The 46,717-nt window shown below is 71.2% G+C and carries 43 protein-coding genes; 28 read left to right on the top strand and 15 right to left on the bottom strand.

From position 1 onward, the window contains the following. Together glgB and SSOG_RS14205 are read left to right on the top strand one after the other, a co-directional pair. The coding region (glgB, locus tag SSOG_RS14200; protein WP_039937552.1) for a 1,4-alpha-glucan branching enzyme at nucleotides 1-1,627 on the top strand (1,627 nt) is incomplete at its 5' end. A 100-nt stretch (nucleotides 1,628-1,727) separates the two neighbouring features. Then, a complete protein-coding gene (locus SSOG_RS14205) occupies nucleotides 1,728-3,155 on the top strand; it encodes a glycoside hydrolase family 16 protein (RefSeq protein WP_009714916.1) in 1,428 nt (475 codons plus the stop codon). On the opposite strand, the gene SSOG_RS14210 is transcribed toward SSOG_RS14205, so the two are convergent. Then, nucleotides 3,148-6,987 (bottom strand): AfsR/SARP family transcriptional regulator, encoded by a 3,840-nt coding sequence (locus SSOG_RS14210; protein ID WP_245606293.1) that lies wholly within the window; start codon nucleotides 6,985-6,987, stop codon nucleotides 3,148-3,150. The two genes, SSOG_RS14205 and SSOG_RS14210, sit on opposite strands and share 8 nt — an antisense overlap. 144 nt (nucleotides 6,988-7,131) lie before the next feature. Here SSOG_RS14210 and SSOG_RS14215 point away from each other — a divergent pair, with 144 nt between their 5' ends. Beyond that, complete coding sequence (locus SSOG_RS14215; protein ID WP_009714918.1) at nucleotides 7,132-7,326, top strand: hypothetical protein; 195 nt, start codon at nucleotides 7,132-7,134, stop codon at nucleotides 7,324-7,326. 142 nt (nucleotides 7,327-7,468) lie between these two features. Here the strand turns inward: SSOG_RS14215 and SSOG_RS14220 are convergent, their stop codons facing one another. Then, nucleotides 7,469-8,914, bottom strand: coding sequence for a cation:dicarboxylate symporter family transporter (locus SSOG_RS14220; RefSeq protein ID WP_009714919.1), 1,446 nt, complete (start codon nucleotides 8,912-8,914; stop codon nucleotides 7,469-7,471). Nucleotides 8,915-9,078: 164 nt separating this feature from the next. Here SSOG_RS14220 and SSOG_RS14225 point away from each other — a divergent pair, with 164 nt between their 5' ends. From SSOG_RS14225 to SSOG_RS14245, 5 genes are all read left to right on the top strand, one after another. Beyond that, nucleotides 9,079-10,698 carry a sensor histidine kinase gene (locus tag SSOG_RS14225; RefSeq protein WP_039941068.1) on the top strand — a complete coding sequence of 540 codons (1,620 nt, stop codon included), beginning with the start codon at nucleotides 9,079-9,081 and terminating at the stop codon, nucleotides 10,696-10,698. 163 nt (nucleotides 10,699-10,861) lie between these two features. Next, nucleotides 10,862-11,575, top strand: a complete 714-nt coding sequence (locus SSOG_RS14230) for a response regulator (protein ID WP_009714921.1) — start codon at nucleotides 10,862-10,864, stop codon at nucleotides 11,573-11,575. Between the two features lie 151 nt (nucleotides 11,576-11,726). Then, nucleotides 11,727-12,719, top strand: a complete 993-nt coding sequence (locus SSOG_RS14235; RefSeq protein ID WP_009714922.1) for a chitinase — start codon at nucleotides 11,727-11,729, stop codon at nucleotides 12,717-12,719. Between the two features lie 121 nt (nucleotides 12,720-12,840). After that, nucleotides 12,841-14,208 (top strand): ABC transporter substrate-binding protein, encoded by a 1,368-nt coding sequence (locus tag SSOG_RS14240; RefSeq protein ID WP_009714923.1) that lies wholly within the window; start codon nucleotides 12,841-12,843, stop codon nucleotides 14,206-14,208. Next, entirely contained in the window at nucleotides 14,205-15,119 is a 915-nt protein-coding gene (locus SSOG_RS14245) for a carbohydrate ABC transporter permease (protein ID WP_039937554.1), read from the top strand. The genes SSOG_RS14240 and SSOG_RS14245 overlap by 4 nt, the downstream gene beginning before the upstream one ends. A gap of 135 nt (nucleotides 15,120-15,254) precedes the next feature. On the opposite strand, the gene SSOG_RS14250 is transcribed toward SSOG_RS14245, so the two are convergent. The 3 genes from SSOG_RS14250 to SSOG_RS14260 all read right to left on the bottom strand — a co-directional run bounded on the left by SSOG_RS14250 (nucleotide 15,255) and on the right by SSOG_RS14260 (nucleotide 17,758). Continuing rightward, a complete protein-coding gene (locus SSOG_RS14250) occupies nucleotides 15,255-16,334 on the bottom strand; it encodes a CU044_5270 family protein (protein ID WP_009714925.1) in 1,080 nt (359 codons plus the stop codon). Continuing rightward, nucleotides 16,331-16,975, bottom strand: a complete 645-nt coding sequence (locus SSOG_RS14255; RefSeq protein ID WP_009714926.1) for an RNA polymerase sigma factor — start codon at nucleotides 16,973-16,975, stop codon at nucleotides 16,331-16,333. The genes SSOG_RS14250 and SSOG_RS14255 overlap by 4 nt, the downstream gene beginning before the upstream one ends. Nucleotides 16,976-17,047: 72 nt before the next feature. Further along, nucleotides 17,048-17,758: a TetR/AcrR family transcriptional regulator gene (locus tag SSOG_RS14260; RefSeq protein WP_009714927.1), complete on the bottom strand. Its 711-nt coding sequence runs from the start codon at nucleotides 17,756-17,758 to the stop codon at nucleotides 17,048-17,050. A 95-nt stretch (nucleotides 17,759-17,853) separates the two neighbouring features. On the opposite strand from SSOG_RS14260, the gene SSOG_RS14265 reads away from it, so the two are divergent. Next, nucleotides 17,854-18,762: an NAD(P)H-binding protein gene (locus SSOG_RS14265; RefSeq protein ID WP_050800311.1), complete on the top strand. Its 909-nt coding sequence runs from the start codon at nucleotides 17,854-17,856 to the stop codon at nucleotides 18,760-18,762. Here SSOG_RS14265 and SSOG_RS14270 read toward each other — a convergent pair. Then, on the bottom strand, nucleotides 18,725-19,207 hold the full coding sequence (locus SSOG_RS14270) for a MarR family winged helix-turn-helix transcriptional regulator (RefSeq protein WP_039937556.1): 483 nt from the start codon (nucleotides 19,205-19,207) through the stop codon (nucleotides 18,725-18,727). The two genes, SSOG_RS14265 and SSOG_RS14270, sit on opposite strands and share 38 nt — an antisense overlap. A 109-nt stretch (nucleotides 19,208-19,316) precedes the next feature. On the opposite strand from SSOG_RS14270, the gene SSOG_RS14275 reads away from it, so the two are divergent. Both SSOG_RS14275 and SSOG_RS14280 read left to right on the top strand, forming a co-directional pair. Continuing rightward, nucleotides 19,317-20,063 (top strand): dienelactone hydrolase family protein, encoded by a 747-nt coding sequence (locus SSOG_RS14275; protein WP_009714930.1) that lies wholly within the window; start codon nucleotides 19,317-19,319, stop codon nucleotides 20,061-20,063. A 56-nt stretch (nucleotides 20,064-20,119) separates the two neighbouring features. Further along, entirely contained in the window at nucleotides 20,120-20,857 is a 738-nt protein-coding gene (locus tag SSOG_RS14280; RefSeq protein WP_009714931.1) for a VOC family protein, read from the top strand. A 24-nt stretch (nucleotides 20,858-20,881) separates the two neighbouring features. Here SSOG_RS14280 and SSOG_RS55970 read toward each other — a convergent pair whose 3' ends face one another. Further along, nucleotides 20,882-21,811 carry a GNAT family N-acetyltransferase gene (locus tag SSOG_RS55970; protein ID WP_078510596.1) on the bottom strand — a complete coding sequence of 310 codons (930 nt, stop codon included), beginning with the start codon at nucleotides 21,809-21,811 and terminating at the stop codon, nucleotides 20,882-20,884. A gap of 128 nt (nucleotides 21,812-21,939) precedes the next feature. Between SSOG_RS55970 and SSOG_RS14290 the strand changes: the two genes are divergently transcribed. Beyond that, entirely contained in the window at nucleotides 21,940-22,326 is a 387-nt protein-coding gene (locus tag SSOG_RS14290; RefSeq protein ID WP_009714933.1) for a DUF2690 domain-containing protein, read from the top strand. 204 nt (nucleotides 22,327-22,530) lie between these two features. Then, nucleotides 22,531-23,697, top strand: a complete 1,167-nt coding sequence (locus SSOG_RS14295; protein ID WP_009714934.1) for an alkaline phosphatase PhoX — start codon at nucleotides 22,531-22,533, stop codon at nucleotides 23,695-23,697. Nucleotides 23,698-23,753: 56 nt separating this feature from the next. Here SSOG_RS14295 and SSOG_RS14300 read toward each other — a convergent pair whose 3' ends face one another. Continuing rightward, the gene (locus SSOG_RS14300; RefSeq protein ID WP_009714935.1) at nucleotides 23,754-23,939 is read right to left on the bottom strand and encodes a DUF397 domain-containing protein; all 186 of its coding nucleotides are present in this window, start codon (nucleotides 23,937-23,939) and stop codon (nucleotides 23,754-23,756) included. 4 nt (nucleotides 23,940-23,943) lie between these two features. After that, nucleotides 23,944-24,825, bottom strand: a complete 882-nt coding sequence (locus SSOG_RS14305; protein ID WP_009714936.1) for a helix-turn-helix domain-containing protein — start codon at nucleotides 24,823-24,825, stop codon at nucleotides 23,944-23,946. A 184-nt stretch (nucleotides 24,826-25,009) separates the two neighbouring features. Here SSOG_RS14305 and SSOG_RS14310 point away from each other — a divergent pair, with 184 nt between their 5' ends. Beyond that, complete coding sequence (locus SSOG_RS14310) at nucleotides 25,010-25,462, top strand: ATP-binding protein (protein WP_039937559.1); 453 nt, start codon at nucleotides 25,010-25,012, stop codon at nucleotides 25,460-25,462. Here the strand turns inward: SSOG_RS14310 and SSOG_RS14315 are convergent. Further along, nucleotides 25,459-26,196, bottom strand: a complete 738-nt coding sequence (locus SSOG_RS14315) for a helix-turn-helix domain-containing protein (RefSeq protein WP_039937561.1) — start codon at nucleotides 26,194-26,196, stop codon at nucleotides 25,459-25,461. The two genes, SSOG_RS14310 and SSOG_RS14315, sit on opposite strands and share 4 nt — an antisense overlap. 137 nt (nucleotides 26,197-26,333) lie before the next feature. On the opposite strand from SSOG_RS14315, the gene SSOG_RS14320 reads away from it, so the two are divergent. Both SSOG_RS14320 and SSOG_RS14325 read left to right on the top strand, forming a co-directional pair. Further along, nucleotides 26,334-28,931 (top strand): GDSL-type esterase/lipase family protein, encoded by a 2,598-nt coding sequence (locus SSOG_RS14320; RefSeq protein WP_009714939.1) that lies wholly within the window; start codon nucleotides 26,334-26,336, stop codon nucleotides 28,929-28,931. A 105-nt stretch (nucleotides 28,932-29,036) separates the two neighbouring features. Then, entirely contained in the window at nucleotides 29,037-29,876 is an 840-nt protein-coding gene (locus SSOG_RS14325) for a DUF1963 domain-containing protein (protein WP_009714940.1), read from the top strand. A gap of 33 nt (nucleotides 29,877-29,909) precedes the next feature. Here the strand turns inward: SSOG_RS14325 and SSOG_RS14330 are convergent, their stop codons facing one another. Next, nucleotides 29,910-30,905, bottom strand: a complete 996-nt coding sequence (locus SSOG_RS14330; RefSeq protein WP_009714941.1) for a GlxA family transcriptional regulator — start codon at nucleotides 30,903-30,905, stop codon at nucleotides 29,910-29,912. A gap of 128 nt (nucleotides 30,906-31,033) precedes the next feature. On the opposite strand from SSOG_RS14330, the gene SSOG_RS14335 reads away from it, so the two are divergent. The 6 genes from SSOG_RS14335 to SSOG_RS14360 all read left to right on the top strand — a co-directional run bounded on the left by SSOG_RS14335 (nucleotide 31,034) and on the right by SSOG_RS14360 (nucleotide 36,831). Then, nucleotides 31,034-31,996, top strand: a complete 963-nt coding sequence (locus SSOG_RS14335; RefSeq protein WP_039937566.1) for an NADP-dependent oxidoreductase — start codon at nucleotides 31,034-31,036, stop codon at nucleotides 31,994-31,996. Further along, a complete protein-coding gene (locus SSOG_RS14340) occupies nucleotides 31,993-32,973 on the top strand; it encodes an NmrA/HSCARG family protein (RefSeq protein WP_009714943.1) in 981 nt (326 codons plus the stop codon). The genes SSOG_RS14335 and SSOG_RS14340 overlap by 4 nt, the downstream gene beginning before the upstream one ends. A 168-nt stretch (nucleotides 32,974-33,141) precedes the next feature. After that, complete coding sequence (locus tag SSOG_RS14345) at nucleotides 33,142-34,335, top strand: serine hydrolase domain-containing protein (RefSeq protein ID WP_425385417.1); 1,194 nt, start codon at nucleotides 33,142-33,144, stop codon at nucleotides 34,333-34,335. Between the two features lie 140 nt (nucleotides 34,336-34,475). Then, nucleotides 34,476-35,453, top strand: coding sequence for a sugar kinase (locus SSOG_RS14350; protein ID WP_009714945.1), 978 nt, complete (start codon nucleotides 34,476-34,478; stop codon nucleotides 35,451-35,453). Continuing rightward, the gene (locus SSOG_RS14355; protein WP_039937568.1) at nucleotides 35,450-36,193 is read left to right on the top strand and encodes an IclR family transcriptional regulator; all 744 of its coding nucleotides are present in this window, start codon (nucleotides 35,450-35,452) and stop codon (nucleotides 36,191-36,193) included. Before SSOG_RS14350 ends, SSOG_RS14355 begins: the two co-directional genes overlap by 4 nt. Continuing rightward, on the top strand, nucleotides 36,190-36,831 hold the full coding sequence (locus SSOG_RS14360; RefSeq protein ID WP_009714947.1) for a bifunctional 4-hydroxy-2-oxoglutarate aldolase/2-dehydro-3-deoxy-phosphogluconate aldolase: 642 nt from the start codon (nucleotides 36,190-36,192) through the stop codon (nucleotides 36,829-36,831). The genes SSOG_RS14355 and SSOG_RS14360 overlap by 4 nt, the downstream gene beginning before the upstream one ends. Here SSOG_RS14360 and SSOG_RS14365 read toward each other — a convergent pair. Further along, nucleotides 36,818-37,405 carry a dihydrofolate reductase family protein gene (locus tag SSOG_RS14365; protein ID WP_009714948.1) on the bottom strand — a complete coding sequence of 196 codons (588 nt, stop codon included), beginning with the start codon at nucleotides 37,403-37,405 and terminating at the stop codon, nucleotides 36,818-36,820. The two genes, SSOG_RS14360 and SSOG_RS14365, sit on opposite strands and share 14 nt — an antisense overlap. Before the next feature lie 73 nt (nucleotides 37,406-37,478). On the opposite strand from SSOG_RS14365, the gene SSOG_RS14370 reads away from it, so the two are divergent. Both SSOG_RS14370 and SSOG_RS14375 read left to right on the top strand, forming a co-directional pair. After that, complete coding sequence (locus SSOG_RS14370; RefSeq protein WP_039937572.1) at nucleotides 37,479-38,057, top strand: TetR/AcrR family transcriptional regulator; 579 nt, start codon at nucleotides 37,479-37,481, stop codon at nucleotides 38,055-38,057. A 54-nt stretch (nucleotides 38,058-38,111) separates the two neighbouring features. Beyond that, entirely contained in the window at nucleotides 38,112-38,756 is a 645-nt protein-coding gene (locus SSOG_RS14375) for a dihydrofolate reductase family protein (protein ID WP_009714950.1), read from the top strand. Nucleotides 38,757-38,776: 20 nt separating this feature from the next. Here the strand turns inward: SSOG_RS14375 and SSOG_RS14380 are convergent, their stop codons facing one another. Further along, nucleotides 38,777-39,262, bottom strand: a complete 486-nt coding sequence (locus SSOG_RS14380) for a carboxymuconolactone decarboxylase family protein (RefSeq protein ID WP_009714951.1) — start codon at nucleotides 39,260-39,262, stop codon at nucleotides 38,777-38,779. Nucleotides 39,263-39,445: 183 nt separating this feature from the next. Between SSOG_RS14380 and SSOG_RS14385 the strand changes: the two genes are divergently transcribed. Further along, nucleotides 39,446-40,351 (top strand): RNA polymerase sigma-70 factor, encoded by a 906-nt coding sequence (locus tag SSOG_RS14385; RefSeq protein WP_009714952.1) that lies wholly within the window; start codon nucleotides 39,446-39,448, stop codon nucleotides 40,349-40,351. A gap of 28 nt (nucleotides 40,352-40,379) precedes the next feature. On the opposite strand, the gene SSOG_RS14390 is transcribed toward SSOG_RS14385, so the two are convergent. After that, nucleotides 40,380-40,820: a nuclear transport factor 2 family protein gene (locus tag SSOG_RS14390; RefSeq protein ID WP_009714953.1), complete on the bottom strand. Its 441-nt coding sequence runs from the start codon at nucleotides 40,818-40,820 to the stop codon at nucleotides 40,380-40,382. Between the two features lie 343 nt (nucleotides 40,821-41,163). On the opposite strand from SSOG_RS14390, the gene SSOG_RS14395 reads away from it, so the two are divergent. The 3 genes from SSOG_RS14395 to SSOG_RS14405 all read left to right on the top strand — a co-directional run bounded on the left by SSOG_RS14395 (nucleotide 41,164) and on the right by SSOG_RS14405 (nucleotide 45,708). Next, nucleotides 41,164-43,251 carry a bifunctional polysaccharide deacetylase/glycosyltransferase family 2 protein gene (locus SSOG_RS14395; protein ID WP_039937574.1) on the top strand — a complete coding sequence of 696 codons (2,088 nt, stop codon included), beginning with the start codon at nucleotides 41,164-41,166 and terminating at the stop codon, nucleotides 43,249-43,251. 363 nt (nucleotides 43,252-43,614) lie between these two features. Next, a complete protein-coding gene (locus SSOG_RS14400; RefSeq protein ID WP_009714955.1) occupies nucleotides 43,615-44,754 on the top strand; it encodes an LCP family protein in 1,140 nt (379 codons plus the stop codon). Nucleotides 44,755-44,883: 129 nt separating this feature from the next. Then, nucleotides 44,884-45,708 (top strand): carbohydrate ABC transporter permease, encoded by an 825-nt coding sequence (locus tag SSOG_RS14405; protein ID WP_009714956.1) that lies wholly within the window; start codon nucleotides 44,884-44,886, stop codon nucleotides 45,706-45,708. An 18-nt stretch (nucleotides 45,709-45,726) separates the two neighbouring features. Here SSOG_RS14405 and SSOG_RS57460 read toward each other — a convergent pair. Continuing rightward, the coding region (locus SSOG_RS57460; protein ID WP_106516397.1) for a hypothetical protein at nucleotides 45,727-46,717 on the bottom strand (991 nt) is incomplete at its 5' end.

Raw genomic sequence — 46,717 nt, forward strand, 5'->3', positions numbered from 1 at the left:
CACCCGGCCCGACGGCAGCCGCTCGCTGCGCGCGGACCCGATGGCGCGGCGCACCGAGTGCCCGCCAGCGACGGCGTCGGTGGTGCACGCCTCGCACCACCGCTGGGGCGACGGCGACTGGATGGCGCGGCGGGACGGCGGGCGGGTGTACGAGCTGCCGTTCTCGGTGTACGAGGTGCATCTGCCGTCCTGGCGCCCGGGGCTCACGTACCGGCAGCTCGCCGAGCAGCTCCCCGCGTACGTCAAGGATCTCGGCTTCACCCATGTCGAGCTGATGCCGGTGGCCGAGCATCCCTTCGGCGGCTCCTGGGGCTACCAGGTGACCGGCTTCTACGCGCCGACGGCCCGCCTCGGCCCGCCCGACGACTTCAAGTACCTGGTCGACGCGCTGCACCGGGCGGGGATCGGGGTGCTGGTGGACTGGGTGCCCGCGCACTTCCCCCGGGACGCGTGGGCGCTGGCGGAGTTCGACGGGCGGCCGCTGTACGAGCCGTCCGACCCGCTGCGGGCGGCGCACCCGGACTGGGGCACGCTCGAATTCGACTACGGCCGCACGGAGGTGCGTAACTTCCTGGTCGCGAACGCGGTCTACTGGTGCGAGGAGTTCCACATCGACGGTCTGCGCGTCGACGCCGTGGCGTCCATGCTCTACCTCGACTACTCCCGCGAGCCCGGCCAGTGGACGCCCAACGCCCACGGCGGCCGGGAGAACCTGGACGCGGTGGCGTTCCTCCAGGAGATGAACGCGACGGTGTACCGCCGCTGTCCGGGCGTCGTGACCATCGCCGAGGAGTCGACGGCCTGGGACGGCGTCACCCGGGCCACCCACCACGTGGGGGCGAGCGGCTTCGGCGGGCTCGGCTTCGGGCTGAAGTGGAACATGGGGTGGATGCACGATTCGCTGGGCTACCTGGCCCACGAACCGGTGCACCGGAAGTACCACCACCACGAGATGACGTTCTCGATGGTGTACGCGTACAGCGAGAACTACGTCCTGCCCATCTCGCACGACGAGGTGGTGCACGGCAAGCGGGCGCTGGTGGGCAAGATGCCGGGCGACTGGTGGCAGCAGCGCGCCGACCACCGGGCGTACCTCGGCTTCATGTGGGCGCATCCGGGCAAGCAACTGCTGTTCATGGGGCAGGAGTTCGCGCAGGGCGCGGAGTGGTCGGAGCGCCACGGCCCGGACTGGTGGCTGCTGGACCCCTCGTACTCGGCGGAGGCCGACCACCGCGGGGTGCGCGACCTGGTCCGCGACCTCAACCGGGTGTACGCGGCGACGACGCCGCTGTGGCAGCGGGACACGGTGCCGGAGGGGTTCGCGTGGGTGGAGGGGGACGGCCACGAGGACAACGTGTTCGCGTTCCTCCGCTTCGACGCGGACGGCTCCCCGCTGCTGGCGGTCAGCAACTTCTCGCCGGTGGTGCGGCATGCGTACCGGGTGGGCGTACCGGACACGGTTCCGCTGTGGCGGGAGGTGCTGAACACCGACGACGCGCGGTACGGCGGAAGCGGCGTCCTCAATACGGAACCGCTGAAGGCCGAGCCGACGGCCGCCCACGGCCGCCCGGCCAGCCTGCTGCCGGTGCTGCCGCCGCTGGCCACGATCTGGCTGCGCCCGGCCTGAACCATGGCGCACAAGGCCGCGTTCAAAAGGTTGACGAGTGACGTGGACACGCCTAAAGAGGGGGTGAGAGCGCTCTCACCCCCCTTCAGGAGGTACGTCCATGCGCCCCCACAGAGCCAGATCCGCCCTCAGATCAGCGTTAGCCGCATGCGCCGCCACCGCCGTCGCCCTCCTCGGCGCCACGTCCGTACGGGCCGATGTGCCGCCCACGCCCGGCTGGACCCTCCAGTGGAGCGATGACTTCACCGGCGCGGCGAACACCCTGCCCTCCGCCACCAACTGGCAGATCGACACCGGCTACAGCTACCCCGGCGGCCCCGGCAACTGGGGCACCGGCGAGATCCAGCGCTACACGGACTCCACCAGCAACCTCAGCCAGGACGGCAGCGGCAATCTCCGCATCACCCCGCTCCGCGACGGCTCCGGCAACTGGACCTCGGCCCGCATCGAGACCAGGCGCGCCGACTTCAAGGCCCCGGCCGGCGGTGTGCTGCGCATGGAGGGCCGGATCCAGATGCCGAACGTCACCGGCACCGCCGCCCTCGGCTACTGGCCCGCGTTCTGGGCGCTCGGCAGCCCGTACCGCGGCAACTACCAGAACTGGCCGGGCATCGGCGAGTTCGACATCATGGAGAACGTCAACGGGATCGACTCCGTGTGGGGTGTGCTGCACTGCGGGGTGAACCCCGGCGGCGCCTGCAACGAGAGCACCGGCCTCGGCGCCAGCCGCGCCTGCCCGGGGTCGAGCTGCCAGTCCGCGTTCCACACCTACCGCTTCGAATGGGACCGCTCGACCACCCCGAACCAGCTCCGCTGGTACGTGGACGGCCAGCAGTTCCACAGCATCAGCCAGAGCCAGGTCGACGCCACCACCTGGTCGAACATGACCGACCACGCGGGCTACTTCATGCTCCTCAACGTGGCGATGGGCGGCGCGTTCCCGAACGGTGTCCACGGCTCGGCCACGCCCACCGCGGCCACCGTCCCCGGCCACCCGATGCTCGTCGACTACGTGGCGGTCTGGACCCGGGGCGGTGGCGGCACCGACCCCGGCACCGGCTCCGCCACGCTCTACCCGGGTACGGGCGGCGCCCTCGGCACGGCCTCCTCGTCCGCGAGCGCCACGACGCTGGCCTCGGCGGGCGGCACCAACCACGACGGGACGCCGTACCAGCCGCAGACCTTCACCTCGTCCGGCATCACCCGGACGTACAGCGGCGGCTCGACGGCCTTCGACCTGTTCGTGGACGCGGGCACGACCGTCGCCAACGGGCAGCAGGTGAGGGTCAGTTACGACCTGACGGGTAACGGCAGCTGGGACCGCACCGAGACCTACCAGTATTTCGCCACCGATCCGGCCCCGGGCTATGAGCACTACACCCAGGCCCGCGGCCTCAAATCCGCCACCGGCTCACTCGGCAACATGACGAACGGCAAGGTCCGCGTCGAGGTGTGGAACGCCATCGGCAACGGCACCAGCACCCTCGGCACCGGCAACCAGTCCTTCGTCCGCATCCCCTTCAACTAGTGCTATCGGGTTCGGGCTCGCCCAGCCGGGCGAGTTCGTCCCGTACCCGGTCCGCGTCCGGGTGGCCGAGGGCGTCGAAGCGGCTCAGCGCCGCGCACCAGCTGTTACGCGCCCCGGCCACGTCCCCGGCGGTCCGCTGGGCGTCGCCCAGCCGGTGCAGCGACTCGGCCTCCCGCACCCGCTCGTCCAGGGTGCGGCGCAGCGCGACCGCGTGCCGGTAGCAGGTGATGGCCTGCTGGTGGTCGCCGAGGTGGTGATGGGCGTACCCGAGGCTGTCCCAGGCGGCCGACTCCCCGCGCCCGTCGCCCGCCTCCCGCAGGAGGGCGAGCGCCTGGGCGCAGTGCACCAGGGTCTGCTGGAAGTCGCCCAGCCTGGCGTATGCCCAGCCCAGGTTGTTGAGGGCGTACGCCTCGCCCTTGCGGTGCCCGGCCACCTGGTACAGCTCCAGCGACCGCCGGGCGTGGTACAGCAGCTCCTCGTCCCGGCCCTGGCGCTCGGCCGTCATGTTGAGCGCGACATGGATACGGGCCTGGCCGATGTGGTTGGCGACCTCGCCGTGCAGGTTGAGCGAGCGCAGCAGATGGCCGCGGGCCCGGTCGTACCGCCCCATCCGCAGATCGGCCAGGCCCATCCCGTGGCAGGCGTACGCCTGCCCGGCCGGATCGGCGATGCGGTGGGCGGCGCCGAGGGCGATGCGGTGGACGGTGCGCTGGTCGTGCCAGTGTCCGAGCTGGTCCAGGTACTCCATCAGCGACCAGGCCAGTTGCCAGGCGTGGGTCTCGAACGAGGCGTCCGCGGCCCGCTGGAGGGCCGCGATCAGCACCGGGTGTTCCAGGGTGAACCAGGTGAGCGCCTGCGCGTGTTCGCCGAACGTCTCGACGGTGACACCGGACCGCGCCGGGGCGACGGCGACCGGCTCCCGGTGCGGGGTGAAGGCACGCCCGGCGGCGACGGCGGAGTGCAGATAGTGGTCGAGCACCCGGTGCAGCGCGGACCGGCGGTCGTCCGCCGAGTCGTACTCGTGGGTCAGCTCCATGGCGTACGCGCGCAGCAGATCGTGGAACGCGTACCGGCCCGGGCTGCGCTCGGCGATCAGATGGGCCCGGGTGAGCCTGCTCAGCAGCCTGCGCGCCTGCGATATGTCCACCCCGGCGAGGGAGGCCGCGGCGGGGGCGGCGATGTACGGGCCGGGGTGGACGGCGAGCAGCCGGAACAGCCGGGCGGTGTCGTCGCCGAGGGTGTGGTACGACCACGAGAACACGGCCCGGACGTCGGTGGTGGCGTCCCCGCCCTCGAACGCGTCCAGGCTGCCGCGCGCGTCGTGCAGCTCATCGGCGAGCGCCGCGATGCTGAAGCGGGGGTGGGTGGCGGCGCGGGCGGCCACGATGGCGAGCGCGAGGGGCAGCCCCGCGCACACCGTGACGACGTCCTCCACGGCCTGCGGTTCGGCGGCGGCACGCTCGACGCCGATCCGGCCGGCGAGCAGTTCGCGCGCCTCGGCGCGGCCGAGCAGATCCAGCGGCAGCGGCCGGGCCTGTTCCGCGACGACCAGGCCGGTGAGTTCGTTACGGCTGGTCAGCACCACCAGACAGCCGGGCGAACCGGGCAGCAGCGGGCGTACCTGCTCGGCGTCGCGGGCGTTGTCGAGCAGGATCAGCACCCGGCGGTCGGCCAGCAGGCTGCGGTAGAGCGCGGTCTGCGCCTCCACGGTGGCGGGGATCCGGTGCGCGGGCACCTGGAAGGCGTCGAGGAAACCGCGGACCGCCTCGGCCACGGTCATCGCGGAGCCGGTGGGGCCGAAGCCGCGCAGGTTGACGTACAGCTGCCCGTCCGGGAAGCGGTCGCGGACCCGGTGCGCCCAGTGCACCGCGAGCGTGGTCTTGCCGAGGCCGCCGCTCCCCGCGATCACCCCGATCACGGCGGCGGTCGGCGACCGGCCGGCGGCGGTGGAGGCGGCGCCGGTGCGCAGCAGGGCGTCCAGCCCGGCGAGTTCGCGCTCCCGGCCGCTGAAGTGGGCGACGTCGGGGGGCAGTTGCTGCGGGATGCCGCCGAGGTCGGCGGCCTCCGCCGAGGTACGGGGCTCGGCCGCGTGCCCGGCCCCGAGGGCGGTACGGTCCCCGGGCGCGTGCCCGGCTCCGGGAGCGGTTTGGCCCCCGGGCGCATGCCCGGCCCCGAACGCGCCGCGGGCTCCAGACGCATGCCCAGCCTCGGGCCCGGCGCCGGACTCGGCGCGAGCCTCGGGGGCGTGCCCGGCGGCTCCGTTGGCCCCCGCGGCTCCGGACTCGGCCCGGGCCCCGGGCTCGTGCCCGGTCCCCGGCCGCGTACGGTCTCCTGGCACATGCCCGGCGTCGGACTCGGCGTGAGTCTCCGGGGCGTGCCCGGCGCCGGACGCGGTACGAGGCTCGGGCGCCTGCCCGGCACCGGGGACGGCACGGTGCCCGGTCTCGTCCCCGGCTCCGGCAGTCCCCAACGCCTCGGACGCGCTCCGAGCCCCGGACGCAGGCCCGGCACCGGGCCCGGGGCCGGACCCGGGCGCATGCCCAGCCCCGGGGCCAGGACGGGCTCCGGGGTCGTATCCGGCCCCGGGCCCGGTGCGGGGCCCGGGGTCATGCCCGGCGCCGGACCCGGTACGGGCTCCGGCAGCGCCCCCGGTTCCAGAGCCAGGCGCGTGCCCGGCCTCAGGACCGGTACGGCCCCCGGCCTCGGACACATGCCCCGCCCCGGCACCATCCCCAGGCGCATGCCCAACCTCGGGACCGGGGCGGGCTCCAGGGTCGTACCCGGCCCCGGGGTCGTGCCCGGTCCCGGACCCGGCGCGGGCTCCAGCAGCGCCCCCGGCGCCAGAGCCGGGCGCGTGCCCAGCACCGGGAGCGGTACGGCCCCCGGGCACATGCCCCGCCCCAGCACCATCCCCCGGCACATGCCCAACCCCAGGCCCGGGGCGGGCCCCGGAGCCGTACCCGCCTCCGGGCCCCGTGCCGTCCCCAGGCGCGTGCCCGGCCCCGGACGCATACGCGGCGCCCGGCGCGGAGCCATCCCCGGGCGCGGGCCCGGACCCCGACCCGGTGCGGTCCTCGGACGCGTACCCGGACCCCGGCCCCGGTCCCGGGCCGGGGACGAGTCCGAATCCGGCCCGTGCCTCGAGCGCCTGGCGGTGGAGGCGTTGCAGTTCCTCGCCCGGTTCGATGCCCAGCTCCTCCGCGTACCGCTGCCGGGTGGCGCGGAACAGCGCGAGGGCGTCGGCCCGGCGTCCGGACCGGCGCAGTGCCTCCATCAGCAGCGCCACCGACCGCTCCCGCAGCGGGTGTTCGGCGACCAGCGCGGACAGCTGCGCGATGGCCTCGTGGTGGCGCCCGGCCCGTACGTCGAGCGCGGCGCACTCCTCCACCGCGGCCCGCCGCTCCTCCTCCAGCCCGGCCCCGACGGTGTCGGACAGCCAGCCGCCCGCCACATCGGCGAGCGCGGGTCCGCGCCACAACTGGAGTGCGGCGCGCAGCAGTTCCGCGGCCCGGTCGTCGCTCGACGTACGGGCCTCGCGCACCAGGTCCCGGAAGCGGTGCAGATCGACGGCCGTGCGCGGGGCGGTGAGGCAGTAGCCCTTGGCGGAGGTGGTGAGTTCGGTGTCGGGCAGGGCGGCGAGGATGCGGCGCAGCTTGGAGATCTGGACCTGTACGGCGTTGCGCGCCGAACCCGGCGGGTCCTCGCCCCATATGGCCATGACCAGCCGGTCGACGGAGACCACCCGGCCCGGTTCCATCATCAGCATCGCCAGAACGGAACGCTGCTGCGCGGCGGTCGGGCCGAGCAGCTGGTCGTCCCGCCATATCCCCACGGGCCCCAAGAGGCGTAACCCGGTCCCGTCCACGCGCTGCCCCCGTCGGTACCAGAGATTCATGTGACAATCCCGCAGCCTACCCACGGGGCCAGGTCAGCGAGGCATCAGCCGTACATCAGCGGCTCGTAGGACGCTGGCGTCATGACCACGGCCGGACACACCCGCCGCAGACCCCGGATAGGCGATCTCGTCTACGACATCGAGCGCGAGACCATCGGCCGCGTCGCGTACATCGACACCGGTGGCAATATCGCGTGGATCAAGCCCCGGAACGGCGGCCCCGAATGGACCGCGCTCCCGGAACAGCTTCGTCCGGCGGCGGACGGAGAGGGCTGACCCGCCCTTCCCCCCTGTGCCGGTGTCCCGTGTCCTGCCACGGGGGGAGGACGCGGGGCACCCCTGCTCGAGACAACCCTGACAAAACACGACCGCGGCCCTGCCCCGATTCAGGAGGGCAGGGCCGCGGGGGCATGAGGGGTCAGGCAGGCACGTGCTCCTTGGCCGTGTCACCGTCACGCTGCTCGGGGAGCGCCTTGGTGTCGGCGTCCTCGGAGTCGTCGGCGGCCGGGCCGTGGCCGCCGCCGTTCGCCGCGAAGGCCGCGGCGTCGAACGGGAGCCGTCCGGAGAGGACCTCCTGCATCCGGTCCTTGTCGATCTCCTTGGTCCAGGTGCCGACCAGGACGGTCGCGACGGCGTTGCCCGCGAAGTTGGTGAGGGCGCGGGCCTCGCTCATGAAGCGGTCGACGCCGACGACCAGGCCGACACCGCCGACCAGGTCGGGCCGGTGCGACTGGAGACCGCCCGCGAGGGTGGCCATACCGGCGCCGGTGACACCGGCCGCGCCCTTGGAGGCGACGATCATGAACAGCAGCAGGGATATCTGCTCGCCGATCGCGAGCGGCTTGCCCATGGCGTCGGCGATGAACAGCGACGTCATGGTCAGGTAGATCGCGGTGCCGTCCAGGTTGAAGGAGTAGCCGGTCGGCACGGTGATGCCGACGACGGGACGGCTGACGCCCGCGTGCTCCATCTTGGCGATCAGCAGCGGCAGCGCCGACTCCGAGGAGGACGTCGACAGGATCAGCAGGAACTCCCGCGCCAGGTACTTCAGCAGCGAGAACAGGTTCACGCCGGCCACCAGGCGCAGGATCGTGCCGAGCACGACGAACACGAAGAGGACGCAGGTGGTGTAGAAGCCGATCATGATGACGGCGAGCGCCTTGAGCGCGTCCAGACCGGTCTCGCCGACCACCGCGGCGATCGCGCCGAAGGCGCCCACCGGGGCCAGCCACATGACCATCGACAGCAGCTTGAGACGAGCTGCTGTATGTGGCCTATGCCGCGCAGCACCTTGCTCACCGGACTTGCCCATGGCCTGGAGACCGAAGCCCACGAGGAGCGCGACGAACAGGGTCTGGAGCACCTGCTCCGAAGTGAAGGCGGAGAGCAGCGTGGTGGGGATGATGCTCAGCACGAACCCGTCCAGGCCCTCGCTCGCGGCGCTGTCGACCTGGCCCTGTCCGGCCTTCGTCACTTCCTCGGTGATGTGGAGCCCGCTGCCGGGGTCCAGGATGTTGCCGACGATCAGGCCGATGCCGAGCGCGACGGTCGACATCACCATGAAGTAGCCGAGGGCGAGCCCGCCGACCTTGCCGACCTTGGCGGCCTTCCGTACCGAACCGACGCCGAGCACGATCGTGCAGAAGATGATCGGCGAGATCAGCATCTTGATCAGATTGACGAAGCCTTCGCCGATGGGCTTCAGCTCGACCGCCGTGTCGGGGGCGACGAAGCCCACGAGGATCCCCAGCGCCACCGCGCCGATCACAGCGAGGTAGAGGTAGTGGATCTTTTCCTTCTTCTTCGCCTTCGGCCGCTCCGGCTCTGTACGTCCCGATGCGGGCGGCGTGATCTCCGCAGCCACGGTGCTGCCTCCTTCTCTTCGGCCGTCCAACTGTCCCGGCGCTGTACCGTGTGCGGCTCGCACACCGCCTTGAACGGTTCCGGCGACTATGCCCCACGGCTGTGACGGGGGTCACCCTTCCGTTCATTTCGTTCACACAAAGATTCGTGTGCAGACTGATGGACATGCGCATCCCCCACCCGCGGAGCCTGGCCGGGCAGCTCTTCGCGATGCAGGTCGTGCTGGTCGCAGCCCTCGTGGCCGGATGCGCCGTCTTCGCGTACATCACCGACCGCGACCAGGCCACGGCCGCCGCGCGCAGCCAGGCCACGGCCGCCGCCGCTGCCGTCGCCGACTCCCCTTCGGTGGCCGACGCCGTACGGACCGACGACCCGACCGCCCGGCTCCAGCCGTATGCGGAGAAGGTGCGCCGGGACACCGGCGTCACCTTCGTGACCATCATGAACCCGCGCGGTATCCGTTGGACACACCCCGATCCGGACAGGATCGGGGAGCGCTACCTCGGCCACATCGACCCCGCGCTGCGCGGCCGGATCTTCCCCGAGACGTATACGGGCACCCTCGGTGCCTCGGTGCGGGTGATCGCCCCGGTGCGCGACGCGCGAGCCGGGGGGCGGATCACCGCGCTGGTCAGCGCCGGGATCACGGTGGAGACCATCAGCGCCCAGGTGCGCCGCCAGCTCATCGCGCTGCTCGCCGTCGCGGCCGGGGCGCTCGCCGCCGGGGGCCTGTGCGCGTACGTCATCAACGCCCGGCTGCGCCGCCACACCCACGGCATGAACGCCGCCGAGCTGAGCCGGATGCACGACTACCACGAGGCGGCGCTGCACGCGGTGCGCGAGGGGCTGCTGATGCTGGACGGACAGCGGCGGATCGCGCTCATCAACGACGGCGGCCGGGAACTGCTCGGGCTGTCCGGGAACGCGGTCGGCCGTTACGTCTCCGAGCTGGGGCTGCCCAGCCCGCTCACCGGCGCCCTGCTGGCCGCCGAGCCGCGGGTGGACGAACTGCATCTGACCGCGGAGCGGGTCGTCGTGGTCAACACCTCCCCGGTGAGCAGCGGCGAACAGCGCGGCACGGTCGTCACGCTGCGCGACCACACCGAGCTCCAGGCGCTCTCCGGCGAGCTGGACTCGGTACGCGGCTTCGCCGAGGCGCTGCGCTCCCAGGCCCATGAGGCGGCCAACCGGCTGCACGCCGTTGTCTCGCTGATCGAGCTGGGCCGGGAGGACGAGGCGGTCGAGTTCGCGACCGCGGAACTGGAGCTGGCCCAGGCGCTCACCGACCAGGTGGTGGCGGCCGTCGCCGAACCCGTGCTGGCCGCACTGCTGCTGGGCAAGGCGGCCCAGGCCAGCGAGCGCGGCGTCGAACTCGTCCTCACCCCCGACAGCCGCATCGACGACGGTCTGCTGCCGCCCGGCCTCGCCGCCCGCGACCTGGTCACCATCGTCGGCAACCTGGTCGACAACGCGATCGACGCCGCCGCCGAGGGCGTCGGCAGCGGCGCCGCCCGCAGCGCCCGCGTCACGGTCACCGTCCGCGCGGACGACGGCGAGCTGACCCTGCACATCGCGGACACCGGCGCGGGGCTGGACCCGGCGGCGACCGAGGACGCGTTCCGCCGCGGCTGGTCCACCAAGTCGGCGGGCCGCGGACTGGGTCTTGCCCTGGTCCAGCAGGCCGTACGGCGCAACGCGGGCACCGTGGACGTGACCGGGGCGCCCGGTTCGGGCGCCGAGTTCACCATCCGGCTGCCGCTCGCCACGGCGGCCCCCGCATCATGAGCACCCGGGCCGGACGGGCACCGATGACCACGTCCGTCGGATTCACAAGGCTGTAACCCTGGCCACTCTTCATTACGCTCCGTAAATTGGGGCCCCGAGCTTCTTGCCCGTCCCCGGCATGCCCCGCCGTGCCCCGCCCTGTCCCCGAGAGGAAACCCGAGCCATGAGCCCGCCGCAGGCGAACTCGGCGACCCCGACCCCGGAGCCGATCCGGGTGCTCGTCGTCGAGGACGACCCCGTCGCGGCGGACGCGCACCGGATGTACGTCGAGCGCGTCCCCGGATTCGCCGTCGTCGGCACCGCGCGCACCGGCGGCGACGCCCAGCGGCTACTGGAGCGCACCCCCACCGACCTGGTCCTGCTCGACCTCTACCTGCCCGACGGGCACGGCCTCCAGCTGGTGCGGGCGCTGCGCGCGGCCGGGAACGGGGCGGACGTCATCGCCGTCACCTCGGCCCGCGACCTCGCCGTGGTCCGGGACGGGGTCTCGCTCGGAGTCGTCCAGTACGTACTGAAGCCGTTCACCTTCTCCACCCTCCGCGACCGGCTCCAGCGGTACGCCGAGTTCCGGTCGACCGCGGGCGAGGCCAGCGGGCAGGACGAGGTGGACCGGGCGCTGGCCGCCCTGCGCGCACCGCAGCCCGCCTCGATGCCCAAGGGGCTCACCCAGGCCACCCTCCAGGCGGTCACCGAAGCGCTGCGCGGCGCCGAGGACGGCGTCTCGGCGGCGGCGACGGCGGAGGCGGTCGGCATCTCACGGATCACCGCGCGCCGCTATCTGGAGCACCTGGTGGAGGCGGGCCGCGCCGACCGTGCGCCGCATTACGGAGCGATAGGGCGCCCGGAGCTGGTCTACCGCTGGGTCAGCGAGCACTGAACGCCCGCCCCGGCGAGTACTGAACGCCTGCCCCGGCGGGCCCTGCGGGGCGATCATTAGGAAAGTTTCCTATCCGACATCTTGTCGCGGTCATGACGGCTCGCTAGCGTTCAGCCGCACCCCTCCCCTCACCCCCAGGAGGACGTCCGTCATGCAGAGACGCATTCTGGCCGCGGCCACCGGACTGGTCGCCCTGCTCACCACGGGCGCGGCCACCACCGCCCAGGCCACCCCGTCGCCCCATGCCACGGCGGCCGCGGCCATCGGCCAGACCGGGCCGTACCTCTACCTCGGCTGGGGCAGTCCGCCCAAGGCCACGGACGTGATGTCGGCGACCGGCACGCGTCAGTTCACGATGGCGTTCATGCTCTCCGACGGCGGCTGCACCCCCAAGTGGGACGGCTCCCGCGCGCTCACCGGCGGCACCGACCAGTCGACCATCAACGCCATCCGCGCGGCCGGTGGCGACGTCACCGTCTCCTTCGGCGGCTGGAGCGGCAACAAGCTCGGCGAGAAGTGCTCGTCCGCCTCCGCGCTCGCCGCCGCGTACCAGAAGGTCATCGACGCGTACCGGCTCAAGGCGATCGACATCGACATCGAAGCCAGCGAGTTCGAGAACGCGACGGTCCGGCAGCGGGTGATCGACGCGCTGAAGACCGTCAAGCAGAAGAACAGCGGCATCAAGGTCTACGTCACCTTCGGCACCACCACGACCGGGCCCGACGCCAACGGCACGGACCTGGTCAAACGCGGCGCCAGGGCCGGACTCGACGTGGACGGCTGGGCGGTCATGCCGTTCGACTTCGGACAGGGCTCCGTCGACATGGCGGCGGCCACCAAGTCGGCCGTCGACGGCCTGAAGAACACCGTCGCGAGCGCCTACGGCCTCTCCTCGGACGCCGCCTACCGCAAGGTCGGCTTCTCCTCGATGAACGGCAAGACCGACGTCGCGGGCGAGACGGTGACCCTGGCGAACTTCAACTCCATGATCTCGTACGCCAAGAGCCACCACCTGGCCCGCGTCAGCTTCTGGTCCCTCAACCGCGACCGCAAATGCGGCTCCGGCACAGACGCGGACGCGTGCAGCGGCATCAACCAGGGGACGTACGACTTCACCAAGGCACTCGCGGGCTACACGGGCTGAACTGCCGCGCACCGTACCCGAGTTCGATCGGCAACCTCCCTGTTCACGGGGATTGACCTTGCGTTGAAGGCGACCTTACGGTCGGCCCGCAGGCCATAGAGGCCGGCAAGGAGGTCGTGCCGTGCGCCCCACCACCGCCCCACTGATCCTCACCGCCGTCGCCCTCGTCGCCACCGCCGGGCTCACCGCCTGCGGTGGCGGCTCGGGCAGCGATCCGGACACCGTCAAGGTCGCGTACAACCGCAGCACCGACAACAAGATCCGTTTCAAGGACAACCACCTCGCCGCGGTGAAGAAGCAGTTCGAGAAGGCGAACCCCGGCAAGAAGGTCAAGCTGGTCCCGATCCAGGCGCAGGACAACGACTACGCCACCAAGGTCCAGCAGATGATGCGGTCCCCGAAGACCGCCCCCGACCTGGTCTACGAGGACACCTTCCGGATCAACGCGGACATCAAGGCGGGCTATCTGCGGCCGCTGGACGACTACCTGGCCAAGTGGAAGGACTGGGGCCAGTTCGTCGACACGGCGAAGACGGCGGCCAAGGCCGAGGACGGCAAGACGTACGGCGTCCCGGACGGCACCGACACCCGCGGGCTGTGGTTCAACAAGGACATCTTCGCGAAGGCCGGGCTGCCCGCCGACTGGGCGCCGAAGAACTGGGACGACATCCTCAAGGCCGCCCGCACCATCAAGAAGAAGGTCCCCGGCGTCACCCCGCTCAACGTGTACACCGGCAAGGCCCCGGGCGAGACCTCCGTCATGCAGGGCTTCGAGATGCTGCTGTACGGGACGGGCGCGGCGGGCGACGAGCCGCTCTACAACCCGAAGACGAAGAAGTGGGTCACCGGCGGCCAGGGATTCCGGGACTCGCTGGCGTTCCTGAAGACCGTGTACGGCGAGAAGCTCGGCCCGGACATCTCCGACGCCCTCGACCCCAACGTCGGCACCACCGTCTTCAGCGAATGGCTCCCCGAGGGCAAGCTCGCCATCGCCCTCGACGGCTCCTGGCTCGGCCAGAACTGGCTGAAGACCGGCGGCAAGCCGTGGCCCGAGTGGTCGAAGACTCTCGGCCAGGCCCCGATGCCCACCCAGCACGGGCAGGCGCCCGGCAAGGTCAGCATGTCCGGCGGCTGGACGTGGGCGATCAGCGCGAAGTCCAAGAACCCCGATCTGGCCTGGAAGTTCATCGAGCAGTTCCAGACCAAGGAGAACGCGGTCCGGTGGGACATCGTCAACGCCCAGATCGCCGTCCGGAAGGACGTCGCACAGGACCCGGAATACCTCTCCTCCATGCCCGGTATCCGCTTCTTCACCGGCCTGGTGAAGTACACCCACTACCGCCCGGCGCTCCCCGTCTACCCGCAGGTGTCCTCCGCCATCGGCGAGGCCATGGAGGCGGCGACCGCGGGTGACTCCTCGCCGGGCGGCGCGGCGAAGGCGTACGACGAGCAGCTGAAGTCCGTCACCGACGGCGCCGTGGGCGGATGACCACCGCGACCAAGGCCCCGGTGGCGGTCTCCCCCGTGCGCCGGGGCCCGGGGGCGGGGCGCCGCCCCCTGCGCTGGCTCCCGCTCGCCCCGGCCACCGTCCTGCTGCTGCTCTTCCTCGGCGGGCCCATCGCGTACTGCTGCTACATCGCCTTCACCAATATGCAGCTGACCGGCACCTCCACCACGGAGTTCACCGGATTCGCCAACTTCCGCCGCGCCTTCGGGGACGACGACTTCCGCAACGCGGTCGTCCTCACCCTCGTCTTCACGGTCGTCTCCTCCCTCCTCGGCCAGAACACCCTGGGCCTGGCCCTGGCCACCCTGATGCGGCGCGCCTCCAAACCGGTGCGCACGCTGATCGGGGCGGTCGTGGTCGCGGCCTGGGTCGTCCCCGAGATCGTGGCGGGCTTCCTGCTGTACGCCTTCTTCCGCCGCGAGGGCACGCTCAACGCGCTGCTGGACGGGCTGGGCCTGCCGTCCCAGAACTGGCTGTACACCCTGCCCATCCTCGCCGTCTCGTTCGCCAACGTCTGGCGCGGTACGGCCTTCTCGATGCTCGTGTACTCCGCGGCCCTGTCGGAGATCCCCCAGGAGATCACCGAGGCGGCGGAGGTCGACGGCGCGGGCGGTCTCCGCCGCTTCTGGCACGTCACCCTGCCGATGATCCGCCGCTCCATCGGCACCAATCTGATGCTCAACACCTTGCAGACGCTGTCGGTGTTCGGCCTCATCTGGGCCATGACCCGCGGCGGCCCCGGCAACCGCAGTCAGACGCTGCCGGTGTTCATGTACGACCAGGCGTTCAACAAGTCCCTGATCGGCTACGGCACGGCGGTGGCGCTGTTGTTGCTGCTGGTGGGGGCGGCGTTCTCGGTGGTGTATCTGCGACTGATGCGCGAGGAGGTCTGAGCCCGCTGTCGGTGGTGGCGGGGCCCTCCGTCCGTACGCCCGAGCCGGACCCGGGGGCCGCGAGCGCGGCTCCCGTCAGCACCACCGAGATCAGCAGGGTGCACGCCGCCGCCGTGGCGGTCTTCGACGCCATCGTCAGCCCGCCTGTTGTTCCGCGGGCAACTGCTTGTTGCCGTCGACGACCGCGCGCTGGGTGATGGCGCTGGTGAAGACCACGGTGCCGGGCTTGATCGGGTCGTTCTTGTCCGGGCTCGGCTCGACCTGGACGGTGCGCTCGCCGAGGAACTTCAGGCTCTTCTTGTCGAAGATCCATTCCTCGCGCTGGCCGTTCTGGTCGTCCATCCGTGCCACCGCGACCCCGTGACGGTCCGTGGCGTCGGTCGCGTCGTCCACCGCGACCACCCCGGGGATCTTCGCGGCGGCCTTGTAGAGGGCGGGGACCAGCTTGGCGGGCGGGTAGCTCTCGGTCAGCAGATCGCCGATGGCGACGAAGGCCGCCTGGTCGATGGGGACCTCCTTGTCCTTGTTCGCGCGGGCGTCCTCGTAGATCTTCCGCAGCAGCGCGTCGGGGTCGGTGGGCAGCGTGGCGAGGCGGTCGTACGCCGCGCTGCTCGCATGCGGACCGGCCAGGGTCATGCCCTCGTCGCTGGTCTCGCCCGCTTCGATCAACCAGCCGTCCTTCCCGTCCTGGGACTGCCAGACCTGACGGTCGTGCAGCTCCTGGCTGACCACCGTGGTCTTGTCGTCCACCGTCTTGGGATAGGTGCTGGCCACCTTCGAGGCGATGTAGAGGAACTGGCCGTCGCGCACCACGGGCCCGTCGGTGTCGCCGGTGCCCGCCGCCAGCGAGACGCGGTCCAGCAGCTGCGGGCCGCCCTTGGCGTCGACGGTGCCGAGCCGGGTGGTCAGCGCGGGTCCTGTGGCCAGGGGGGTCGTACCGTCACCGTCATCCCCGGACAGGGCGACACCGCCCACGATCGCCCCGGCCAGGGCGCAGGCCGCGGCGGGCAGCAGGATCGTCTTACGGAGGAACGGGTTGCGCTGCCGCGCGGGGGCCACCGGGGCGGCGGTGCGGATGTCGTCACGGATCTGGGCCATCAGATGCTCCCTGTGAAACGCGTGGCGGCCCGCCGGAAGACCCCGCTCCGCGGTGTCCCGGAGCGCTTGGGTCTCCGGCCACTCAGCCGGGTGCGGCTGGGAGGGGCTGGCGTTCATCGGTTTCCTTCCTCTGCGGACCGGATCGCGTAGCCGCGATCGCCTCTTATCTGCCGGGCGGGGGCGGCGAGTTCCCGTTTTTTCTTGATGAGTTCGGCATCGGCGAGTTTGCGCAGCTTCGTACGGGCGCGGGACAGTCTGGAGCGGACGGTTCCGAGGGGGATGCCGAGGGTGCGGGCGACGTCGGCGTACTCCATGCCCTCCCACAGGCACAGCACCAGCACCTCCCGTTCGGGGCGCTTCAGCGAGCCGAGTGCGGTCAGCGTGGCGTTGATGCGCCGCCGGTCGTCCACCCGGCCCGCCGTCTCCTCGGCGTGGTCGGGGATCCGTACGGACTCCTCCCCCGCCTCGGCAGCGGCGGCGGCCGCGGCCCGGTAGCGCCGGTTGCCGCGGCAGTGCGACCGGGCGACGTTGGTGGCGATCCCCAGCAACCAGGGCCGCAGCGAACCCCCTTCGGCCTCGACCGAGGCATGCCGCCGCCACGCCTCCAGGAACGTGGCCGACATGACGTCCTCGGCCACGGACCAGTCGGCCGTCAGCCGGAAGGCGTGGTTGTACACGGCGCGCGCGTAAGTGTCGAACAACTCCGCGAAGGCGTCGGGATCCCCGGCCCGTACCCGGGTTCGCGTATCTGTGGTCACACTCTCAACTGGCCGCCGGGGGCGGGTGAGTTCCGGTGATGCGCGTCACAGCGCGGAATCAGCGGCCCGGAATCAGCGGGCCTGGCCCGCGATCCGGTCGAGCCACTCCCGCATGAGGGCGCTTTCGGACGCGGTCAGGGCGTCGGTGCGCGGCAGTGCGGCGCGGAGGGTGACGGCGGCCGCGGCGGGTCCGGGTTCGGGGGCCGCGGGGGCGTCGGTGGTGATCGCCGCGAGGACGGCGTCGCGGGCGGTGTGGGACAGCTCCGGGTCGCGGCGCTCCTCGGGCGTGGCGATGAGCGCGAGCGTCGTACCGGATCCGGCGGCGTGCACGAGGGCCGCGGCCCGGTCCTCGGGGACGCGCAGCCTGCCCGCCTCGGCGATGCGCCGGATGTGCCCGGCGAGCACGTCGAAGGCGTCGAGGGCCGCGGGCGACGACGCTCCGGGGCGCTGTTGGCCGTACATCAGCAGGTACAGCGCCGGGTTGGCCAGGCCGAGGCCGACGTGCAGATCCCATCCGGCGCGGAGGTCCGCGACCGGGTCGTCGGTGGGCTCCGCGGCGGTCTTGTCGGCCAGGTAGGCCGCGAAGCCATGGGCGACGACGGCGTCGAGCAGACCCTGCTTGTCGCCGAACAGCCGGTAGATGGTGGGCGGTTGCACCCCGGCCGCGGCGCTCACCGCCCGGGTCGACACCGCGTCGGTCCCGCCTTCGGCCAGCAGCCGGGCGGCCGCCGCGACGATGCGTTCCCGGTTTCCGTCCGCGGTGGTGACGTCGTCGTTCTCCATGTTTCCAACGATAACAGGATCGCGTTATCGCTTCTTCGTTTCCGATGATACGCTCCGCTCGTTATCACTGGAAACACCAGATCGGGGACATCCTCATGATCATCGTCACCGGAGCCAACGGCAGACTCGGCCGGGCGGTCACCGAACGGCTGCTGGAACGCGTCCCGGCCGAGGAAATCGGTGTCAGCGTGCGCGACGTGGATGCGGCGCGCGACCTCGGCGCCCGGGGCATACGCGTCCGCCGGGGCGACTTCGCCGACCCGTCGAGCCTCGCCCACGCCTTCGAGGGCGCCTCACAGGTCCTGATCGTCTCCACGGACGCCACCGGCGAGACGGCCCTACGCGCGCACCGCACGGCCGTCGACGCCGCGGCGGCGGCCGGAGCGGGCCGCATCCTCTACACCAGCCATATGGGCGCGCACCCCGCCTCCCCCTTCGGCCCGATGCCCGACCACGCCGCCACCGAGGCCGCGCTGCGCGCGTCCGGCGTCCCCTTCACCGCGCTGCGCAACGGGTTCTACGCCTCCTCGGCCGTGATGCTGCTCGGCGCCGCGCTCGACACGGGCGAACTGGTCGCGCCCGAGGACGGGCCGGTCGCCTGGACCGACCACGCCGACCTCGCCGACGCGGCGGTGCTCGCCCTCACCACGGGCGGCGACGACCTCGACGGACGCACCCCCGCCCTCACCGGCCCCGAGGCGATCGACCTGGCCGGTATCGCGGCGCTCGTCACGCGACTGACGGGCCGCCCGATCCGCAGGGTCGTCGTCTCCGACGCCGACTACCGCGCGCGCCTGCTGGCCCACGGCCTGCCGGAAGCCCGGGCCGACCTGCTCGTCGGCCTGTTCGCGGCAAGCCGCCGCGGCGACTTCGCCCCGGCGGACCCCACGCTCGCCCGCCTGCTCGGACGGCCCGCGGTGACGCTGGCGGACGTGCTCACGGCGACGGTCGCTCCGGTCGCGGCCCTCAGGAGGTCCGGGCGTGGTGGTCCAGCAAGCGGGTGAGCAACCGCACGAGCTGGTCGCGCTCGACCGGGCTCAGCGGTGCGAGCAGTTCGTCGTGGAGGTCGTCCAGGACCGTGTCGAGGCGGCGTAGATGGCGGCGGCCCCGGGCGGAGATCGTGATGACGTTGCGGCGCCGGTCGGCGGGGTCCGGCGACCGTTCGACGAGGTCACGCTCGGCCAGTTCGTTGAGCACGCCGACCATGTCGCTGCGGTAGATACCGGAGCGCCCGCTCAGCTCCGCCTGGCTGCCCGGCCCGTACTCCTGGAGGGAGGCGAGCACGGCGTAGTGCCACTTGCGGGCGTCGACCTGGGCCAGCCCGTCGTTGATCAGCCGGTCCGAACGCGCGGTCAGCTGCGACAGCAGCCGGCTCGCCCGTCGCCGCAGCCGGTCGGGCGTCCTGGGCGCGCCGCCCTCGGGCAGGTCCGCGACTTCGTCTCTGATCATGGCGCCCATCCTGCCCATTGCGTTAGTCCGACTAACGATATACGTTCGCTCGCGCCGAAAACGTTAGTGCCATAAACGTTTCTGGAGTGAACTCCGAGGAAGGACGCTCTTGCCCATCAAGACACTGCGGATCCCCACCACCGACGGCCAGGCCGACGCCTTCGCCGCCCTCCCCGACCACGGCGACCGGCACCCGGGGGTGCTGATGTACGCGGACGCCTTCGGCATCCGGCCCGTGCTGCGGGAGATGGCCCTCGAACTGGCCGGGCACGGGTACTACGTGCTCGTCCCCAACGTCTTCTACCGGCACGGCCCGACACCGGTGGTCGACCTTCCCGAGCACATCGGCGAAGAGGTCCGGCCCGCGCTCATCGCCCAGTTGATGCCCCTGATCGAGGCGCACATCACCGACGAACGCATCCTGAGCGACGCCGACGCCTACCTCAGGTTCCTCACCGCCCAGCCCGAGGTCGCCGCCGGACCGGTCGCGGTGACCGGCTACTGCATCGGCGGCCTCCTCGCGATGCGTACCGCCGCGGCCCACCCCGACCAGGTGGCCGCCGTCGCCGGATTCCACGGCCCCGTGGGCGCCGAGGGGCCCGAGCTGGACCGTCTGCTCTCCAAGATCACCGCCCAGGTCCACCTCGGCCACGCCGAAACCGACCTCACGCCCGAGGCCCTCGGCGAGCTGAACCAGGCCCTGGACGCCGCGGGTGTCGACTACACCTCCGAGATCTATCCCGGCACCGTCCACGGCTTCACCATGTCCGACACCGACGCCTTCGACCCCGCCGCCCTCCAGCACCACTGGGACCGTCTGCTGCCCCTCCTCGGCCGCACCCTGGCCAACGGCTGAGGCTCCGGCCCGAAAATCAAACCCGAAGTGCACGGCACAGGCTTAGGATCTGCGCCATGGCGACGCGGCTGGTGCAGATTGCGATGAAGGCTCGGGACGACTCGGCGCTCGGCCGGTTCTGGGCGGAGGTGCTCGGCTGGGGTATTGCCAGCGAGGAACCCGGCGTGACCAATCTGGAGCCCAAAGGCCTAACTTATCCCGACCCCAGCGCCATCTACATCGACATCCTCGCCGTCCCGGACCCCAAGACGGTGAAGAACCGCGTGCACGTCGACCTCGCCACCACCTCCGCGGCCCATCAGGCGGAACTGGTCGCGCGCCTCCAGGCACTCGGTGCGACGCCCGCCGACGTGGGCCAGGGCGACGTCCCGTGGACGGTCCTCGCCGACCCCGAGGGCAACGAGTTCTGCGTACTGGAGCCTCGGGAGATCTACCGGGACACCGGGCCGATGGCCGCGGTGGTGGTCGACTGCGCGGACCCGCGGGCCATGGCCCGCTTCTGGGGCGAGGCGATGGACTGGACCCTGCACGAGGTGACCGACGATCAGGCGGTGCTGCGCTCCGCCGAGGGTGTCGGCCCGTATCTCGAGTTCCTCCGCACGCCCGACCCGAAGACCGGGTGGAACCGCGTCCATCTCGACCTCCGGCCGTACCCCGGTGACGATCACGCGGCGGAGGTGGCCCGGCTGCGGGGTCTCGGCGCGACGCCCGTCGACATCGGCCAGGGCGACGTGCCGTGGACGGTCCTCGCCGACCCCGAGGGCAACGAGTTCTGCGTCCTCACCCCGCGCTGACGCCATGCGGCGGCCCGTCCGCGATCAGTCCGGGAAGACGGGCGTCCCGTCCGCATCGGCGAGATAGGGGCGTACGGGAGGCTCGACGCCCAGCGCGTCCCAGAGCGCGTAGGCCGCCGCGTACTTCACGTCGCCGGGGCCGGTGTCCACGAGGTAGTCCCGGATCTCGGTGATGGTGACGTGGAGCGGCGGCCCCGGTTCGGCGAGCCGCTCCACGGCGTACCGGACCCCGTCGAGCGCCTCCTGCCGAAGGCCGCCGTCGTTGGCATACGGCAGGGCGTCGGGCCCGTAGGAGGTCCGAAGCCAGGCGTACGGATCGTCCCCGATCTCGACGGTCGTCGCCCCCGCCGCGGCCGGTACGACCCGGACCGTCACCCGCGCGAAACGGTGCCACCGGGCGGTATGGCGCCGGAGCCAGTGGGATCCCTCCGAGGGGTGGACGCGCAGGTCCCGTACGTACCAGTCGAGCCGTGTCCCGTCCCCGCCGCGCGTGTGCCCACGGGGGGTGAACCCCGCCCGCCGGGCGACCGCGGCGGATGCGGTGTTCTCCGGCTCCACCCGGATCACCGCCTCCTTCCCGCCCTCATGTGCCGCGTATTGGGAGGCCAGGAGGACGGCGCGGGTGGCCAGGCCGCGTCCCCGCCAGGACGGGTAGAGGCCGTACGCGATGTTCACCTGGCCGGGAGCCAGGCCCTCGGCGGTGAACCGCAGGTCGATCGTTCCCGCGAGTGCCGCCTCTGCGTTTGCGTGGATGCCGAAGGCGCGGAGTGGTCCGGCCGTGTCCCACTGTTCCCGGCAGTGCCGGAAGTACGTTGCGACGCCCTGGGGTGTGCTGGGGCCACCGCTGAGCCAGCGCACCAGAGCCTCGTCCTCCCCCGCGAGGTGCGCCTCCGCGTCGTCCGGGTGCAGCGGGGACAGCGTGACGATCCCGTCGGACAGCTTCACTTCCTGCATCCGGCGATTCTTGACGCCCGGGCGGCGTCGCGCCATCGGATTCCGGGGCGGGACCGGTCCCGGCGGGCTCGCGGTATACCCGGTTTGTCGCTCGATAAGCGATTCACACAACCGGAAGGACGTCAGACATGCGCGCTCGCAAGACTCTCCTCGGAGCCCTCGCCACAGCCGGGCTCACCGGAGCCATGCTCACCACCGTGACTCCGGCGCAGGCCGCCGAAGGCTGCAACACCAACAACGCCCGGACGGTCGCGTCCGCCTCGACCCACTCCCGCGGCATCGAGCTGCGGTACAACGGCACCTGCGCCTGGGGCCGGATCTTCGGCTCCCCCGGTGACCTGGTGTGGGTCGATCGCAGCTTCGACCGCGGCCGGACCTGGACGCAGCTCAGCGTCACCAAAATCAACACGGGCGGCAGCAACCACACCGACGCGTTCAACAACAAGGGCAACCTGATGCGGGCCTGCGGTAAGGCCAGCAACTATCCGGATGTCGCCTGCACCAGGTGGTGGTGACGCTCGCCCTGTGGCCCGTGGCCTCTGCCGGAGCAGACGCCACGGGCCTTGCGCTTGCTTCTTCACCCGACTCACCGGTTGGCCGTGAAGAGTTCGCCTCCAGGGACCTGATCGGCCAGGTGCGGCGGTCTTAGGTTCTTCCCCGTGACCAGTCGGCGTCGCTCAATCAGCCATCCATCGACCTTCCTTGATGAAGGAGTAGCTGTGGAACGTCGCGTCTTCCTGCGCGGAGCAGTCATCGGAGCGTCCGCCGCCGCCTTTGGCGGCACCCTCATGCGCGGTGCCGCCTACGCGGCCCCGGCGCAGAAGGGCCCGGGCCCGTACGGTGCTCTGCTCGCTGCCGACGCCAACGGCATCGCGCTGCCCAGCGGCTTCACCAGCCGGGTGATCGCCCGGTCCGGCCAGACGGTGCCGGGCACCTCGTACGCGTGGCACAGCGCCCCCGACGGCGGCGCCTGCTTCGCCGACGGCACGGGCTGGATCTACGTCTCCAACTCGGAGATCAACCCCAGTGGAGGCGCGAGCGCCGTCAAGTTCAGCTCCTCGGGCTCCATCACCGGCGCCTACCGCGTCCTGTCCAACACCCGGCAGAACTGCGCGGGCGGCGCGACCCCGTGGAACACCTGGCTGTCCTGCGAGGAGGTGTCCCGCGGCTACGTCTACGAGACCGACCCGTGGGGCGTGAACGCCGCGGTCCGCCGTGACGCCATGGGCCAGTTCAAGCACGAGGCGGCCGCCGCCGACCCGGTGCGCCGGGTGATCTACCTGACCGAGGACGAGACGGACGGCTGCTTCTACCGGTTCATCCCGGCCACCTGGGGCAACCTGGCCTCCGGCCAACTCCAGGTGCTGGTCGCCGGCACCGCCACCTCCGGTTCGTTCAGCTGGGCGAACGTGCCCGACCCCGACGGCTCGCCCACGGTCACCCGCGACCAGGTCTCGACCGCCAAGATCTTCAACGGCGGCGAGGGCTGCCACTACGCCAACGACACCGTCTGGTTCACCACCAAGGGCGACAACCGCGTCTGGCAGCTCAACCTGGCCAACAGCACCTACGAACTCGCCTACGACGACAGCCTGGTCAACCCCGGCCCAGCCCCGCTGACCGGCGTGGACAACGTCACCGGCTCCTCCTCCGGCGACCTGTTCATCGCCGAGGACGGCGGCAACATGGAGATCTGCCTCATCACCCCGGACGACATCGTCGCGCCGTTCCTGCGCATCTCCGGCCAGTCGGGCTCGGAGATCACCGGCCCGGCCTTCTCCCCCGACGGCAAGCGGCTGTACTTCTCCAGCCAGCGCGGTACGACGGGCAGCTCCTCGGGTGGCATCACCTACGAGGTCACCGGGCCGTTCCGCGCCACGGCCTGATCCCGATCGCACGCGGTGGCCCGTGGTGCCCGCGGAAGCGGACACCACGGGCCGTGTCATGCCGGTTCGCCGACCAGAGCGCCTCGGAAGTCCGCCCAGGCGGCGGGCGTGAACCGGAGTATCGGCCCGTCGGGGCGCTTGGAGTCGCGTATCGCCACGGCGCCGGGCAGGTTGGTGGCCACCTCGACGCACTCATCGAAAGGGTTGCTGTGGCTTGACTTGCGAAAAGCGAAAGCCGTCACGTGCTCACAGCTCCTTGATCAGCGCCTCTATGAACGCTCGGGTATCGGCCTCGGACAGGGCACGCTGCGCTGTCTTCTCGAAGATTCTCACGTGTTCAGCAGCGCCATCGCCACCCTCGACCCACACATGGGTGTGCGACGACTCCACATACACCACGTCCATGGCCCCTGGCTCGCCGAACGAGAGAACGTTGAAGGACCCGGTCAGCCCAGGGACGAAGCCTGTGCTGAACGGGAGCACTTGCACGGTGATGTTGGGCCGTTCACCCCAGTCGAGAAGGCTCGCCAACTGCTCCCGAAGCATCTCGGCATGGACTGCGGGGATGCGCAACGCGGCCTCTGGGATGACTACCCGGAGCGAGAGAGGCGACTCGCCGGAGAGTCTTCGCTGGCGCGCCATCCGGGAAGCCACGAACTTCCCAGCATCCTCCGGAGACTCATCGGGCAACCAGGAGCGACGCATCGCCCGAACGTAGCCAGCCGTCTGGAGCAGGCCCGGAACGAACGACACCTGCCACGCCTTGATTTCGGTCGCGACGCTTTCCAGCGGCGCGTACTGCCTCATGGCGCTGCTGAGTGCGACGTCGTTCCACCAGCCCTTGGCCTTACGGCGCTCGCGGTCGATGCGTGCCAGCTCCAGCAGCCCGCCCACGGTCGCGGGGTCGTTGGCGCCGTACAAGGTGCACAAGGCGCGGATGTCCGGGTCACGCATGGGAACCCAGCCGCTCTCCATCTTGGCCACCTTGCCGGTGGACGCGGTGATGGCCTTCGCGGCTTGACCTTGCGTCAAACCGGCCGCGGTCCGCAACATCAGCAGCTCGCCACCGAGCTTGCGCCCCAGAACCGTTGAGACCCGGTTCCCCTCAGCGGGCTGCTCCCCTGCCACCGTGGCACCCTCCCTACTTCACGCCCAGTGTGTGCCCGCACACCGTCCGCACGCAAGATCGGTTACAAATTTCCCCGCTTCGATTGCAACGAACAAGTCACTGGGGCTACCTTCCGTGATGAACCGCTCGCACAGGGGCACCAGTTGGCGGATCCGCTCCGCCCTGCCCGCACGGAGGTACGCGATGCCGATCGCACCCCAAGACCCCGTCGTCCACGAGGACCGCATCGACTACGTCCCGACGCCGATAAACGTGACCCGCGCCCGGCGGCACGCCGCGCGGGTGGTCGGCGAGTGGGGCCACCCCGCGCTCGCGGACGACGCCGCGCTCATCGTCTCCGAGCTGGCAGGCAACGCCGTACGGCATGGCCGCGTCCCGGGGCGACTGTTCCGCGTCTACCTCACCCTCACCAAGACCAGCCTGCGCATCGCCGTCGCCGACCCCAGGGGCGAACGCCTGCCCCAGCCCCGGCAGCCGTGCCCCGACGACCGGCACGGCCGTGGCCTGCTCATCGTCCGCGCGCTCGCCACCCGCTGGGGCGTACGGGAGCGCACCGTCGGCAAGGAGATCTGGGCCGAACTCGACCTGGCCGCCCCGGACATGGCCGGTGAAGGGCAGCCGCATCCACGCACTTAGGGGTCCCGCTCCGGCTTCGCGAGCAGGATGCCCAGGCGGCGCACGACGTCGACCTGGGCGGGGTTGTAGAGGTCCCTGAGGGCCTTGTCGATCGTCCGTTTGGCGAACCCCTCACCACGCGGGGCATCGGCGCGCAGCGTACTCAACCCCGGGTGCTGCCGGTGCATTGAGCGCACGCTCGGGACCATGCGCTCGGCCAGGTCGGCGCGGGTCCGCTCATCGGCGTCGGCGGGTAACTTCTCGAACTCCTCACCGACGGGACCGATGGTGGGATTCTCCAGGTAGTCGGTGTAGGCATCCATGCCCTCCGGGCCGAGCACCGCACCCATGACGGTGACGAACGAGCGGTCCGCTTCGGGCATCGGGGTGTCCGCCGCCGCGGTGAACTCGGGTGGCAGGTCGGTCGGCGCCGCCTTGTGCAGGATGAGACTCAGCTCCGCCCTGGCCCGCTGCAGCCGTTCGATCGTGGCCGCCAGTTCGGCGTCGACGGCGCGCAACGCTTCCTCCGGGCGGTGGCCGTCGGCGGCGCCCATTTCGGCGATCCGGGACAGGGAGAACCCCAGGTCCACGAGGCGCTTGATCCGCAGCAACTTGACGAGGTGGGCCACCCCGTACTGCTTGTAGCCGTTGGCGCGGCGTTCCGGCTCGGCGAGCAGACCGACCTCGTGGTAATGCCGTACCGCACGCAGGCTGGTGCCCGCGAGCTCGGCGATCTCACGCGTGCTCCACGCCACGACGCTCTCACTCCGTCCCACCGCCGGGTCTCGGCACGGTCACTCCGACGCCCCCGGCCGAATGCATGCCCTCAGCACACAGTCGAAACACGACCGCGTCCGGCCAAGTGCCCCACCTCACAGGGCTCGTGGATTGAGTGTGCCGCGACGGCATGGTTTCTCCTGTTCCCGACTGGCCCGCCAGCCACAACAGAAACGGGGAGACGTTGGCCACGTTGCTGTCCGTTGTCGGCTTCACGCCGCGCCCGGAGGTGCCGAGGTTGCAACCGGCGCTTCGCCAGTGGCGGCTGCTGACAACAGGAGCAGCAGAAGGCTGCGGACCAGCACGCCGAATCCTCCTCAGCGTTACGGCCGAGAGCGAAGGTGAAGAAGTGAAGAGCATGCGCAAAATGAGACGCCGAGCGCCGCGGGTGCTCCTGGCGTCCGCCATGGCCGGTGTCCTGGCTGCAGGAGTGCTGCTGGGCACGGCGGCCCCGGGCAACGCCATCGAGGGGGGCTGGGAGGTCGACCACGGCAAGTTCGAGCGCACCGATATGGCACAGATCTGGGTGCGTGAGGGCAGGGACGAGCGGTTCCTCTGCTCAGGGACTGTCACGAGCAAGAACAAAATTCTGACAGCCGAGCACTGCTTCAATCGCGTCAACGATCTGAAGAAGGTTTTCGCGATGGTGCCTGTCAAGAAGCTTGGCGAGGCGGGCTCTGAAGTCAGCGTCATCCGCAAGGTCAGCCGAGGCGATCTGGCGGTGCTCACTATGAATACGAAGAAGCTGAACCTCTGGGGAGCGAAACCCGCCGAGCTGGGGCCGAACAGGCCCCCGGAGGTGAAGGATCAGACCAGCTCCTATGGGTGGGGCAAGACCTGTGAGTACTGTGGCCCGGCCCCATGGCTCAAGGGCATCACCACCAGGGTGATCGACAACGGGCCGCTGCCTGACGCCAAGGGCGGTCTTGGCTACCGGGTCCGGGCCTTTAAGGGCCGCATCTGGCCGGGAGACTCCGGCGGGCCGAACGGCTACTGGGTCGGCGACCAGCGGGTGGTGACCGGAGTGGCCTCGACCGCCAGGCGCTGGGGCGCTCCCGAGGCAACCATGTCCGCGACCTACGACAAGGAAGGTTTGTGCAATCCCGACAAAACCTGCGTCTATGACTGGCTGCAGGATGAGGCCGGGATGAAGGTCCACAACTCCGGGCTGCACAAGCGGAGCCTCCGCGTGATGCCGCTGGGTGACTCGATCACCTATGGCAAGGAGAGTTCCGACGGGACCGGCTACCGCGACGAGCTGTACGACGCTCTCGAAGACCCGGCCGGTGGGCAGCAGGTCAACTTCGTCGGCTCCGTGCGCGCGGGAAAGTTGTCCGACCGGGACAATGAGGGCCATCCGGGGAAGCGCATCGATGAGATCGCGGGGCACGCCAAGTGCTACGTACCCCGGTACCAGCCGAACGTGATCACCCTGCATGCCGGGACCAACGACGTCAACCAGGAGTACGAACTCTCAACGGCGCCCCAGCGCATGAAGAAACTGATCACAGACGCGCTGGAGGACTCACCGAAGGCGGTGGTCGTGGTCGCGAAGGTCATCCCGACCGGGAAAGCCGGTCTGCAGCCCCGCATCGACGCGTTCAACGCCAAGCTGCCCGGCATCGTCTCCGACCTCCGTGCGGACGGCAAGCACGTGGTGCTGGTGGACACCAGTGACGTCAAGGTCGGCGACGGCCTCCAGGACGACGCCCACCCCAACGACCACGGCTACGCGAAACTCGGCTACGACTTCCAAAGCGGCATCATGGAAGCTGCGGACCGAGATTGGATCAAGAAGCCCGACCCGCAGAAGCCGGCCACCGCATGCGATCCGGACGACCCGGATGAGGACCAGAGCAAGGCGGGACCGGGCTGGCGGGCGCTGGGTGTCGTCGCCCCCGGAATGGACTATCCCTCGGGCCGTACCGACCTCGCGGACCTCGACGGCGACGGTCGCGACGACTATGTGCGCGTCGACGAGAAGAACCGCACGCTGCGCATCGCCCTGAACCGCGAGAGCAAGAAGCCCGGCTTCCCGCAGTGGAAGGAAGTGGGCACCGATGTCTCCGACAACCTCGGTCTGATCTGGGACAAGGGCTGGAAACTCCACTTCGCCGACGTCGACGGAGACGGCATGGACGACATCAACGTGGTCCCGCCCTCGGACTCCAAGGAAGCGGTGCGGAACATCCTGAACCAGGGCCTGACGAGCAGCGGTCGCGACATCCTGTGGAGCGGCCCCGGACCGATCGGCCTGACCCTGGACCACGTCCCGCAGGAAGCCGTCCGGTTCGCCGATGTCAACGGCGACGGCCGCGACGACTACCTCAGGGTCGGTGAGAACGGCTCCGTCCACGCCTACTACAACCTCCCCGAGGACAACGGCTTCGGGTGGAACTGGAAGGAGCACCGGAACTGGGCGCCCGGCGTCTTCTACGGCTCCCGGGAAAGGGTTCGTCTGGCGGACGTCAACGGTGACGACAAGGCCGACTACCTCATGGTCGGCAGGCGCGGGGCCGTGCACGCCTACATCAACAACGGTGGCCGGGGCCACGGTGGCTTCACCGAGCACCGCAACTTCGTCAGGGAGACCGGATTCCCCGGTGACGAGGTGGCGTTGCGCGACATCAGCGGCGACGGAAGGGCCGACTACACCGTCGTCTACGACGGCGGATCCGTCCGGGCCTGGCTCAACCGGGACGGCAACACCTAGAGCCGCCACCGGATGACCCCGCGGGGCCTGGTGCGTACAGCCACCGGGCCCCGATCGGGGCCGTCCTACGTCGCGGTGTCAGCGGCGGCTGCTTGAATCCTCCGCATGGAACCGAACGCCACGCTCACCGCCCTGCGCGACTTCTGCGCCGAACGTCTCGGCGCGGATCTCGCGGACCGCTTCGTCCGTCTCGCCCGGCCGGGCTTCGCGCTCACCGAGGCCGGGCCGGGTGAGGCCGCGGGTCGCAGCCGGTTCGGTGGGCGAGCCATGCTCGAACCGGGCACGGAATGGCCGACCTGCGACGGCTTTCCGCTGAGCCTGATCGCCGTCCTCGACACGGACGCCCTGGCGCCCTGGCTCGACGGCGTACTCCCGGCCGGGACGGGCCTGCTCAACTTCTTCTACCTCGACAGCGACTCGGAGCATGCCGACCCGGCCGCCATGGAGGTTTCCCGAAAGCTCGACTACCTCGACCCGCAGCCGGGGCGGGTGATCGCGGCCCGCTCCGCGCATGCCGTGGAGACGGCCCCGCCCGCCCGGTCGAGCGTCTTCGATCCGGTGCCGTGGGCGGCGTCCCCGGGGTTCGCCTTCCCCGACACCTATGACCCGGCGTGGAAGGCCCTCGACCTGGGGCCTGACGTCGACGACATGGCCAGGGTCATGCCCGACACGTACATATACGACCTGCTGACCGACTGGTCGGAGCGGCCGGGCGCGCTGGACTCCGAGGACATCGCCTTCGGCCGACCGGAATTCCCCACCGGCAGCGCCCCGCTGCTGCCGAACGACGACGACCCGAACCTCTACCACCACCTGCTCCAGCTGTCCGGGCAGGGCGAGTGGTACATCGGCGGCGACGGCGGCTGGATGCACTGGTCGATCCCCACCGAGGCGCTCCGGGCCGGAGACTTCAGCCGGGCGATACCGACCCCCGACATCTGGTGAACGGTCGGTCTGCCGGGGATGAAACGCACAGGCTCAGGGCGCCTGGAGCGGCTCTGTCCGGGCCGGTTCAGGGGCGCGGTGGGCGCGGCGGTAGGCCAGTGGGGACAGGCCGAGGTGGGTGTGGAAGTGCTTGCGCAGCGCGACAGGATCCCCGAAGCCGCAGGCGGTGGCGATGCGCGCGACGGTCAGGTCGCTGGACTCCAGCAGGCGGCGCGCCTGGGTCAGGCGGCTTTGCACCAGCCATTGGAGGGGGCTCGTGCCCACCTCGGCGCGGAACCGCCGGGTGAAGGTGCGCTCGCTCATATGGGCGTGGCGGGCCATGTCCCCCAGCGTGAGCGGTTCGGCCAGCCGGCCCAGCGCCCACTGGCGGGTGGCCGAGGTGGAACGGTCGGCGTCCTTCGGCACCGGGTGCTCGATGAACTGCGCCTGGCCGCCCTCGCGCCATGGAGCCACCACGCATCGTCGCGCCGCGGAGGTGGCCACGGTCGCGCCGTGGTCACTGCGGACCAGGTGGACGAACAGGTCGATGCCGGCCGCCCCGCCGGCGGCTGTCAGGATGCGTCCGTTGTCGACGAACAGCACATCCGGATCGACCTCGACGTCGGGGAACAGCCGGGTGAACGGGCCGCACAGCGCCCAATGGGTGGTGGCCCGCAGTCCGTTCAGCAGGCCGGCCGCCGCGAGCAGGAATGACGAGGTGCACAGGCTGACGATGCGGGTCTCGGGCCCGATCCGGGCGAAGGCCGCGGCGACCCGGGCGGGCAGCTCGCCGGTGGCCAGCAGATGTTCGTCGGGCTCCTGGGTGGCGATCACCACGGTGTCCGCACCCTCCAGGAGCGACTCGTCGTCGTCGACGACGATCCGGAAGCCCTCGTTCGTGCGGACCGGCCGGCCGCCGAGCGAGCAGGTCGTCACGGAATAGAGCCGCGCCCCGGCCGGGTCGAGGGCCTCGTTGAGCACCCGGGCCGCGATACCCAGGTCCATCGGCATGACCCCGTCCAGGGCGAGAACGGCAACACGATGCGGCATGGCCGGAATGGTACGACAGGTGGCTGTCCGGCCACTCACGGCGTCCCTGGGTGTCAGCGAGGCTGGAACGTGCCGGGGCTCCTGGACCCGGGCTGAAAACGCATGAAGCGGATGTGAGCGAGGAGAGTATGAGCGAGCAGTCGATGCGCGCCGTCACCATCGAGGAGTTCGGCGGACCGGACGTGCTGACCACCGGCCGGGTGGCGCGTCCCGCGCCACTGCCGACCGAGGTGCTGGTGCGTGTGCACGCTGCCGGAATCAACCCGGTGGACTGGAAGACCCGCGCCGGTCACGGTATGGCCGGGCTACAGACGCTGCCGCTGATCCTCGGCTGGGACGTCTCCGGCGTCGTCGAGGAGGTCGGCTTCGGGGTCACGACGCTCGCACCCGGCGACGAGGTCTACGCCATGCCGTGGTTCCCGCGCCCGGCCGGTGGTTACGCCGATTTCGTCACGGCACCGTCCCGCCAGTTCGCCCGCAAGCCGGCCTCGCTCTCGCACGTCGAGGCCGCGGCTCTGCCGCTCGCCGCGCTCACGGCCTGGCAGGCCCTGGTCGACACGGCGCGCGTCACCGGCGGGCAGCGGGTGCTGGTGCACGCCGGAGCCGGTGGCGTGGGGCACTTGGCCGTGCAGTTCGCCAAGCACCTCGGCGCCGAGGTGATCGCGACCGCCCGCGAACCCCGGCACACCTGGCTCAGGGAACTGGGGGCGGACGAGACGATCGACTACACCCGACAGCGGTTCGAGGAGGCCACCGGCGAGGTCGATGTCGTCATCGACCTGATCGGCGCCGCGGACGACACCGACGTGCGATCGGTGTCGGTGACCCGCCGGGGCGGACTGATCGTCTCCATCCCGGGCGGCGTCTCGGACCCCCTGGCCGCCACGGCCGCACAGGCGGGGGTGCGCACCAGCCCGCTGCTGGTCGAGCCGGACGCCGCCGCTCTGACGGCCATCGCCGGCCTGGTCGACTCCGGTGCGGTCCGGGTCGAGGTCGAACGCACCTTCCCCCTGGAGCAGGCCGCCGAGGCGCACCGGCTGGGTGAGACCAACCGCACCCGCGGCAAGCTCGTGCTGGAGGTGGCGCGGTGACGTCGACGACCGCACTCGTGGTGGGAGGCACCGGGGCCATGGGCGCCCGCGTGGTGCGCGCCCTCGCCGCACGGACCGGCACCGTCGTGCGGGTGCTGACGCGGAACCCGTCCTCGGAGCGGGCCCGTGCCCTGGTCGAGGACACCCCCGGTGACGTGCGGCCGGTCCGCGGCGACCTGGACGACGAGCAGTCCCTGAAGGCCGCCTTCCACGGTGTCGACCAGGTCTTCTGCAATACCGACTTCTTCGCCACGGCCAGCCCTCGGCAGGAGTACGCACAGGGGCTGCGGGCGCTGCGCGCGGCGCAGGAAGCCGGGGTGGACCGGTTCGTCTGGTCGTCACTGGACTACGCCGCCGTCCTCACCGACGGGCGTATCCCGGTCCCGCACTACGACGCGAAGGCCGCGGTGGAGGCCCATATCGCGTTGCAGCGCTCCGAAGAGGCCATGCGGCAGGAGACCGACGGCTGGTACTCGCGGCACGTCGCCGTCCTGGTGACGGCGCCGTACTTCGAGAACCTGTACGGCCTGGCGCCGCAGCGGACCCGGCTGCCCGACGGACGTGAGGGCCTGGTGTTCGCCCTGCCGCTCGGCGAGGCCGGTCGCTGGCCCCTGATCGCCCTTGACGACATCGCCTTCTTCGCCCGCCATCAGCTCGACCACTGGGACGACTGGGGCGGCCGGACCCTGCGCATCGCCGCCGACGCCCTCACCGGTGACCAGATCGCGGCGGTGTTCGAGAGGACGACCGGTGTGCCGAGCGTCTACCAGGCGGTGGACCTCGACGAGTTCAGCCGGTCCCTCCCAGGGGTCGGCCACGACCTGGCCGCGATGTTCGCCTTCTTCCAGGACCGCGACCTCCTCTCCCGGGACCGGGACCTGGAGGCCCTGCGCGCCCTGCACCCCGAACTGGCCACCTTCGGCGACTGGTTGACCACCACGGGATGGGACGGGGGCCGCCGAGCGGTGGGGGGATAACCCCCCGGTGATCCGGCGGGCTGGCCGGATCCCCTTGTGATCTCCCGCGGAGAAGGATGAGCACCATCGTCATTCGCGACCGGGCGAGAGCCGCGAGGGAGAACGACTGTGTCGTCATACAGGGCATCGAGCCGCCGGATCCTGCGTGGGGCGCTCACGCTGACGTTGGTGACGAGCATCAGCGGGTTGCTCGTCGGCTGCTCGCAAGCGGACTCGGGCACGACGACGGTGGCGGCATCGGCCGACGGACGGTTGGCGGAACTCGCCCAAACTGCGGCGGACACGGGGTCCTTGGGCGTGATCGTCCGGGTGGACCGGGGCCGCGGGAGGCCCGTGGAGATCGCACGGCAGACCGCCTGGACCGAGGCCGACCATCGTCTCGCCGTGAACGACCGGTTCCGGATGGCGTCCAACACCAAGACCGTCGTCGCGACCCTCATCCTCCAGCTGGTCGCCGAGGGCGAGGTCGACCTGGCCGACCCGGTGGAGCAGTGGCTGCCGGGGCTGGTCGAGGGCGGGCGGGACATCACCGTGAAGATGCTCCTCAACCACACCAGCGGACTGGGCGACTACCTGCTGACGCCGGAGTTCCTGCCCACCCTGACCGGGCAGGAGCGGCGCACCTGGCGGCCCGAGGAGCTTCTCGCGATCACCCCTCCGCAGGATCCCCCGACCGCTCCCGGCGAGAAGTACTCGTACAGCAACGCCAACTACGCGGCCCTCGGGCTGATCCTGGAGAAGGTCACCGGGAAGAGCCTGGCCCGCCTGATCGAGCAGAGGATCACGGGGCCGCTGGGGATGAACGACTCCTTCCTGGCCGCGAACGCCGACTTCGGCTCCGGGAAGAAGCACGCCACCGGCTACGAGCCGGGCTCCGAACGCCTCCGGCGCATCCTCGCTCCGACGGTGGAACTGCCCGAGGGCACCGGGTTCGCGGGCCCTGGGCGTCCGCACGACAACGTCGACACCAGCGACATCGACCCGAGCTGGGCGTGGGCGGCGGGAGGCATGGTCTCCACGGCGCGGGACTGGCAGCGGTTCCAGACGGCGTTGATGTCCGGCAAGCTCCTGCCGAAGGCGCAGCTGGAGCAGATGCGGACGATGGTCACCGCACCCGAGGAGCGCGGCGCTTACGGACTGGGCCTGATGAAGGTGGACACTCCCTGCGGCACCGTCTGGGGCCACACCGGTGGTCAGCCCGGCTACTCCAGTGAGGTCTACACGGACGGGAGCGGCCGCCGCAGTGTCGCGGTCCTGACCATCACCAACTTCGGCGACAAGGAGGCGAAGGCCGCCACCGCCAACAAGGCCCTGGTGGACACCGCGGTCTGCACCATGCTGGGCAAGCACCTCAGCGACTGATTGTGCACTATATGCACAGCCTGTGCACAAAATGCTTGGGGTGAGGTTAACGTAGCCGCATCACCTCGGGCGGCACAGAGCCTCGCGGCGTCATAGCGCCGTACGACAGTCGGCGTGCGCCCCCGCGCAAGGGAGCACGCATGGCAGACCTCCAACCGCCCACGGCGCCCGCCGACGACCCGAACGAAGTCCTGTGCCTCGGCGAGTCCATGGTCCTGGTGACTCCCCGGCAGGGACAGCGGCTCGCCACGGCCCCCGACGCGACCTTCTCCGTCGCGGGCGCCGAGTCGAACGTGGCCCAGTACCTCGCCGATCTGGGGCACCGGGTGGCCTGGGCGAGCCGGGTCGGCAGCGACCCGCTCGGCGACCGGGTACTCACCGCGGTCGCCGGGCCCGGGGTGGACGTACGGTACGTCGAGCGGGACCCGTCGGCCCCCACCGCCGTCTTCTTCAAGGACCCCTCCCCCGAGGACGGCACCCGGGTGCACTACTACCGGACCGGGTCCGCGGCGTCCCGGCTCGCCCCGGCGTACCTGGACACGCTCCCGATCGCCTCGGCACGTCTGGTGCACCTGTCGGGAATCAACGCCGCGCTGTCGGCGAGCTGCGCCCGGGCCGCCACGGCCCTGTTCGACCGTGCGCGCGCGGCGGGGGTGCTCCGCTCGTTCGACGTCAACTACCGCCCGGGGCTGTGGCGTACGGAGGACGCCGCCGCGCCGCTGCTCGCCCTGGCCCGGCAGGCCGACGTGGTGTTCGTCGGGCTCGACGAGGCGGCGGAGGTCTGGGGGACCACGACGGCCGAGGACGTACGCGACCTGATCGGGCCGTCGGTGAGCGTGGTCGTGAAGAACGCGGAGGTCGGCGCGGTGCTGTTCGAACCGGGCGGCGGCCCGGGGACGTTCGTCCCCGCGGAGGCGGTCGAGGTGGTGGAGCCGGTCGGAGCGGGAGACGCCTTCGCGGCGGGCTACCTGTCGGCCTGGCTGCGCGGCGACGCCCCGGCCGAGCGGCTGCGGCTGGGGCACCGCGTCGCCGCGTTCGCGCTCGGCTCGGTCGAGGACCACGCCGACGCCACGTCCCTGCGCCGCCCGTCACCCGACCTGGACGGAGCGGCCCGGTGAGCCAGGCCGTCGAGCGGGCCATCCAGATCCTGGAGATGCTCAGCCAGGGTCCGCAGCACCCCGCCGCGATCGCCGAACGCTTCGGCGTACACCGGACCACCGCGCTGCGTCTGCTCCAGGACCTCTGCCAGGGCGGTCTGGCCCGTAAGCGGGAGGACGGCACCTTCGCCGTCGGATACCGCCTCGCCGGACTGGCGGCGGCCGCCCTGGAACAGTTCGATCTGCGCGCGAGCGCCCACCCGTTCCTCGCCGAGCTCGGCCGTAAGCTCCGGCTCACGGTGCATATCGCCACCGTCGAGGACGGGCGGGTGATCTACGTCGACAAGGTCGAACCGCAGGGCACCGTACGGCTGTACTCGCAGATCGGAAAGCCGGTCGTGCTGCACAGCTCCGGTGTCGGCAAGGCCATCCTGGCCTTCATGCCCGAGGACGAACGCGACCGGCTGCTGGACGGATACGTCTACGAGCGGTTCACCGACACCACCGTCACCACGGCCGACGCGTTCGCCGCCCGGCTGCGTGAGGTGCGGGAGCGCGGCTGGGCGGAGGACGACGGGGAGTACGAGTCGTTCGTCACCTGCGTGGCCGTCCCGGTCCGGGACGGCACCGGAACCGTACGTACGGCGATCTCGGTGACGGCGCTCAAGGCACAGACCGACCTCACCGCCCTCCACACCCATCTGCCCGCCATCAGACACACCGCACAAGCCATCTCTCGCACACTCGGGTGGACTCGATGAACACCGCATCAGCCGCATCAGGACAGCTGTTCCAGGACGCGTTCGACGCGCTGCCGCTCATGGCGATCCTGCGCGGCTTCGACCCCGCACGCTCGGTCGAGGTGAGCCGACGCGCCTGGGACGTCGGCATCCACCTCGTCGAAGTGCCCATTCAGAGCGAGACCGCGGTGGCCGCGCTGCGTGCGGCGGTCGAGGCCGGTGAGGAGCGCGGAGCCGTGGTGGGCGCCGGGACGGTGACCACCGTGGAGCGGGTCGAGCAGGCGGTGGAGGCCGGTGCGGGCTTCACCGTGGCTCCTGGATTCTCCCGCGAGGTCGCCGAGGCGTCGCTCGCGGCGGGCCTGCCGCATCTGCCGGGCGTCGCGACCGCGTCGGAGATCCAGCAGGCCGAGGCCCTCGGACTCACCTGGCTCAAGGCGTTCCCCGCGTCCGACCTCGGTCCGGGCTGGATCGCCTCGATGCACGGCCCGTTCCCGCAGGCGCGCTTCGTCGCGACCGGCGGCATGAACCTCAGCAACACCATGGAATTCCTCGGCGCCGGGGCCGCGGCGGTGTCCCTCGGGTCGGCCCTGGCCGACGCCGACCAGTTCGCGCGGCTGCCCCAGCTGATCGAAGAGGTCGTGGCGCTCAGCGCCGGGTGAACCACGTGACCGTCACCCCGTTGTCGAACAACTCGCGGTCGGTCACCCGGAAGACGGTCGGGTTGAACGCGCCGTGGAAGGCGGGGATTCCGGCTCCCGCGACCACCGGGTAGCTCTTGACGATCAGGCGGTCGATCTCGGGCAGCAGCGTCCCCGCGAGCCGGCCGCCGCCGCACAGCCAGATGTCCTGGCCCTCCTCCCGTTTGAGGTCGCGGACCAGGGCGAGGGGATCGCCGTCGACCACCGTCACGGCCGGGTCGGGGGCGGCGCCGAGGGTGCTGGAGACGACGTACTGGCGCAGGTGGGCGTACGGGCTCGGCATGCCCGCGTCCAGCCCGGGGCGGTAGGCGCCGAGGCCCATCAGGACGGTGTCGAAGTGCCGGTTGGGCGCGTCGGTGAGGCCGCAGGCGGGGCGCATGGCGGTGGGGACGGTCTCGGGGTAGCGCTGGTTCATCCACCCCATGTAGGCGGCGTGCTGCGCCTCGTCGCCCCCGGGGTAGAAGTCGTACTCCCCGTCGGGCCCGGCGATATAGCCGTCGATGCTGACGGCGACGTAGTAGACGAGTTCTCGCATGTGTGCAACCACTCCATCCGTAGTACTCTGACTGAGGTGGTGTGAACGTAGTACTACAACTGGAGTGGTGTCAATGGTCCGCAGGAACGACGAGCGGAGGGCGGCCCTCGTGGACGCCGCCATCGAGGTGCTGGCCGCGGAGGGCGCGCGGGGGCTGACGTTCCGGGCGGTGGACACCGAGGCCGCCGTGCCCCCGGGGACGGCCTCCAACTACTTCGCCAACCGCGACGACCTGCTCACCCAGGCCGGTGCCCGGGTCTACGAACGGCTCCAGCCCGACGAGGCGACCATCGCCCGGCAGCGGGCCAGCACCCGCGACCGGGAGGGGTACACGGCGCTGATGCACGAGCTGGTCGGCCGGATCAGCGCCTTCCGTACCGGCTATCTGGCGCTCCTCGAACTCCGGCTGGAGGCCACCCGGCGGCCCGCCCTGCGCGCGGTGCTGACCGAGCGCGTCCGCGCCGACATGGCGGCCAACCTGACCTATCACGAGGAGTCCGGTCTGCCGGGTGACGCGACGGCGGTCCGCCTGCTGTATCTGGCGCTGAACTGGCTGATCGTCGAGCAGCTCACGCTGCCGGACATGTTCTCGGAAGCCGAGCGGGACGCCCTTGTCGCGGCCGCGGTCGAGCGCATCGTCACGCAGCGATGAGTTTGGCCGGGCCGGGCGGTCCAACTGTCGTCGACCCCCTACAGGAGGACCCACATGACGCAGTTGCTGAGAGTCCAGAACTTCAACGTCTCGCGGGACGGGTTCGGTGCCGGTGAGCACCAGAGCCTGGAGAGACCGTTCGGCGACGCCGATCCCGGGCAGATGTTCGCCTGGGCCGGGGCCACGGCGAGCTGGCCCATGCGCACCGACCCCGGTGGGAGCCGTGGTCTGGACGACTACCTCACGCGGGACTATGCCCGGAACATCGGCGCCGAGATCATGGGCCGCAACAAGTTCGGGCCGCAGCGCGGGCCCTGGCAGGACTACGAGTGGCGCGGCTGGTGGGGTGACGAGCCCCCGTTCCACACTCCGGTCTTCGTCATGACCCACCACCCGCGTCCTTCGTTCACGCTCTCCGACACCACGTTCCACTTCGTGGACGCCGACCCGGCCACGGTCCTCGCCCAGGCGCGGGAGGCGGCGCAGGGCAAGGACGTGCGGCTCGGCGGCGGGGCCACCACCATCCGCGAGTTCCTCGACGCCGACCTCGTCGACACCCTGCATGTGACGGTCTCGCCGGTGGAGCTGGGAGCCGGGTCACGGCTCTGGGAGTCGCCCGATGAGCTGCGCGACCGGTTCCACCTCGACGTCGTGCCCAGCCCGAGCGGCGTGACGCACCACCTGTTCTGGCGGAAGTAGCAGGCAGGGACCCCCGGCGGTCAGCTGACCGCGGCGGCGAACATGCCGGGCTCGTACGAGCCGCCCCGCTGGTGGACGATCACGGCGAGCCGGTTGGCCGCGTTGATCAGGGCGACCAGCGAGACCAGGGCGGCGATCTGATCGTCGTCGTAGTGCTCGCGCACCCGGGCCCAGGTCTCGTCGGACACCCCGGGGTGGGCGTCGGCCAGCCGGGTGCCCTCTTCGGCGAGCGCCAGCGCGGCCCGCTCGGCCTCGGTGAAGACGGTGGACTCGCGCCAGGTGGCGACCAGGGCCAGCCGGACCGCGGTCTCCCCGGCGGCCGCGGCCTCCTTGGTGTGCATGTCGACGCACCAGCCGCAGCCGTTGATCTGGCTGGCCCGCAGCGACACCAGCTCCTGCGTGGACTTCGGCAGCGGCGACTGGTGGATCAGCAGTCCGGCGTTCGCGAACCGCTTGGAGAACCTGGCGCCGAACTCGTTCTCGAACAGATCGAACCGTGCGTCCATGACGGTGTCCTCTCGTGTGTCTCTCGTGGTGGTGCACTGGACGAACACGAGATGCCGGCGGCCCGCTCCCTGTGACACCTCCGGCCGTGTGACGTACGCCACCGCCCGGAGGTGTCACAGAACCGCCGCGACCGGCGTCTTGTGCGCGTGGCATCGTCGAGAGCGAGCAGGCAGGAGCAGCCGGTGAAGAGTGAGCAGCACTCCCAGGACGCGGACACGGCCACCGAGGCGTTCGTCGCCCATCGGAACCTGCTGTTCACGGTCGCCTACGAGATGCTCGGCTCGGCCGCCGACGCGGAGGACGTCCTCCAGGAGACCTGGCTGCGGTGGTCGGGCGTCGACCTCGACGCGGTACGCGACCGGCGCGCGTACCTGGTCCGGATCACCACGCGCCAGGCGCTGAGCCGCCTGCGGACGCTCGGCCGCCGCAAGGAGTCCTACGTCGGCCCCTGGCTGCCCGAGCCGCTGCTGACCGCCCCGGACGTGGCGGAGGACATCGAGCTGGCCGAAAGCGTCTCGATGGCGATGCTGCTGGTACTGGAGACGCTGACGCCGAACGAGCGGGCGGTGTTCGTGCTGCGCGAGGTGTTCGACCTCGGGTACGAGGAGATCGCCGAGGCCGTCGACAAGAGCCCGGCCGCGGTCCGCCAGATCGCCCACCGCGCGCGGGCCCACGTCGCGGCGCGCCGCCCGCGCGGGCCGGTGTCCCCGGCCGAGACCCGCGACGCGCTCGACGCGTTCCGGCGGGCGGCCGAAACGGGCGATCTCCAGAGCCTGCTCGACATCCTCGCGCCCGACGTCGTCTTCCTGGGCGACGGCGGCGGAATCAAGCAGGCCGTCCCGCGGCCCATCGTGGGCGCCGACAAGGTGGGCCGCCTGCTGGCCGCCGGTCTCGGCAGGATGGCCGAGCTGGGCTCGCTGCGCCCCGCCCAGGTCAACGGCCACCCGGCGCTGATCCTCCGCCAGGACGACGCGGTCGACACCGTCCTGGCGCTGCGCCTCGACAACGGTCTCATCACCGGCCTGTACGCCGTCCGCAACCCCGAGAAGCTGTCCCACATGGGACAGGAAACCGCCCTGCACCGCTGAACCCGGGACCCGGTCCCGGGGCTCACCACTAGCTGCCGTCGGGCGTGCAGGCCTCGGCGACGGAGAGGCTGTTCTCGTAGATGTGGTGCCGGGTGATCAGGCCGTCGTGCACGGACAGCCGGAGCGCGAAGGGGCCGGAGAAGGTCTTTCCGGTGTCCCGTACCGTTCCCGAGAGGTGCCCCGTCAGCACGGCCTCGTTGCCCTCCACCACGATCGTGTCGATCGAGAACGCGCCCCGGCCCGGGACCGTGTGCGCGGCCAGGTCGGTCCAGTGGCCCGCGACATCGGCGCGAGTGGAGCGGGGGCGGATCCAGGGCACACGGGGGTTCTCGGCCACCATCCAGTCGACCTGCTCCGCGTAGACGGCGGCGATCCTGTCCGGGTCTCCTTCCGCGGCGCGGCGGAGGTAGTCCTCGACTACGGCCCGGGTGCGGCCGGTGGTGCCGGTGGTGCTCGTAGTGCTCGTCATGGCGGGGGTTCTCCCTTCCGGGGGATCGGTGCGGTGATGCACCGTGATCCTCCGGCAGGACGCCGTGGAGCGTCGATTACCTGACAGGTCATGCCTGTCGGGCCATGGGCGGGCCGCCGACAGACGATACGTGATCCGGCAGCCCAACAGGGCGGCGTCGGCGGATTCTTATCCGTTACCGCCGGTTGGGTCGGGGCGCTCAGCCGCCCTCACTACGGTGAGACCGTCCGATGCCGCGCTGGTCGTCCCGGGCGGCTCCGGCATCCTCCGACCCCGACCGAAGACGTGCCACGTTCGGCCCCGTGGCTCATGCGACCCTGACCTCTGGGGGACGATCCAGCCGATGAGCCACCCGATCCGAGGAGGCCGACACAAGCGGTCCCGTGACCCGCGCGCGCACTGGCTGCTGCTTTCCCTGAGCCTTCCGCTCATGTTCGGCCTGCTGATGTTCCAGGGCTGGACCACCCACGAGGTGGACGCCGCGAAGTCGCGGCCCGCGTGCACCAGTCCGGTGCCGAAGGACATCGTCGGCGGCGGGCCGGTGGTGCAGATCAACAACGGCCAGGTGAAGACGGTGCGGATGCCCGCCGGGACGGTGGCGCTCACCTACGACGGCGGGCCCGACCCGGAGTGGACGCCGCGCATCCTCGACCTGCTGCGCAGGAACAAGGCACGCGCGACGTTCTTCCTCAACGGCGCCAAGGCGGCCGAGCATCCGGATCTGGTGCGGCGGATCAGAGCCGAGGGCCATGAGATCGGCTCGAACACCTACACCGGCGCCGACATGGGCACGGCGTCGTCCGTCCGCTCCAAGATGGAGCTGTCGCTGACCGAATCGGCGCTCGCGGGGACCGTGGGGGCCGAGCCGCGGCTGATGCGGATGCCGCTGACCACCGACGTGGAGACGCTGTGCGGCGTCGAGTGGCAGGCGGCGCGCAAGGTCGCCGCGCAGGGGTACGCGCTGGTCGCCGCCGACAAGCCGTCGCGGCGGCCCTCGCAGGGGATGATCCGGCAGCTCTCGCAGACGGACACCGCGTACCAGGAGACGGAACGGCTGCTGAAGAACCCGCGAGTGCAGAGGTTCACCACGGTGACGGGCGGGCTCGGGGTGCCGCCGGTCGAGACCAAGTCCTCCACCATGGAGCGCTGGGAGGGCACCGCCCTGCTCTCGCTCGCGGCCGTCGGCCGCGCGTTCGTGACCATCATGACGTGGGTGCTGGGCATCGCGGGCGCGCTGGGGGTGCTGCGGCTGGTGCTGCTGGTCGTGTTCGCCCGCGCCCATGTCCGGCGGCTGACCCGCCACCGGCCCGGCGCCCCCGAGCTCCCGGTGGTGAACGACCCGGTGACGGTGCTGGTCCCCGCGTACAACGAGGAGGCGGGCATCGAGGGCACCATCCAGTCGCTGCTGGCCTCCACCCACCAGAAGCTTCAGATCATCGTGATCGACGACGGGTCGACGGACCGTACGGCCGAGATCGCCGCCGCCAGCAACGACTCCCGGGTGCTGGTGATCCGTCAGCCCAACTCGGGCAAGCCGACCGCGCTCAACACCGGTCTGGCGCACGCCAAGCACGACATCGTGGTCATGGTCGACGCCGACACCGTCTTCGAACCGGACGCCATCCGCCAGCTCATCCAGCCGCTCTCGCAGCCCGCTATCGGCGCGGTGAGCGGGAACACCAAGGTCGGCAACCGGCGTAGCCTGCTGGGCCGGTGGCAGCACCTGGAGTACGTCTTCGGGTTCAACCTCGACCGCCGGATGTTCGAGGTGCTGGAGTGCATGCCGACCGTCCCCGGCGCCATCGGCGCCTTCCGGCGGGACGCGCTGCTGGCGGTCGGCGGGGTCAGCGAGGACACCCTCGCCGAGGACACCGACCTCACGATGTCGCTGTGGCGGGCCGGCTGGAAGGTCGTGTACGAGGAGACGGCCGTCGCCTGGACCGAGGTCCCCACCTCGCTGCGCCAGCTGTGGCGGCAGCGCTACCGCTGGGGTTACGGCACGCTCCAGTCCATGTGGAAGCACCGCCGCGCCATGATCGAGCTGGGCTCGGTGGGGCGGTTCGGCCGCCGCGGTCTGACGTACCTCACCCTCTTCCAGGTCCTGCTGCCGCTGCTCGCGCCCGTGATCGACCTCTTCGCGCTGTACGGGATCCTCTTCCAGAACCCCACCGAGTCGGCCGGGGTCTGGCTCGCGTACCTCGGCATCCAGACGGTGTGCGCCGGATACGCGCTGCGGCTGGACGGGGAGCGGATGCGGACCCTGTGGTCGCTGCCGTTCCAGCTCTTCGCCTACCGGCAGCTGATGTACCTGGTGGTCATCCAGTCCGTGGTCGCCCTGCTGCTCGGCGCCCGGCTGAAGTGGCACCGCATCCAGCGTTCGGGCACGGCCGGTGAAACGATCAGCGACCCCGCCGCGTACCAGAGAGCCTGACATCGAGACAACGGGCGGCCGCAGCCGTATCAGTAGTCAGCAGGTGCAGGCATACGGACGTTTCCATCCGAAGGGGAGGCTGCCCCGATGAGTGATAGGCGGGAAGGGCGGGCAGAGGGAGAGCAGGCAGCCGGCAGGGGACGGCGGCGTACCTCCCGGCAGGGGCCGGACGCGTCAGGCGGGGGCGGCACAGGCCTACGAGACGGCCAACGCACCCGACCGAAGTCGTTCCCCGTCGTACCGCCCGCGCCCAAACCCGCCGCCGCCCCCCGCCCGCCCACTCCGGGGCAGCCCCCGGGGTTCCGGGGCGGGAAACGGGGTACCGGGGCGGGGGGCCAGGGGCGGCGCCGGGGGTACCGGGCGGTGTCAGGGGGCCGGGCGGGCCCGGGCCGATGCGGCCCGAACGTCCCCGACCAGCGGCCCCTGTTCCGGGACGAGGACGCCCCCGAGCCCCTCGTCGTACGGCGGCGCGCCCCCAAGGAGCCGCTCAGCAGGCGCCGCCGCCTCACCCGGCTGGCGATCGTCACGGTGTCGGCGCTGCTGGTCGCCACCGGTAGCGCCTACATCTGGGTCGACACCCAGATGAACCGCGACGTCGACCTCGAGAAGTCCGCGAACCGCCCGCCGCTCGGCAAGGGCACCAACTACCTCATCGTGGGCTCCGACAGCCGTGCGGGCCTGTCCGCGGAGGCCAAGCAGAGCCTCAGCACCGGTTCGGCCGAGGGCGGCCGTACCGACTCGATGATGGTGCTGCACACCGGAGCCAACGGCACCACGATGATGAGCCTGCCGCGCGACTCCTGGGTGCGGGTGCCGTCGTACGTACGCCCCGAGACCGGCAGGCGCTACGGCGAGGAGCAGAACAAGCTCAACGCGGCCTATTCGCGCGGCGGTCCCGATCTCCTCGTCCAGACCATCGAGCGCAACACGGGAATTCACATCAACCACTACGCGGAGATCGGCTTCGGCGGCTTCGTGGACATCGTGGACGCGGTCGGCGGCGTGCGGATGTGCGTACCCCGCGACATCAAGGACGAGAAGTCAGGGCTGGACCTGAAGAAGGGCTGCCAGACGCTCGACGGCGGCAAGGCGCTCTCGTTCGTCCGCCAGCGCAAGCAGGAGGCCAACGGCGACCTGGGACGCACCGCGAACCAGCAGAAGTTCCTGGCCGCGCTCGCCAAGAAGGCCGCCACACCGGGCGTTCTGGCCAACCCCTTCGCGGCGTTCCCGACCGTCAGCGCGGGTCTCGACACGCTCATCGTGGACAAGACGATGAACCTCCAGAACCTGATGTCCCTGTTCCAGGCGATGAAGGGGGTCACCCAGGGCTCGGGCAAGCAGCTCAACGTCCCGGTGTCCAACACCAACCTGAAGACGTCCAAGGGCAGCGCCGTGCAGTGGGACACCGCGCAGGCGAAGCGGCTGTTCGGCCAACTCCAGAACGACCAGCCGGTGAGCGTGCCCTCGTCGCTGCCCGGCCGCCCGGCAGCGGCGGTGCAATAGCCGGGAGGCGGTGCCGCTTTTCGGCGGTGCCGCCGTCTTCCCCTCCCGGCGGGGCGAACGGTTTCATGGACGGGACGCTGATCGACGGCGCCGATCGACTGCGCTCGCGAGCGCGCGAGGAGGTCCGAGGTGTCCGTGCTCTCACGCCGACGGCTGGCGGCCGACGCCGCGCTGCTGGTCGTCGCGGCGGCCTTCGTCCTCCCGCTGGCCTGGCTGGTGCTCGCCTCGGTCGACGGCGACGCGACGTTACGGGTGGCGGCGCCCGGCACCCCGACGCTCGACAACTTCTCGGCGGTGTGGACGGACGAGATCACGTTCACGCCGATGCTCAACAGCCTGGTGCTGTGCGGCGGCGCCACCGCGCTGACGGTCGCGTGCGCGGCGCTCGCCGCGTATCCGCTGTCCCGGTTCCGCTCCCGCCTGGTGCGGCCGTATCTGATGACCGTGCTGTTCACGACGTGTCTGCCGATCACCGCGATCATGGTCCCGGTCTACGGGCTCTTCGTGCAGGTCGACCTGATCGACACCATGTCCGGCACCGCGCTCTTCCTCGCCGCCTCGCAACTGCCCTTCGCGATCTGGCTGATGAAGAACTTCATGGACGGCGTGCCGGTGATCCTGGAGGAGGCGGCCTGGACGGACGGCGCGTCCTGGGCGCAGAGCCTGACGCGGGTCATCCTGCCGCTGATGGGCCCGGGCATCACGGTCGTGACGATCTACAGCTTCATCATGATGTGGGGCAACTTCTTCGTCCCCTTCATGCTGCTGCTCTCCCCCGAACAACTCCCGGCGTCCGTCTCCATCTTCACCTTCTTCGGCAACCACGGGCAGATCGTCTACGGGCAGCTGGCCGCGTTCTCGATCCTCTACTCCACCCCGGTGCTGCTGCTGTACGTGCTCATCTCCCGGCGGCTGGGCGGCGGCTTCACGCTCGGCGGCGCCGTCAAGGGGTGACGGTCCTCAAGGGAGTCCTCAAGGGGTGACGGGCTCGGCGCAGCCGTGGTCTTCGGCCGAGCGGGCGGCGAAGGCGGACAGGGCCGCGCGTTCGTAGCCGAGGTCGGGGCGGGCGCGGGCGTCGCCGTCGGCGTCGTCGGCGCGGACCAGGTACAGGGCGCGCGGGGCGCCGTCCGGGCAGTCCGCCCCGGCCCAGTACGCGCTCTGGCCGAGCCGCCCGGCCGGCTTCTCGGCGGGGGTGACGTCCTCGCCGTCGTTGCGGGTGTACTGGGCGCGGGCGTCCTCCGCGTACGGCCCGTAGTACGCGTCCAGGCGGTAGCGGGACGAACCGTCGCGGGCGCCGAGGGCGCAGACCTCGCGCGGGGCGCGGGCCCGGGCGGTCTCGCGGGCGGTGGAGACGGCGGAGCGGGCGGCGGTGGGGACGGTCGCGCAGGTGCCGTCGGCGCCGATCAGCGGTTCGTACTCGTCCTTGTTCACCGGCAGGTCCACGTCATAGACCTGCTTGCCCAGCCGGGCGCCGCAGTCCCAGCGGTCGTCGGCCCGTTGCGCGGTGGCGGTGGCGGTGCGGACGAAGGAGGGCCGGGTGGCGGGGTCGTCCAGGGTGGCGGCGCCGAGCGTGGTCTCGACGGTGATCAGCAGACTGCGGCCGTTCCCGGCGCAGTCGAGCAGCACCGACGCGGTCGCCTTGCCGTCCCCGGGGTCGCCCTGGCGGGCGTTGTCGGTGGCGAGGAGGCCGGACCAGCCGTGACCCACGGGTACGGGGAGGGTGTCGCGGGCGGGTACGGCGGTGTACAGCTCGCCGGTCCCGTACTCGGCGCGGGGGCGCGGCGCCCCGGAGATGGTGACGCCCACGCGGCCCCTGCCCTCGGCGGTCACCTGACAGCGCACGTCCAGGGAGGTGCCGCGGTCGCCCCCGAAGGCGCCCTTCGTGCTGCTGGTCACGTCCACCCCGCTGTCGCCGAGCACCGCGCGCACCTCGTCGGCCGCGAGCGCCCCGCCGCACGCCTCG

The sequence above is a fragment of the Streptomyces himastatinicus ATCC 53653 genome (assembly GCF_000158915.1).
Lineage (GTDB): Bacteria > Actinomycetota > Actinomycetes > Streptomycetales > Streptomycetaceae > Streptomyces > Streptomyces himastatinicus.

Excerpts from the sequence above, each read along its gene's own strand:
- SSOG_RS14260 (WP_009714927.1), bottom strand. The coding sequence starts at position 17,758 with ATGGAGAACGACGACGTCACCACCGCGGACGGAAACCGGGAACGCATC.
- SSOG_RS14245 (WP_039937554.1), top strand. The coding sequence starts at position 14,205 with ATGACCACCGCGACCAAGGCCCCGGTGGCGGTCTCCCCCGTGCGCCGG.
- SSOG_RS55970 (WP_078510596.1), bottom strand. The coding sequence starts at position 21,811 with ATGCAGGAAGTGAAGCTGTCCGACGGGATCGTCACGCTGTCCCCGCTG.
- SSOG_RS14205 (WP_009714916.1), top strand. The coding sequence starts at position 1,728 with ATGCGCCCCCACAGAGCCAGATCCGCCCTCAGATCAGCGTTAGCCGCA.
- SSOG_RS14330 (WP_009714941.1), bottom strand. The coding sequence starts at position 30,905 with ATGCCGCATCGTGTTGCCGTTCTCGCCCTGGACGGGGTCATGCCGATG.
- SSOG_RS14395 (WP_039937574.1), top strand. The coding sequence starts at position 41,164 with ATGAGCCACCCGATCCGAGGAGGCCGACACAAGCGGTCCCGTGACCCG.
- SSOG_RS14310 (WP_039937559.1), top strand. The coding sequence starts at position 25,010 with ATGCCGATCGCACCCCAAGACCCCGTCGTCCACGAGGACCGCATCGAC.
- SSOG_RS14265 (WP_050800311.1), top strand. The coding sequence starts at position 17,854 with ATGATCATCGTCACCGGAGCCAACGGCAGACTCGGCCGGGCGGTCACC.
- SSOG_RS14390 (WP_009714953.1), bottom strand. The coding sequence starts at position 40,820 with ATGACGAGCACTACGAGCACCACCGGCACCACCGGCCGCACCCGGGCC.
- SSOG_RS14235 (WP_009714922.1), top strand. The coding sequence starts at position 11,727 with ATGCAGAGACGCATTCTGGCCGCGGCCACCGGACTGGTCGCCCTGCTC.
- SSOG_RS14335 (WP_039937566.1), top strand. The coding sequence starts at position 31,034 with ATGAGCGAGCAGTCGATGCGCGCCGTCACCATCGAGGAGTTCGGCGGA.
- SSOG_RS14290 (WP_009714933.1), top strand. The coding sequence starts at position 21,940 with ATGCGCGCTCGCAAGACTCTCCTCGGAGCCCTCGCCACAGCCGGGCTC.
- SSOG_RS14350 (WP_009714945.1), top strand. The coding sequence starts at position 34,476 with ATGGCAGACCTCCAACCGCCCACGGCGCCCGCCGACGACCCGAACGAA.
- SSOG_RS14280 (WP_009714931.1), top strand. The coding sequence starts at position 20,120 with ATGGCGACGCGGCTGGTGCAGATTGCGATGAAGGCTCGGGACGACTCG.
- SSOG_RS14230 (WP_009714921.1), top strand. The coding sequence starts at position 10,862 with ATGAGCCCGCCGCAGGCGAACTCGGCGACCCCGACCCCGGAGCCGATC.
- SSOG_RS14380 (WP_009714951.1), bottom strand. The coding sequence starts at position 39,262 with ATGGACGCACGGTTCGATCTGTTCGAGAACGAGTTCGGCGCCAGGTTC.
- SSOG_RS14215 (WP_009714918.1), top strand. The coding sequence starts at position 7,132 with ATGACCACGGCCGGACACACCCGCCGCAGACCCCGGATAGGCGATCTC.
- SSOG_RS14225 (WP_039941068.1), top strand. The coding sequence starts at position 9,079 with ATGCGCATCCCCCACCCGCGGAGCCTGGCCGGGCAGCTCTTCGCGATG.
- SSOG_RS14370 (WP_039937572.1), top strand. The coding sequence starts at position 37,479 with ATGGTCCGCAGGAACGACGAGCGGAGGGCGGCCCTCGTGGACGCCGCC.
- SSOG_RS14360 (WP_009714947.1), top strand. The coding sequence starts at position 36,190 with ATGAACACCGCATCAGCCGCATCAGGACAGCTGTTCCAGGACGCGTTC.
- SSOG_RS14365 (WP_009714948.1), bottom strand. The coding sequence starts at position 37,405 with ATGCGAGAACTCGTCTACTACGTCGCCGTCAGCATCGACGGCTATATC.
- SSOG_RS14250 (WP_009714925.1), bottom strand. The coding sequence starts at position 16,334 with ATGAACGCCAGCCCCTCCCAGCCGCACCCGGCTGAGTGGCCGGAGACC.
- SSOG_RS14375 (WP_009714950.1), top strand. The coding sequence starts at position 38,112 with ATGACGCAGTTGCTGAGAGTCCAGAACTTCAACGTCTCGCGGGACGGG.
- SSOG_RS14325 (WP_009714940.1), top strand. The coding sequence starts at position 29,037 with ATGGAACCGAACGCCACGCTCACCGCCCTGCGCGACTTCTGCGCCGAA.
- SSOG_RS14270 (WP_039937556.1), bottom strand. The coding sequence starts at position 19,207 with ATGATCAGAGACGAAGTCGCGGACCTGCCCGAGGGCGGCGCGCCCAGG.